The sequence below is a fragment of the Variovorax glacialis genome (genome assembly GCF_051216375.1).
Classification (GTDB): Bacteria; Pseudomonadota; Gammaproteobacteria; order Burkholderiales; family Burkholderiaceae_C; genus Variovorax.
Map to the genome: position 1 here is coordinate 337,846 of NZ_JBPJZT010000005.1, position 55,450 is coordinate 393,295.

Here is a 55,450-nt window from a genome sequence, read left to right on the forward strand (position 1 = left end):
CGGCGTCCAGCCTCATCAAGGTCGACAAGGACTGCAACAAGGTGATCGACTCGCCCTACCCGGTCAATCCGGCCGGCTTCGTGATCCACAGCGCGATCCACGCGGCGCGCGAAGACATCCAGTGCGTGCTTCACACCCACACGCGCGCCGGCATCGCGGTCAGCGCGCAGAAGAACGGCGTGATGCCGATCAGCCAGCAATCCACCTTCGTGCTCGCATCGCTGGCCTATCACGATTACGAAGGCGTGGCCTTCCGCGACGACGAGAAGCCGCGCCTGCAGGCCGACATGGGCAACGCCAACTTCCTCATGCTGCGCAACCACGGCCTGCTCACCGTCGGCAAGACCATCGCGGACGCCTTCCTCAGCATGTACACCTTCGAGAACACCTGCCAGATCCAGATCGCCGCGCAAGCCGGTGGCGGCGAGCTGACCCAGGTTGACCCACGCATCGTCGAAGGCGTGGGTCATGCGATGAAGGTGCAGACAGGCGGCATGGGCGGGGCCTTCGTCTGGCCGTCATTGATCCGCAAACTAGACCGCATCGACCCCACCTACAAAAACTAAGCGCCTCGCCGGACCGCGAAGCGGGCCTCCTTCGCGAAATACCGCGGCACGGCTTCGCCGCGCCGCTGGTGTTGCCCCCGGCAGGGGGTAGGCGAAGCGACACGCAGTGCGCGAAGCCTGGGGGCGAGTCAAATATCCAATGCGGATGCGTCAGGCGAATCCTCGTCGCGCGCTTCCTCTGCCGCCCTGCAGTACTCGCGCAGCTTGAGCAGCGCGCGGTACATCGCATCCCGCTCGTCGGGCGTCAGCGCGCGGATCGCGGCCGCCTGGCGCCGGCGTGCGATGGGAATCGCCTCTGCGTGCAGCGCCTTGCCGGCCGGCGTCACGGCGCACCAGACCTTCTTGCGCGGCGTGTTGCCTTCCGCCTGCAACTCGACCAGTCCTCGGCCTTCCAGCAGCTTCAGCGTGCGGCTGACCAGCGCCTTGTCGGAGGTCGACTGCTTCACAAGTTCGCTGAACGCCAGGCGCTCCGCATGCGCCACGAGCGACAGCACCCGCCATTCCGACACCGACAGGCCGAACTGATCCGCGTACGGCAGCGTGATGGTGCGCCGGAGCGCGTTGCCCACCTGGCTCATCATGGTCGTGATGAAGGCATCGACCGTCAGCGTCGTGCCTGCTTCGTCGAGTTCTGTCCAGGGCGTGGGCGGCTCGGCCACGGGGGAAATGGTGCTTTTGTCTGTCATTGGCCTGCATTGTTTCACGCTGTCGCCGGTAACCGCAGATACCGGATAGATCAATTAATCTCTAAACGTCAATCAGTAGTTACGGCAAGTTGATGCATCAACAATGACGGCACAATGAAGCGTTCGTTAGTGAATCGTTGTTTTACTAATGAATCGCCATTCCATTCCGTTGCCAGCTGCCATGCACGCTTCCCACGACGCGCATGGCCCTTCCAGGAGCCAGTGATGTTCTCGACCCGTCGCCAAGTCCTTCTCGCGGCCACGATGGCGGCATGCGCCATGACCGCCGGTCACGCCATCGCCCAGACCGACTACCCGTCCAAGACGATCAGCGTGATCGTGTCCTATCCGCCCGGCGGCGACACGGATGCCATCGCACGCCTGTTCGCCGACAAGCTCTCGCAGCGGCTGAAGCAGACGGTCATCGTCGACAACAAGCCCGGCGCCGGTGGCGCCCTCGGCAACAACTTCGTGAGCCGCGCACCGGCGGACGGCTACACGCTGCTGTTCACGCCGAACCCCTTCACCACCGCGCCGCTGGTGATGAAGCTGTCGCCCAGCGCCAGCTACGACGTGCTGCATGGCTTCGAGCCGATCATCAACACCGCCACGCAGCCGCTCGTGCTGGTCGCCAATCCCGGTCTCGGCGTGAAGACGCTGCCGGAGCTGATCGCCGCGGCCAAGGCCGGCAAGCCCGTGAGCTACGCCAGCCCCGGCGCCGGCTCGCCGATGCACATCGCCGGCGAATGGCTGAATCACGCGGCCGGGGTGAAGTTCTCGCACGTGCCCTATCGCGGCGTGGGTCCGTCGGTCACCGACGTGGTCGCCGGCCACGTCGACACGGCCTGGGTGACCTTCGGCGCGGTCCGGCAGTACCTGCAGAACGGGCGGCTGATTCCCCTGGCGATCGGCGACGCGCAACGATCGAAACTGGCGCCGAACGTGCCGACCCTGGCCGAGCTGGGCTACAAGGACGTGGTGGTCGGTGCCTGGAACGGCTTCTTCGCGCCCAAGGGAACGCCGGCACCCATCGTCAAGCTGCTGAACGAGAACCTCAACGAGATCCTCCGTTCGCCCGAAGTCGCAGAGAAGCTGGCCGTGTTTGGCGCCCTGCCGGCCGGCGGCGCGCCGGACGTGCTCGGCAAGATCAATTCGACGGACTACGTGGTGATGGGCAAGGTCATCAAGTACCTTGCGATCGCGGCGGAGTAGGGCTCGCCCCCAGGCTGCGCGCACTTCGTGTCGCTTCGCCTACCCCCTGCCGGGGGCAACACCGGCGGACCCGCGGAACCGGATCCGCGGTGTTTCGCGGACGGGCTTCGCTTTGCTTGCCAGGGATCTCCATTCGGGCATTTGACGATGAAACATTCTTTGAATACTGCAGGCTCTGGCGCTTCGACGTTGGGGACCGACATTCCACAGGTCACTGCGCGGGCCAAGGTTCTTGGGCGGGCGATGTATGCGGGTGACATCAAGGTTGCGGGGATGCTGCATGGGAAGGTGCTGCGCAGTCCTTACCCGCATGCGCGGATCGTGTCGATCGATACGTCCGAGGCGCTGGCGCTGCCGGGGGTGAAGGCGGTGCTGACGGGCGCCGATGCGCCGCGGGCGATGTGGGGGGTGCATCACAAGGAACGGCGCATTCTTGCCGAGGGCCTGGTGCGCTTCGCGGGGGAGGAAGTGGCTGCGGTCGCGGCGACTACCGAGGAGATTGCGCGGGATGCGCTGGATCTGATCCGCGTCGAGTACGAGGAGCTGCCGGCGATTCTCACGCCCGAGGAAGCACTCGACGAGGAAGCGCCGGGGGTTCATCCGGGGCGCAACAACGTCTCGCACGAGATTCGATTCGAGCGGGGTGACGTTGCGGCGGGCTTCGCGTCGGCGCACGTCGTGCACGAGGCTACCTACGACGCGCATGCGCAGTATCCGGGGTACCTGGAGCCGATGGGCACGGTGGCGAGCATCGATCCCGATGGACGGCTGGTGGTCTGGACGTCGACGCAGTCGGTCACGCAGGCGCGGCTGCGGCTGGCTGCCGCGCTGGAGCGTCCGATCTCCAGCATCCGCGTGATCCAGGCGACGACCGGCGGCGGGTTCGGCGGCAAGCTGGTGGAGGACGCCAACAACCTCATCGCCGGACTGCTGGCGGTGAAGACGGGCAAGCCGGTGCGGCTGGTGAACAACCGGCTGGAGGATTTCCTGGCGGCCTGCTCCAGCGTGCCGGAACGCATCACGCTCAAGCTGGGCATGGACCGCGACGGGCTGATCGTGGCGAAGGACGTCCGCATCATTGCCGAATGCGGCGCCTACGCCGGGCTCGCCGCCGAAGTGATGCACGTCACCGCCATGCGCAGCGACAACATGCACCTCAACCCCAACGTCCGCTCGCACGCCACGCTGGTCTACACCAACAACCCGCCGCACGGTGCCTTCCGCGGCTTCGGCGGGACGCAGATGCAGTTCGCGCTCAACAGCCACATCCACACGATGGCCGAGATGCTTGGGCTGGACCCGGTGCTCATCCACAAGCGCAACGCCATTCGCGTCGGCGAAGTCTCCATCCACGGATGGCAGATCGGCAGCACGGGGCTGGTGGAGTGCATCGACCAGGCCGCCGACGCCATCGGCTGGGAAGCGAAGCGCGCGTCGCCGAAGTCGCACGGCGTGAAGCGGCGCGGCGTCGGCATGGCCGCGGCCATGCACGTCAGCGGCAACCGCACCATCGGCAACTGGGACGGCTCCACGGTGATCGTCAAGATCAACGAGGACGGCCGCGTGTTCATCATGAGCGGCGAATGCGACATGGGCCAGGGCGCGATGACCATGCTGAGCCAGGTGGTCGCGCACGAGCTGGACCTGCCGCTGGCCCACATGCACGTCCTGCCGCCGGACACCGACACCTCGCCCATCGCGATCGGCTCGCTCGCATCGCGCGTGACCATCGCCGCCGGCAACGCGGCCATCGTCGCGGCACGCATGGCGCGCGACAAGCTCTTCGCGCTCGCATCGAAGCAATGGAGCGTGCCGGTCGAGCAGTTGAAGATCGCAGGCGGCGCGGTGTTCGTGGCCGAAGCACCCGAGCGCCGCGCGACCATCGCCGAGCTCGCGAAGCTCCACATCTGGACGCATGGCGGCGAAGGCATCCAGGTCAGCGGCAGCTGGGATGCCAGGACGGTCATGCACGACGACCAGGTGTACGGCAACATCGCGCCCGCCTACTCCTTCGCCGCGCAGGCGGTCGAAGTCGAGGTCGATACCGAGACCGGCCAGGTGACCGTGCTCGACAGCTACGTGGCCGACGACTGCGGCAAGGCGCTGAACCCGATCGCGATCCACGGTCAGACCAACGGCGCGACGGTGCAGGCCTTCGGCTGGACGCTGTACGAGCAGATGCAGGTCGAAGGCGGCCGCCTGATGAACGGCAACTTCGCCGACTACACGATGGCCACGGCCGACGCGGTGCCCCTGTTGCGCGGCGGCTTCGTCGAATCGAACGACCCCAACGGCCCCTACGGCGCCAAGGGCGCGAGCGAGACGGCGATCCTGCCCGGCGCCCCGGCCATCGCCAACGCGGTGTACGACGCCATCGGCGTGCGCATCACCGCTCTGCCGATTACGCCTGAAAAGATCCTCGCCGCCCTGCGCGAGCGCAAGGAAGAGGAGACGCGCGATGCGTGATTTCGACTACCTGGAGCCGGACTCGATCGACGAGGCCAGCCGCATGCTCGCCGACCTCGGCGACGACTGCCGCGCGATTGCCGGCGGCACCGCGCTGATGCTCGGCATGCGCCAGCGCATGTTGGCGCCGACGCACCTCGTGTCCCTGGCGCGGCTCGCGCCACTGCGCGGCATCGACTTCGATGCGCGCCGCGGACTGCGCATCGGCGCGCTGTCGCGCCATGCCGACGTCGCCAATTCGCCCATCGTGCAGGCCCACTACCCCGTGCTCGCCAGCATGGCCGCCCGCGTGGCAAACCCGCAGGTGCGCAACCAGGGCACGATCGGCGGCAACCTCTGCTATGCCGATCCGTCCACCGACCCGCCCGGCTGCCTGATGGCGCTCGACGCCAAGGTCGTGCTCGGCAGCAGCCGCGGCGAGCGTGTGCTGGGCATCGAGGAATTCCTCGTCGACTACTACGTCACGGCGCTGGAGCCCGACGAGATGGTGGTGGAGATCCGCGTTCCGCCGCTTCAGGCCGACACCTCGGGCGTGTACACGCGCTTCCTCCGCACGGCCGCGGAGCACCGTCCGCTCGCCAGCGTCGCGTTGATCGCGCGGCGCGACGGCGCGCTGTGTCGCGAGGCGCGGATCGCCGTCGGCGCATCGACACCTATCCCGACGCGATTGCGGCGTGCCGAGGCCTTCCTCGAAGGGCGCACCGTCACCGCCGCCATTGCGGCCGAGGTGGCCGACATCGTCGCCGCCGACATCGAACCGGTGTCCGACACGCGCGGCTCCGCGGACTTCCGCCGCGACATGGTGCGCGTCGTCGCGCGCCGCACCGTGGCCGAACTGTTCGGCCTCGCATCACATGAAGGAGCTTCGCAATGAGCCAGCACCGCATCGAATGTTCAGTCAACGGCGAGGCGCAAGCCGTCGACATGCCCGCGCGCCGCTTGCTCTCCGACTTCCTTCGCGACGACCTGCACCTCACGGGGACCAAGCGCGGCTGCGAAACCGGCATCTGCGGCGCCTGCTCGGTGCTGGTCGACGGCGAGGTCGTCAAGTCCTGCCTGATGCTGGCCGTGCAGGTGCAAGGCCGCGAGATCACCACCGTCGAAGGCCTCGGCGACGGCGACGCGCTGCACCCGCTTCAGGAAAGCTTCATGCAGTGCGGCGGACTCCAGTGCGGCTACTGCACGCCGGGCTTCCTCATGACCTCTTGCGCCATGCTCGCGAACAACCCCGACCCGACGGTCGATGAAGTGCGCCACGGGCTCAACGGCAACCTGTGCCGCTGCACCGGCTACACCCAGATCGTCGAATCCATCCTGACCGCCGCGGAGAAGATGCGTGGAAATTGAAAAGACACTGACAGTGGCGGCACCGCCGCAACGCGTGTGGGCGATGCTGCTCGACCCGCAGGTGATGGGCGGCTGCGTGCCCGGCATGCAGTCCATCGAAGTCGTGAGCGATGTCGAGTACGTCGCACTGATGCACGTGAAGATCGCCTTCGTGAGCGCCAGGTTCAAGCTGCGCACCACGATCGTGGAGCAGCGCGCGCCGAGCTACCTGCGCGCCGAAGGCACGGGCGAGGATGCATCGGTCGCCAGTTCGCTGAAGCAGCAGAGCGAGATCTTCCTCGCGCCTACCGCCGAGGGCGGCACCGAGTTGCGCATCAAGGTCAAGGTCGACGTGCTCGGCCGCCTGGGCACCTTCGGGCTGAGCGTGATGAAGACCAAGGCCGATCGCATGTGGGAAGAGTTCGGCACCAACCTCGCCGCGCGCATCGATGGCGGGGCCGAAGCGGCTCCCGCGCCGGCCGCATCCAGGCCGGCGGAGGTCGCAAAACGCCCTGCCCCGCCCGCCGCAGCGCAGGCGACCGAGGCCGCCACTGCGCACGCGCCGGTCCTGTCCGACAGCGGAAGGCCCATCGCGGCGACACGCAAGCCGGTCGCACCCGCGCTCTCCGTGCAGGCACCGGAAACCGGGATCGAACCGGGCTGGTGGACACGCCTGCTCGGCGGCAAGCCCGGCCGGCCGGCGAGCGTGCCGACTTCGGGGCGATCGATCCGCATCGAAGTGCGCCAGCTCGACAAGACCATCAGCATCGATTGGCCCCTGGAAGACGCCGATCAGTGCAAGGACTGGCTGCGGGAACTGATGAAGTGAGGAAGGGGCCTGTCAGGCCGGCGTTGCGCTGATGCCTGACAGTTCTTGCCGACGCTCACGCAGCCACAGCACGAAGCCGCAAGCGAACACCACGAGTTGCGTGCCGATGAGCAACGAGAAGCCCGCGAAGAAGCCCGAAGCGGCACCGCCCGATGCGCCCTGCCCGCCCGACACCGCGCTGATCACGCCGCCCATCAGCGCCGGCATGAACCCGGCGACCAGGCTCCCGGTGCCATTGACGACGCCGAAGGCGCTCGCCACATGCTCGGGGCGCGCGCAGTACTGCACCGTGCTCGGAATCGCCGGGCTCTGCAATCCCCAGAAGAAGTTGGCGGCGATCAACGCATAGGCCGCGAGGTAGCGGTCATGGGCATTGATCGCGAGCAGCACCGACAGCGCCACGCCCGCGCTCGCTGCCATGAAGATGAAAGGCACCCGCTGCCGCTCGATCCTGTCGATGATCACGCCGCCCAGCAGCACGGCCAGGACGGTCGCGTACTGCGGCAGCGAAGCGAGCCAGCCCATTTCCTTGAGCGAGAAGCCGCGCGCCTCCTTCAGGTAGGTCGGCAGCCAGTTGCTGCTGCCCCAGAGATAGGCCAGCGTCGCGGATGTCAGCACCGTGATCAGCACGAGGTAGCGCGTCTGCAGCGCACCCTTGACGATGTCGCCCACGTGCGTCATCGCATCGCCGAAGGACTCCGGCTTGCGCTGACTGGCGTACGACGTCGGCATCTTGACGAAGGCGAGCACCAGCGGGATGCCGAGCGCGATGTTCACGACGCCCAGCACGTAGAACGAGGTCTCCCAATGGAAGCTGGCGAGCATGTAGCCGATGAGCGGATAGCCCAGCGCCAGGCCCAGCCCCGTCCCCATGTTGACGAAGGAGTTGGGCTTGCCGTTCTCGTGGCTCTCGTAGTGCGCCTTGATGTACGAGGAAGCCAGCGAGAACAGCGGCCCTTCGGAGACACCCAGCAACACGCGCGACGCGAGCAGCATCCCGTAGCCGCTGAACCAGGGCGTGATGAAGGTCACCACGCCCCAGAGGCCGAGGCCGATGATCAGGCTGCGCCGCACGCCGAACAGCGCGGCGCAGAACGGCGTCAGCACGAAGGCGGACACGCCGTAGCCCACCATGAACGCGGTGGCGAGGAGCCCCTGGCTCACGCGGTCGCCTTTGGCGATCCCCACATGGTCGAGGAAGGCCGAATCGGTGATCAGGACCGCGATGTTGATCCGGTCGATGTAGGAGATGGCAACGATCACGAACAGCGTGATGACGCCATACCAACGAAATGCTCTGGCTTGCATTGCCACTCTCCATTGAAAAAAACGCTTTGCGTTGGAAGGCGGTGCGGAAACCGACTTCGGTCCCGTCTACGCGGCGTTCGGCGAGGTGGGAACCCCGCCGGGCGATTGCGCCGCTTTCGGGGGAGTTAGATGTCGAGCACGAGCGGCCCGCGCTTGCAGCCCGAGACACAGATCATCATGGTCTTGTTCGACGCACGTTCCAGCTTGGTGAGGATGCCGTCGTGATGGTCGATCTCGCCATCCAGCACCTTGGTTTCGCATGCACCGCACACGCCTTCCTTGCAGCTGTGATCGGGGTTGAGCCCCGCGTCGATCAGACTGTCGAGGATCGATTTGCCTGGGGGAACCTCCACGGTCTTGCGGCTCTTCGCGCACTCCACCATGAAGCTCTGTGTCGCGCTCGGCGCCTCGACGTGGACCGCTGCGAAGCGCTCGATGTGGGCGTGGGGGTAGCCGAGTTGCTCGCAGGTCTTCTCGAAGCCGTCGAGCATCGGCGTGGGGCCGCAGCAGTAGTAGTGGCTGTCGGCGCCCTTGTCGCCGAGCAGTTCCGCGAGGTTCGGCGGGCCGCCCTTCTCTTCGTCGAAGTGCCAGGTGAGCTGCACCGACTTCTCGGCCGCGAGCGCGGTGATGGCCTCGACGAAGGCGGCCTCCTTGCGGGCACGGGCGCAGTAGAGCAGCTCGACCGGCTTGCCGATCGCCACCAGTCGCTGCAGCATGCACCAGATGGGCGTCACGCCGATGCCGCCGGCCACCAGCACCGATCGTTCGGCGCCCTCTTCCAGCTTGAAGTTGTTGCGCGGCACCGAGATCGGCAGCGTCATGCCCACGCGCAACTGCTGGTGCACGTAGCGCGATCCGCCCCGGCTCTTGCGGTCGTTGAGCACGCCGACCACATAGCGCTGGCGATCGGTCGACGGGTTGCACAGCGAATAGCTGCGAACCAGCCCATTGGGCAGGTGCAGGTCGATGTGGGAGCCGGCTTCGAAGGCGGGGAAATCCACTTCCGGCGTGGCCGGTCGGAACTCGACGCTGACGATGCCGTCGGCCTCGTAGCGCATCGTGTGCACCAGTGCGTTCAGCGTGGGGGATGACATGGCGGGAACCTCGGGGAAACGATTCAGTTCATGGGGGCCGTGCGCAGGTCGACGTCGCGCCGCGCGATTGCGGCGAGGGTCATGACGCGTTCGCGCCTTCCAGTTGCTGCGTCGCCAGGCCGCGCAGGTGGCGGCGCAGGCGCACGATGCCCAGGTCGTGCTGGTAGAGCTGCTCGTGCTTGTTGGCGTCGGGCTCCATGTTCTCGATGAGCACGCGGTCCTGTTCGAGCACGTGCCAGTGGCGCGCTTCGAGGCGGTTCTTGTAGAGGAAGCGCCAGGTGTCGCGCTCCCAGCCCGCGGGCAGCCGGCGCACGCGCCAGTGGAAGGCGCACGAGAGCGTCGGCGAGATCGGCGTATAGCTGCCGACGATGCCGAAGTTGCCGCCGGGGCCGCCGGTCTTCGGGTAGGGGATCTCCAGGCGCATCCAGTGCACGCCGGTGTCGGCCCATTCGGTCCAGTCGAAGTTGACGTTGCGCTGGCCTTCCTTCTCGAACACGAAGCCGGTGTCCGTCGCGCGGATGCCGAACTTGGCGGTGGAGTCGCCCTCGGCCATCGAATGCGACTGCTTGTGCAGGAAGGTGCCGTGCATCGGGTCCATCACGTTGTCCAGCACGTAGCGGTAGTCGCCCTTCCATTCCGCATAGCAGAGGAAGCTGGAGTACTGCGCGTCGTCGGTGAGCTGCTCGGGGAGCACCAGCGGCGGCGGCGTCTCGACCGACTCCTTCGAGTTGTAGAGCCAGACGGCGCCGGCCTTCTCTTCCACGTGATAGAAGCGCGTGGCCTGCGAGCCTTCGAGCTTGCAGCCTGGGCTGCCGGGCACGCGGGTGACGACGCCGTCGCAGCGCACTTCGACGCCGTGGTACGGGCAGGACAGGCGGTCGCCCAGGATCACGCCCTGCGACAGCGGCGCACCGCGGTGCGGGCAGCGGTCTTCGAGCGCATGTAGCTTGCCGGCATGGTCGCGCCAGAAGGCGAACTTGCGGCCGAGGCGGCGCAGCGAGACGGGCGATTCCTTGATGAAGCTCGTCGGGCAGATCGGATACCAGAGATCCTTCAGGCCGATTTCGAGCAGCTGGTCGACCGGGTCATCGTGGGTGGTGGTCATGACGGTTCCTCTTGATTGGGAGAAAGGGGGCGATCGAAGACTCAGGCGCCGAGGGCGGCCATTTCTTCGCGGTAGATAGCCTCGGTCCAGGCCTTGCCGCTGGGGCTGGCGAGGCCGCTCTGGTTGAGCTGCTCGACCAGGCCGGGCAGATCGTGGATGCCGGCGGCGAAGGCGCGCTCGATCGCATCGCCGAGCAGGTCTTCGTAGGTGGTGGGGGTGCGCTGGCGCGCCTGGTGGGGATCGAGATAACGGTCGGTCATGGTTCGCTCCATCGAAAAAAGGGGGGTCGTGCGGGATTTCAGTCGTGGCTCTGGTTATTGCGCGGTGGACTCGGCGGCGACGGGCACGGCCCATGCGTCGTAGCCGTAGACCCAGTCGGCGTTGCCGCCTTCGCGCAGCCAGTTGTTGCCGCGCGAGCCGAGCTGCACCTGGCTCGCACGTTCGATGCGGGCCTTCTCGAAGCGCTTCAACGCATCGACGGCATCGGCCATGGCCACACCTTCGAGGTGACGGGCCAGCACGACGGCGTCTTCGATCGCCATGCCGGCGCCCTGCGCCATGAAGGGCAGCATCGGATGCGCCGCATCGCCGAGCAGCGCCATGCGACCCTTCGCCCACGCCGGCATCGGATCGCGTTCATACAGCGCGGTCTTGAGCACGGTGTCGCAGGCGTCGAGCAAGGCGCGCGCCTCGGGGTGGTAGGCGACGTATTGCTCGCGCAATTCGTCGACGCTGCCGGGGGCGGTCCACGATTCGAGATGCCAGGTGTCCTGCGGCGTGGTCGCGAAGATGAAGATGTCCTTGCCGCGATTGAGCGGGAAAGTCACGATCTGGCTTTGCGGATTCGGGCCCCACCACTTGGTGAAGGCACCGAGGTTCGGCACGCTCGCGACGCGCTCGGCCGGCACCACGGCGCGGTACGCGACGATGCCGGTGAAGCGCGGGCTCTCGGCGCCGAACATCGCGGTGCGCACGGCCGAGTGGATGCCGTCTGCGCCGATCAGCACCCCGACGCGCGAGCTGCTGCCGTCCTCGAAGTCCACGCTGACGCCGTCCTCGTCGGCAGCGATGGTTTTGGCGCGCTTGCCCAGTGCCACGCGCTGGGCCGGAAACATGTCCGCCAGCGCGGCCAGCAGGTCGGCGCGGTGGATCGTGAGCTGCGGGGCGCCGTAGCGCGCTTCGGCCGAGTCGGCCATTTCGAGGCGCGAGGTTTCCTCGCCGGTGTCGTAGGTCCGGCTGATGCGATGCGAGGGGCGTGCCGCCGTGACGCGGGCCGCTTCGCCGACACCCAGGCCGTCGAGCGCCCGCACGGCGTTCGGCGTCAGGTTGATGTCGGCACCGACGCGTGCGAACTGCTTCGCCTGCTCGAACACGACCACGTCGTGTCCCGCACGCTGCAACGCGATGCCGGCGACCAGGCCGCCGATGCCGGCGCCGACGATGCCGATGGTGGATTCGCTTGTCTTCACTGAGTGTCTCCTTGGGTCTTCGCGTTATTCGGCAACGATGTTGCGGGCCTTGATGATCCGGGCCCACACGGCGGTTTCGTCACGCATCGCGGTGGCGAACTCGGCCGGCTTCATCGCGGCGCTGGTCATGCCCTGCGCCTGAAGACGATCGCGCACATCGGACTGGGCCAGGATCTCCGCGGCATCCTTGGCGAGTTGTTCGGCGACCGCGGGCGGCGTGCCGGCAGGTGCGAGCAGTCCGTACCACGACGTCACGTTCACGCCCTGGATGCCCTGCTCCGCGAGCGTCGGGATCTCCGGCGCGACCGGGCTGCGCTTGGTTTCGGTCACGCCGAGCGCGACCAGCTTGCCGCTCTTGATGAAGGGCAGCGTGGCCGGCAGGTTGCTGAACATCAGCGGCACCACGCCGCCGAGCACGTCGTTGAGCGCGGGGCCGGTGCCCTTGTAAGGCACGTGCAGCAGGTCGACACCGGCCTGTTGCTTGAACAGTTCGCCTGCCAGGTGCAGGCCGCTGCCGACGCCGGGCGATGCATACGACAAGGTGTTGGGCTTCGCCTTGGCCTGTGCCACCAGGTCCCTGGCCGTCTTGATGCCGGACGCCGGCGACGCGACCAGCACGTTGGGCGCTTTCGCGAGCATGGTGACCGGCACGAAGTCCTTCTCGATGTTGAACGGGAAGTTCGGCATCAGGGTCGGATTGATCGTGAGGTTGCCCGCGGGCACGACCAGCAGCGTGTGGCCATCGCCCTTGGCGCGCTTGACCTTGTCGATGCCGATGTTGCCGGCGGCACCGGCCATGTTCTCGACCACGGCCGCCTGGCCGTAGCGCTTGGCGAGGCCGTCCGAAAGAATGCGCGCCAGCGTGTCCACCGGGCCGCCGGGCGGGAACGGCGAGACGATGGTGAAGCGGTCGCTCGAAAGCTGCTTCTGTGCATCGCTTTGCGCCATCGCCGGCACGCAGCAGATTGCAGCGGCGAGCAAAGCGATGCCCGTTCGGAAAACACCGCGGGACCGGCTTTGCCGGGCCGCAGGTGTTGCCCCCTGCAAGGGGGTTGGCGTAGCGACACGAAGTGCGCGAAGACTGGGGGTCATTTCTTCTCCGTCAGGAACTTGCCTTGCGGGCCTTCGACGTTCTTCTGGCGACGTGTATTCCCGTCGAGGCCGCCGTCGACCGCCCATTCGGCAAACACCGTCGGACCGGGTTCGAACTCGCGCGGCTGCCATTCGGCAGTGAGCTGGTCCTCGTCCGCGTAGTACTCGATCAGGCCACCCGCCGGGTTCTTGAAGTACCAGAAGTACGCCGACGACACCGGATGCCGGCCCGGCCCGAGTTGCGTTTCCCACCCCTTGCGCGAGAAGTGCAGGCCACCGCCGAACACCTCATGGATGTCGCGCACGGTGAAGGCCACATGGTTGAGCCCGCGCTTGCCCGAAGGAATCTGCAGCAGGAACAGGTCGTGATGGCCGCCGCTCGGTGCGCAGCGCATGAAGGCGCCGCGATTGGGATAGCTGTCCGACGACACGAAGCCGAAGCGATCGCGGTAGAAGGCGCTGGTCGTCTGCACGTCGTTCACGAAGAAGACCACGTGCCCCACTTCGATGGGCGTGGCGCGCTCGTAGATCGGTGCGGCCTGGTTGACGCGCGGCTTGGCGTTCCAGGTGTTCATCGCGCCGCAGTCGATCTCGATCGGGTGCTTGCGGCTCACCTGCAGTCGCACCGCCAGGCCGTTCGGATCGATGCAGCCGATGCGGCGCGCGCCTTCGACGTTGCCGTCGACGAAGCCTGGGTCCTTCGCGATGGCATCGGCGTAGCGCGCGAGGTCCGCTTCGGTCTCGACGCCCCACACCACTTCACGCAGCGTGGGGCCCTCCTCCATCGCGGGCGGCAGGCCGGGCTTGTCCAACGCCGCGACGACGACCTTGCAGCCGTTGAGGCATTCGAAGACAAGCTCGTCGGCCGCCTCGGACTTGAGCGCGAGGCCCCAGTCCTGGAAGAAGGTGCGGCAGGTCGCGAGGTCGTCCGCCGCGTAGGTGATCTGGTCAATGCCCAAAACGCTCATGTCGATTCTCCAGCTCGGGTGTTCAGGCGTTCGCCCAAGGCAATGGTTGTTCATTGGTGCCCCAGTACATGCTCTTCTGCTCCATGTACTGGAAGATGCCTTCGCGGCCCTTCTCGCGGCCCAGGCCGCTGTCGCGCCAGCCGCCGAAGGGCGTGGACACGGAGAACTGCTTGTAGGTGTTGACCCAGACCGTTCCGGCCTGCACCGCACGCCCGAGGCGCCATGCGCGCTTGAAGTCGCGACTCCACACGCCCGCGGCGAGTGCGTAGATGCTGTCGTTGGCCTGCGCGATCAGCTCTTCCTCGTTGTCGAAGGGCATCGCCACCAGCACCGGCCCGAAGATCTCCTCCTGGCTGATGCGCGCACTGTTGGTGAGGCCTTCGAGGATGGTCGGCGTGTAGAAGTAGCCCTTGTCCAGGCCATTGCCGTGCGGACGCACACCGCCCGTGCGGATGCGGCCGCCTTCCTGAACGCCGAGTTCCACGTAGCGCTCGATGCCTTCACGATGGCGCGCGGTGATCAGCGGACCCATCTGCGTGCGTTCCGAAGCCGGATCGCCCACGCGCAGCGCGTTGGCGTGCTCGGCCAGACGCGTCAGGAACTCGTCGTAGATCGAGCGCGCGACGAACAGGCGCGAACCGGCGATGCAAGATTCACCCGACGAGCTGAAGATCCCGTAGAGCACGCCATTGATGGCATGGTCGAGGTCCGCGTCTTCGAGCACCATGGTCGGCGACTTGCCGCCGAGTTCGAGCGAGACCGGCATCATCTTGTCGGCCGCGATGTGGGCGATGTGCTTGCCGGTCGTGGTGCCACCGGTGAAGGACACGCGCTTGACCAGCGGATGCTTGGTGATCGCATCGCCGATGACCGAGCCCCTGCCCGGCAGCACGCTGACGATGCCCTTGGGCACGCCGGCTTGTTCGCAGATGCGCGCGAGTTCGAGCGCCATCAGCGGGGTGACCTCGGCGGGCTTGACGACCACCGCGTTGCCGGCCGCCAGCGCGGGCGCCAGCTTCTGCGCCTCGCTCGCGATCGGCGAGTTCCAGGGCGTGATCGCGGCGACCACGCCCATCGGCTCGTGCACGCTCATCGTGACGAAGGGGCCGCGCGAGGGCGTGATGGATTCTTCGAGCGTTTCCAGCGCAGCGGCGAAGAACTGGAAGGTGCCCGCGGCGCTTGCGACCAGGGCGCGCGTCTCGTTGATGGGCTTGCCGTTGTCCAGCCGCTGCTTCTGCGCCAGCGACTCCGACTCCTTGCGGATCAGGTAGGCGACGCGGTGCAGCACGGCGGCACGCTCGTGCGGCAGCTTCTGCGCCCAGCCGCTGGTCAGGAAGGCCTGGTGCGCGCGGGTGATGGCTTCGTCCACGTCGTCCAGGCTCGCGGCCTGCAGGCGCGCGATGGGCTCGCCGGTGGCCGGGTAGAGGCTTTCATAGACGTCGCCGCCGCCCAGGCGCCATTCACCGGCGATGTTGAGGGGGAGCAGTTCGGAGGAGATCATGGGGTTCTCTCTGTTCGGATCATTCAGATCGCCAGTGGCGCGACGCGGTTGCGCAGCGCGCGCACGGCGCTGTAGACAGTGAGCGCGGACGTCTTGGGGTTGGCCGCCAGCGGCTTGTTGCGCATGGTCAGCTCGAAGTTGCCGAAGGCGCCTTCGGCTTCGACCACATGGATGTTCTCTGTGACGGCCGGATCGGCGATGAGCCGCACCAGCGTGCGGTCGAGGCCGAGCCCCGCGAGCGAGACCGTCGCGGCGACGTTGGCGTTCTTCGGATAGAGCGTGGCCGCCTCGCGGGCGCTGCCTTCGAAGATCACGGTTTCGCTCTTGAGTGCGGCGAGGTCGCGGCCCTGCTCTGCCGGCGTGCCCTTCCAGGCATGCGGCGGCTTGCGGCCCGTGTAGCGCACGGCATCGAGCCCGCCGATGCGCGCGGCGGCCAGCGCATCGATGGCGCCGATGGCCCCTGCGATCAGTTGTACCTGCGTGCCCCCGGCAACCGCAGCGGCTTCGAGCTTTTCAGCAAAGCCCTGGGCCGACAGCGCGCCCACGGAGGCGACGATGCAGGGCGTTCCGCGCTGCAGCGCCGACAGGACATGCGCCTCGATCGCCGCATGGCCCGCGGCTTCGACGACGAGGTCGATGCCTTCGGCGGGAACGGACGACAGGACCCGCGCACCCGGTGCGAGCCGCGCGGCCGTGGCCCGCGCCGAAGCCAGCGTCTCGGCCGGCACGACGATGGCGCTGACTTCGAGCTTCGCGTCGGCCTGGAGCAGTTCGAGCACCGAGGTGCCGATGGCGCCGCAGCCGATGAGGGCGATGCGCGTGGTGGACATCCGAGTGACTCCGCTCACTTGGCCGCGCCGAGCGCGGGGATCTGCGTGATCGTGTTGGTCGGCGGCCCGGCGAAGGTGCTCTTGAAGCCGCCGATCGTCAGCATGTCGATCTCCAGCAGGAAGGGGCCGTCGGTGGACAGGGCCTGGTCGAGGCGCGCGGGCAGATCGTCCAGGCTCTGCACGCGGGCGTGCGGCAGCGCGATCGACTTGCACAGCAGGTCGTAGTCGGGCGTGTGCAGTTCGGCGTAGCAGCGGCGGCCGCCGTACTGCACGTCCTGGATGTTCTTGATGACGCCGTAGCTCTTGTCGTTCATCAGGACGATCACCATGGGCGCCTTCTCCTGCACCATGCAGGCCAGCTCGCCCAGGTTCAGGATGAAGCCGCCGTCGCCCGCGAGGCAGAAGGTCTTGCGGCCCGAACCGGTCACGGCCGCGCCGATGGCCGCGCCGATGGCCATGGGCATGCCCTGGCCGATGCCGCCGCCCGTGGCGTGCACGCCGGCGCTGGGTTCGAAGATGCGCAGTTCGCGGTTGCCCCAGGTGCTGTTGGAGACGGTCACGTCGCGCACCCAGTTGAAGTTGCGGCCCGCCACGCCCTGGATCTGGCGCACGAGTTCGGCGTAGGGGCCGAGGCCGTCACGCAGCGTCGACACGGCCTGGTCGTGCGCGGCGCGCAGGTCGACCAGCAACTTCGGATCGGCCTTGTACTTGGCGGCTTCGAGGCGATCGGCCAGGCCATCGAGGGCCAGCGCGGAATCGCCGCAGACGAAGGCATCGGTGGCGTAGCAGCGGCCTTCGGCGGCGCCGTCGGCGTCGATGCGGTACAGCGGGCGCGGGAGCTTCAGCTCGTACTTCAGCGTCTCGTTGCCACGCAGGCGCGAGCCGACCACGAGCATGGCGTCGCAGGTCTGGTAGAAGTTCTCGACGGGCTTCTGGACGTTGTAGGCGCCGAGCGATCCGGCATCGTCCTCGGGCACCGTGCCGCGGCCCTGCGTGGTGGTGACCACGCCGAAGCCGAGCTTCTGCAGGCGCCGGATGGCCGCACCGGCATGGCGTGCACCGCCGCCGACCCACAGCAGCGGGCGCCTGGCCTTGGCCAGGTCCGCGGCCAGCGCATCGAGACCGGCCTTCGACGGCACGGCGCGCTCGACGGGCAGCGGCGACAGGTCGGCCGGCATCGGGACCAGCGCGGACTGGATGTCGATCGGGATCTCGACGCTCACCGGGCCGGTGGGTGCGGTCATCGCCACCTGCACCGCACGCTTGAGCGTGCCGAGCACGTTGTCGACGCTGCGCACGCGGAAGGCGGCCTTCGAGATCGCCTTGAGCATCGTGAGCTGGTCCGGCGCCTCGTGGATGTACGACATGCCTTTGTCGATGTAGGGCGTCTCGATCTGTCCGGTGATGTGCAGCAGCGGCGCGCCGGCGGTCAGTGCCTCGACCATGCTGCCCGCGATGTTGCCCGCGGCCGGGCCGGTGCTGGTCACGCACACGCCCAGGCTGGCGGTGGAACGCGCATAGGCATCGGCCATGTTGCCGGCCCCCGCCTCGCCCCGCGCCGAGATGAAGCGGATCGCGCCGCGCTGGGCGAAGGCGTCCAGGATCGGCATGTTGTGGATCGAGATGACGCCAAACGCAGCCTTGACGCCGCACTGTTCGAGGAAGGCCGCGACAACGGCGCCGACGGTGACTTTGGTTTGCATATCAGTACTCACTAAATTTTGTTAACGGTCGATACGGTGAACACCGCGGACCCGGCTGCGCCGGGCCGCCGGTGTTGCCCCCTTGAGGGGGTGCAGAAGCCACACGAAGTGGGCAAGGCTGGGGGTGGGCTCAAGCACATCGGGAGTGGCCGCCGGAGATGTCGAGGTGGGCACCCGTCGTGTAGGAAGCGAGGGGCGACGCTAGGAAGAGAATCGCGCGAGCCGCCTCGATGGGAAGGCCGAGGCGACCCAGCGGAATGTGCTTGCCTTGCGCAAGCTGTTGGCTCCATGCAGGCCAGTCGAGCGACTTGTCTTCCCGCGCATCGAAGCGGCGGCGCCACTGGCCCGACTCGACCAGGCCGATCAGGATGCCGTTGACGCGCACGCCCTGCGGCGCGAACTCGGTGGCCATCGAGCGCACCAGGTTCAGCAAGCCAGCGCGCGCGGCCGAAGTCGCGACCATGTGCGGCTCGGGCTGGCGAGCGAGCAGCGAATTGGCGCAGACGATGGCGGCATCGCCGAGTACGGTGCGCTGCGCCGTGAGCTGCGGCAGGAATGCGCGCGTGGGGTTGATGACCGAGAAGAACTTCAGGTGCAGCTCTTCGGTCCAGGCCGCATCCTCGGTGTTCGCGAAGGTCGAGACGCGCCCCTGCCCCGCGTTGTTGATCAGCATCGAAGCCGCGCCCAGCGCCGCCTCGCTCTCGGCGGCAAAGCGCTGCACCGAGGCGGCATCGAGCACGTCGCAGGTGCGCGCGAAGATCCTGGCCTGCGGACGGGCGGCGCGCAGGTCGGCCACGGCGCGGTCGAGGCGCTCGGCATTGCGGCCGCACAGCGACACGGCGGCACCGCAGTCCAGCAACTGCTCGACGGTCGCGAGGCCGATGCCGGAGGAGCCACCGGTCACGATGGCCACGCGTCCCGCCAGCGCGTCGGCGGCGAAGAAGGAATGGGAATGGGTCGGCGTCGTCATGATGTCGGTCGCAATGGCTCAGGCGCGCTTGCCGGTCCGCAGCGGGACCACCTTGGGCGAGTAGTTCAGCAGGCCCGAGATGGCCTCGGCGGTGTCGCGCACGCGCTGCACCATCTCGTCCATGCGGTCTTCCTCGATATGGCCCGAGGTGATGGTGGCGCCGAGCGCCGCAACGATGTGACCGGTGTGGTCGCGCACCGGCGCCGCGATGCTGGAGATGTTCGACTCGAAGAAGCCTTCGCCCAGCACATAGCCGCGCGTGCGGTCGGCCTGCACCATGTCGAACAGTTCGTCGACCGTCTTCGGCGTGCTCGGCGAGAAGGTCTCGAGCTTGTCTTCGGGGTAGAGCGCGCGCAGCTGCGGCAAGCTCAGGTCTTCGAGCAGGATGCGCCCGAGGACCGTGGCGTGCGCGGGCAGACGCGTGCCCACGGTGACCGAACTGGCAAAGGGCGTCGGTGGCGCGACCTTCGCGACGTAGACGATCGAGCGGCCATCGCGCACCACCAGGTTGCAGGGCGTGCGCAACTCCTCGCACAGTTGCTGCAGCAGCGGCGTGCCGAGTTGCGTGAGTTCCAGCGAGGCCAGGTACTCGAAGCCGAGACGCAGCACCGCAAGGCCAAGCCGGTAGTCGCGGCCGCCCTCTGCCTTTTCGAGGAAGCCCATGTTCTCCAGCGTCGTCAGCAGGCGGAACACCGTCGAGCGCGGCAGCGCGAAACGGCGTGCGAGTTCGGGCGCGGAGAGCGAACGGTTCTCGCGGCTGAATTCGCAGAGCACGCGCAGCCCGCGTTCGAGTGCGGGGACGTTGTAGCGGTCCGAGCCTTCGTCCAGTTCGTCATTGCCAGTGGTGTTCATAGGTCTTCGATTTGCCTCGTCATGGATGTTCAGGAAGACAGCGCGTCGCGCAGGATCGCGGCGACCGCGGCAGGTTGCTCCACATAGCTCGCGTGGCCTGCGCCTTTGATGCGTTCGAGCTGCACGCCGCACTTCTGCGCGACCTCGGCGCAGCCGGCCGGCGGCGTGATTACGTCGAGCGCTCCGCAGGCCACGCGCACGGGCATCGCAGGCGGCAGGTCGGCCAACAGGTCGCCGCCGCAGAGCAGTTCCACGGCCTGGCGGTAGCCGAATTCGTTCAGGCGCGCCATGTTCCAGCGAACCCACTGGCGAGCCAGTTCGCTCGCGTTGTCGGACACCAGGCGGCCCGAGCGATTCGCGGCCATGCCGGCAACGCCGATCCGGGCGAGCGTGTCGAGGCGTTCGCTGCGAACACGCTGGCGGGCGTCGGCACGCGCCGGTGCGCCGTAGCCGGCTGCCGGGCTGATGAGGATGAGCCGGCGGATGCGCCTTGCCAACGGCGAATCCGCACGCGCGGCCGAAGCGGCAGTGAGCGCACCGAGCGAATGCCCGACCAGCACGCAGGATTCGATCTCCAGCGCATCGAGCAGGCCGCCGAGATGCGCCGCATAGTCCGCCGCGGCCGGAACTTCGGACGCAACAGGCGTGGACTCGCCATAGCCCGGCGCATCCCATGCGATCACACGTGCACGTGGTGCGAGCAGCGACGCCGTATCGAGCCACGATGCCGCGCCCGACCCGATGCCATGCAGGCACACGATCGCCGGGCCCGTGCCGCATTCGCGCACGGACACCACTGCGCCCTCGCCCACCGCCACGCGACGCGCCGGAAAGCGCGCGTCGAGCCGGTCCAGCTCGGAAGGTGGTGGAGACAGTGCGTCGATCACGGCGGTGTCGCTCATCGTTTTGCTCAGCGTTTGATGCTGGCGAGAGGGTGATCGGCCGGGTACGTCGGCGTCACCGGCTTCTTCGCGCCGAGCATCACGCACATCAGCGCGTCTTCGTCGCCGATGTTGATCTCTTCGCGGTACACGCCTGGGGGCACCGAAATCAGGTCGCGGTCGGTCATGATGGTTTCGAAGCGCTCGCCGTCCTTCTCGATGACGACCTTGAGCTTGCCGCGGATCAGGAAGAACACTTCCTCGACATCGGTGTGCAGGTGCGGCGGGCCTTCATGGCCGGCGGGGATCACCATGGTCGAGAAGGTGAAGTTCTCGGCCGGCACGGTGTTGACGTCCGAAGCGACGCCGGTGCCGCCGGTGCCCACGTAGCGCATCTGCGCGCGGCGGAACTTGGGATCGAAATCGGCCTGGAACTTCAGCGCGCCCCAGTCGTACTTGCGGGTCGAATAGCGCGCGATGCGGGTGTTCATCCACGCTTCGAGGCTGGTGCCTTCGGGACGCTCCCAGGTGGGGGCGGCGCCATCGATGTTCTGTTGATCGGACAAATCGCTCATCGGGAAACTCCTTCGTCGAAAAAAATCAATGCATCACAAAGCCGCCATTGACGGCGAGCAACTGGCCGGTCATGAAGCGCGACAGGCCGGACAGGGCGAACAGGACCGCGCCGCAGACGTCGACCGCCTGCTGCTCGCGCGGGATCGCACGTCCTTCGAGGTATTTCTGGTGCCGTGCCATGGGCACGTATTCGGTGGCCTCCACCAACGTGAGGCCGGGCGCCACGGCGTTGACCGTGATGCCCTCGCCGCCCCACTCGCGCGACAGCGAGCGCGTCATCGAGATCACGGCGCCCTTGCTCGACGCATAGGCCAGCAGGTTCGGCGCGCCCCACAGCGCGGTGTCGGACGCCAGGTTGACGATGGCGCCACGGCCGCTTTCCGCCAAGGCCGCCTGGCAGGCGCGGCTCATGAGCCAGGTGCCGCGGACGTTGACGTCCATCACGCGGTCCCACATGTCGATCTCGAGCGCGTGCGCATCGCGGCCGCCGGAGTTGGTGATGGCGGCGTTGTTCACGAGGCCGTCGAGGCCACCGAGGAGCCTGACCGCTTCGGCCGCGCCCTGCGCGATCGAGGCCGGGTCGCACAGATCGACGGTCAGCGCGTGTGCCGTGAAGCCATCCCCGCGAAGCGCCTGTGCCTCGGTCTGCGCGAGATCGGAGAGGATGTCGGCGAGCACCACGCTGGCGCCGGCCTTGGCGATGCACTTCGCGAAGGCGAGGCCCAGGCCGCGCGCGGCGCCGGTCACGAGCACGCGGCGGCCCGCGAGAAGGTTCGTCGGCAACTCGGCCAGCAGCGCCTGCAGGCTGGCCGGATCGGCGGTGGTATTGACTTCGGTCATGGATCAGTCCGCCTGGATGCCCAGTTCCTTGATGATCCGGCCGAAGCGCTCGAAGTCGGACGCGTTGGTCCTGGCGAGCGTCTCGGGTGCGCCGCCCAGGGGCACCGCACCCAGGACCGCCATCCTCGAGGCGACGTCCGGCATCTTGAGGATCTCGTTGAGGTGGCGGTTCAGCGTCTTTACGACGTCGGCGGGCATGCCCTTGGGTCCGAACAGGCCGTGCCAGGCGGTGACCTCGACGTCCTTGACGCCCAGTTCCGCGAAGGTCGGCACGTCGGGCGCGAGCGGCGAGCGCTTGGCGTCGGCCACGGCCAGCACCACCATCTTGGCGGTGGGCAGGTAGGGAGCGACCGGGCCGAGGGTGATGTAGGTCAGGGGCACATGGCCGCCGAGCACGTCGTTCACGGCCGGGGCCACGCCGCGATAGGGCACGTGACGGATGTTCATGCCCGTGGCCTTGTTGACCATCTCGCCGAGGATGTGCATTGGCGAGCCGCTGCCGGGGCTCGCATAGGAGAGCGGCTGGGCCTTGGCGGCAGCCGGCAGGTCCTTGAAGCTCTTGACGCCGGTGGCGGTGCTTGCCACCAGGGCCAGCGGCAGGGTGCCGGTCTGGATGATGGGCGTGAAGCCGTTCAGCACGTCGTAGCCCGATGCGCCGGTGGTCTTCAGGACGAGTTGCGCGATCGAGAAAGTGCTGGGCGCCAGCAGCAGCGTGTAGCCGTCCGCGGGCGCCTTGGCGACGAAAGCGCTGCCGATGATGCCGCTGGCGCCCGGCTTGTTGTCGACGATCACGGTCTGCCCGATGCGCGTCGACAGCTTTTCGGCGAAGAGGCGCGCGAGCGCATCGGTGTCGCCGCCGGCCGGATAGGCGACGACCAGGGTGATCGGCTTGCTCGGATAGCCCTGGGCCCAGACCGGCGCGGCCGAAGCGGCGGCCGCGATCGAAAGGGCAAGGGCCAGGGCCTGGCGACGGGTCTTCTTCATCATGGTCGTTGTGATCCGTGGAATGGTGAAATGGAAAGCCTGCCTGCTTCGCTACGTTTCACTAATAAAACATCGGTTTATCAATGGAACGAATGCAGGAAGAATAATCGCGAAGCCTTGATGAAAGATAGGTACAAACCCTAGCTTTTACGTCCGTTTACTTGGTGACGATGGGGCCATGAACCGACTCGCGCCCGCACTCGCAATCGCCGCAGGCTTCGCCCTGCCCCCGCTGCATGCCGCCACGCTGGAGACGCGGACCTACACGGTCGAGATCACGCCGATGTGCGGCGAGCGCGTCACCGATTGCGAGCAGTTCGCCTATGCCGACACGCACAAGCGCAACGGCAGCCACCTCAACATGGTGGGCAAGCCGGGGGAGCGGCCCTGCCCGCCCGGCAAAGCGCCGTGCAATCCCATGGGCTGGCAGTTCTACGACGGCCTCACCAGCTACTTCGTAGGCCAGGACGGCTGGCTGATCGTCACCAAGGGCAACAAGACGACGCTGCGCGAACAGGGCGCGTGGCGCGAGCGCTAATCCCTCCCGCCTGAGCAGGGCCTGACTCCCGGGGGCGGGACATACCCCGAGCGAGATGACGGCTGTTCGACAGCTTGTCTGCCTACGATGAATGGATCGCGCCGACACCAGCGCGTCCACCCCATCAGGAGACACCCATGAGCACCGCCACCCTGGCGCCCGGCCACGACGCGCCGCCGCGCAGCACTTCCAAGCTCGGCGCCGTGCTGCGCGTGACCAGCGGGAATTTCCTCGAGCAGTTCGACTTCTTCCTGTTCGGCTTCTACGCGACCTACATCTCGAAGGCCTTCTTCCCGGCGAGCAGCGAGTTCGCCTCGCTGATGCTGACCTTCGCCGTCTTCGGCGCGGGCTTCCTGATGCGGCCGCTCGGCGCGATCATCCTGGGCGCCTACATCGACGAGGTGGGCCGGCGCAAGGGCCTGATCGTCACGCTCGGCATCATGGCGAGCGGCACTGTGCTCATCGCCTTCGTGCCCGGCTACGCGACGATCGGCGCCATCGCGCCATTGCTCGTGCTGCTCGGCCGCCTGCTGCAGGGCTTCTCGGCGGGCGCGGAGCTGGGCGGCGTGTCGGTCTACCTGTCGGAGATGGCGACGCCCGGGCACAAGGGCTTCTACACCGCCTGGCAGTCGGCCAGCCAGCAGGTCGCGATCGTGCTGGCCGCAGCGCTCGGCTTCGCGCTCAACGAGATGATGGCGCCGACCGCGCTGGCCGAATGGGGCTGGCGGATTCCCTTCTTCGTCGGCTGCATGATCATCCCGTGCATCTTCGTGCTGCGCCGCTCGCTGCAGGAGACGGAAGCCTTCCAGGCCCGCAAGCACCATCCCACCACGCGCGAGGTGTTCCAGTCGATGGTGCGCAACTGGCGCGTCGTGCTGGCCGGCATGTTGTTGGTCGCGATGACGACGACGACCTTCTACCTGATCACCGTCTACACGCCGACCTTCGGCAAGACCGTGCTGCACCTGAGCGCCAAGGACAGCCTGATCGTCACGCTGCTCGTCGCCGTCACCAACTTCATCTGGCTGCCGATCGGCGGCGCGCTGTCGGACCGCATCGGGCGCAAGCCGCTGCTGCTCGCGGTCACGATCCTGGCGATCTTCACCGCCTACCCGGCGATGCACTGGCTCGCGGCGGAGCCGAGTTTCGGCCGCATGCTCGACGTGCTGCTGTGGTTCTCGTTCCTCTTCGGCATGTACAACGGCGCGATGGTCGTGGCCCTGACCGAGGTGATGCCGGTCGAAGTGCGCGTGGTCGGCTTCTCGCTGGCCTACAGCCTGGCGACCGCGGTGTTCGGCGGCTTCACGCCCGCGATCTCGACCTGGCTGATCGAGTCGACCGGCGACAAGGCGGCGCCGGCCTACTGGCTGAGCTTTGCCGCGGTGTGCGGGTTGGGCGCGACGCTCGCGCTGTATCGCAAGGGACGGCGCGCGGCCGTCGCGTAGCGCGGCAGAATCGGGGGATGAGCACCACCCTCCCCCCGGCCGTGGTTTCGGCCTTCACGCCCACTGGCGCGCTGCGCGCCTCCATCAACCTCGGCAACCCGATCCTCGCGAACAAGGATGCCGCCACCGGCGAGCCGGTCGGCGTCTCGATCGACCTTGCTCGCGAATTCGCACGGCGCCTCGGCGTCGCGTGTGAACTGGTGGTGTTCGAGAAGGCCGCTGCATCCGTCGAGGCGGTGCGCAACGAGCAGGCGGACATCGGGTTCTTCGCGATCGATCCGCTGCGCAGCGAAGGCATGCAATTCACCGCGCCTTATGTGCTGATCGAGGGCAGCTATCTCGTCCCGGCCGGCTCGGCGCTGCAGCGCAACGAGGATGTCGACGGTGACGGGCAGCGCATTGCCGTCGGAGCGGGCAGCGCCTACGACCTCTTCCTCACGCGCGAGATCCGGAAGGCGCAGATCGTGCGCGTGCAGGGCGCAAAGGCCGTGATGGAAAGCTTGCATGCCGGCGAGGTCGAAGTGGCAGCCGGCATCCGTCAGGTGCTCGAAGCAGAGGCCGGGCGCGTCCCGGGCTTGCGTCTGTTGCCGGGTCGTTTCATGGTGATCCAGCAGGCGATGGGCACGCCCTCCTCCCGTGGCGCAGAAGCGGGTGCCGCGCTCGGCGCATTCGTCGAGGAGATGAAGGCCAGCGGCTTCGTGGCCGATTCGCTGGCCCGGCACCGTATCCAGGGCGCCAGCGTGGCACCGGCCGGCCGCGGTCAGGCTTAGCACCTCGCGACCTACAGGCGCACTTCCTTCAGCAACTGCTGCGCCGTCCAGCGAACCTTGCGCTCGGGCCAGGCCTCCAGCAGCTTGACCATCTTCGCGTTGACCGGCGCCTGCACGCCGTTCGCTTCGGCGAGCCGCACGACCTCGCCGCATAGCGCGTCGATCTCGGTGCGACGTCCGAGCGAAAGATCGTCGGCCATGCTCGAACGCGCCTTGGCGTCGATGCGCAGCATGCGCGCGGCGACGAGCCGGAACAGCGGCGTCGGCAGCCGCAGGATGGCCGGCAGGCGACGCGCCGGCACGGCGGCGAGCTGCGCCGGGGAGATGCCGGCCTTGTCGAGCGCGGCCAATGCCTCATCCATGAGCGCGGCGAGGCAGCGGCGATAGCCCCGCTGCAGCAACTCGTCGCGCAAGGGCAGCCCGGACAGCGCATTGACCGGATTGTTCAGGTTCAGCAGCAACTTGCCCCACTGGATCGGCTGAAGATCGGGATGCAGGTCGATCGGAATGCCCGCACGCTCGAACACCGCCACCCAGCGCCGAAGTGCGGGATCGTCCTGCGCGGCCAGCCGGCCGACCGTTCCGCGGTGGAACGCGCCCTTGCCGATCTCGGCGACGTTGTAGGGCACCATCGCCGGCAGGATGTTCAGATTCGGCGCCGCTTGCGAAGCCACGGCTGCATTGGAGATGCCGTTCTGCAACGACAGCACCGGCGTTGCCGGCGGGAGCTCCGTGGCGAGTTCCGCCGCCGCTGCTTCCGTCGCGCCGCTCTTGACGGTCAGCAGCACCAGCGAAGGCCTGATGCCGGCCGGCACCTGTTCCGAAAGCCGCAGCAAACCGGGCGGTACCTGGTGGCGCGCTCCATCGAGATCGGTGAGCGTCAGGCCGTTCAGCGCCAGATCGCCCAGCACGCGAGGTCGCCCGACGAATGCGACGCGAACACCCGCCGCCGCCAGGCTGCCGCCGATATAGCACCCGATGGTGCCCGCCCCCATCACGAGGACGTCGGCGGCGGCGACGTCTTCGCTCATCCGTTCGACTGAAGACGTTCCGCGACCCAGCCCTGCACCGACTTCAGCGCAGCCGGCACGCCCGCTGCATCGGTGCCGCCGGCCATCGCCATGTCGGCCTTGCCGCCGCCCTTGCCGCCGACCTGCTGGGCGACGAAGTTGACGAGATCGCCCGCCTTCACTTTGCCCATGGTGTCGGAGGTGACGCCGGCCGCGATCTGCACCTTGGCGCCGTCGACGGCGGCGAGCACGATGGCTGCGGTCTTGAGCTTGTCCTTGAGCTTGTCCATGGTCTCACGCAGCGTCCTGGCGTCCGCGCCGTCGAGCTTGGCCGCGAGCACCTTGATGCCATTGACGTCGACCGCCTGCGCCAGCAGCTCATCGCCCTTGGACGACGCCAGCTTGCCCTTGAGCGAGCCGACTTCGCGCTCCAGCGCGCGCACCTGGTCGAGCACCTGCGTGAGGCGGGCCTGCAATTCCGAGGCCGGCGTCTTGAGCGTGGCCGCAACGCTGTTGACCGTCGCTTCGAGCGCCTGCAGATAGACCAGTGCGTTGGCGCCGGTCACCGCTTCGATACGGCGAACCCCGGCGGCCACGCCGCCTTCGCTCACGATCTTGAAGAGGCCGATGTCGCCGGTGCGCGAGACGTGCGTGCCGCCGCACAGTTCGCGGCTCGTGCCGATGTCGAGCACGCGCACGGTGTCGCCGTACTTCTCGCCGAAGAGCATCACGGCGCCGGTCTTCTGCGCCGACTCCATGTCCATCACGCGCGCGTTCGTGGCTTCGTTGGCGAGGATCTCGGCGTTGACCCGCCGCTCGATCTCCAGGATCTGCTCGGCCGTGACCGGTGCGTTGTGCGCGAAGTCGAAGCGCGTCTTGTCGGCGTCGACCAGCGAACCCTTCTGCTGGACGTGCTCGCCCAGCACCTCGCGCAGGGCCTTGTGCATCAGGTGGGTGACGCTGTGGTTGCGCATGGTCGCGGCGCGGCGTGCGGTGTCGACGCGGGCCGTGACCGTGTCGCCGACCTTGAGCGTGCCCTGCGTCTGCGTGCCGTGGTGGCCGAACACGTCGGCCTTGATCTTCTGCGTGTCCTCGACGCCGAACTGCACGCCTTCGGCCACGAACACGCCCTGGTCACCGACCTGGCCGCCGCTCTCGGCATAGAAGGGCGTGGTGTCCAGCACGACGATGCCCGGCTGGCCCTCATCGAGTTGCTGCACCGCGGCGCCTTCGAAATACAGTGCGACGACCTTCGCCTTTTCCTCGAGGTGCTCGTAGCCGGTGAAGGCATTGCCTGCGCCCGAGTATTCGACGGCGCGTTCCATCTTGAACTTGCCGGCGGCACGGCCCGCGGCCTTCTGCTTTTCCATCGCGGCCCTGAACCCGGCTTCGTCCACCGCCACGCCGCGCTCGCGGCACACGTCGGCCGAGAGGTCGAGCGGGAAACCGTAGGTGTCGTGCAGCTTGAAGGCGACTTCACCCGGCAGGACCTTGGCGCCGTCGGCGAGCGCGGCGTCGAGGATTTCCATGCCGTTCGCCAGCGTCTCGAAGAAGCGCTCTTCCTCGGCCTTCAACGTGTCGGTGATGCGCTTTTCGTCAGCCCGGAGCTTGGGAAAGGCATCGCCCATCAGCGCCACGAGGTCGGGAACGAGCTTGTGGAAGAAGGGCTTCTTCTGGCCGAGCTTGTAGCCGTGGCGGATGGCGCGGCGCACGATGCGACGCTGCACGTAGCCGCGGCCTTCGTTCGAGGGGATCACGCCGTCGGCCACCAGGAAGGCGGTCGCGCGGATGTGGTCGGCGATCACGCGCAGGCTCTTGTTGCCGAGGTCCTTCTCGCCCGTCTCGCGCGACGCGGCCTTGACGAGCGCGTCGAAGAGATCGATCTCGTAGTTGCTGTGCACGTGCTGCAGGATCGCGGCCAGGCGCTCCAGGCCCATGCCGGTGTCGACGCAGGGCGCGGGCAGCGGCTTGACGCTGCCGTCCGGCTGCATGTCGAACTGCATGAACACGTTGTTCCAGATCTCGATGTAGCGGTCGCCGTCCTCGTCGGGGCTGCCGGGCGGGCCGCCCGGGATCTCGGGGCCGTGGTCGTAGAAGATCTCGCTGCAGGGGCCGCAGGGGCCGGTGTCGGCCATCATCCAGAAGTTGTCGGACATGTAGCGGCCGCCCTTGTTGTCGCCAATGCGCACGACGCGCTCGGGCGGCAGGCCGATTTCCTTGGTCCAGATGTCGTAGGCCTCGTCGTCCTCGATGTAGACGGTGGCCCAGAGCTTCTCGGCCGGCAGCTTGTAGACCTGGGTCAGCAGCTCGAAGGCCCACTTGAGCGACTCGCGCTTGAAGTAGTCGCCGAAGCTCCAGTTGCCCAGCATCTCGAAGAAGGTGTGGTGGCGCGCGGTGTAGCCGACGTTCTCGAGGTCGTTGTGCTTGCCGCCGGCCCGCAGGCAGGCCTGCACGGAAGCGGCGCGCACGTAGGGGCGCTTGTCGGTGCCGAGGAACACGTCCTTGAACTGCACCATGCCGGAGTTGGTGAACATCAGGGTCGGGTCGTTCGCCGGGACCAGCGAACTCGAGGGCACGACGGTGTGGCCCTTGGTCGCGAAGAAATCGAGGAACGACTTGCGGATGTCGGCGACGCTGAAGGTGGGCTGGCTCATCTTGGGTTTTGGCTTGTGGCGAAGGCGGCCGGTTGCGGGCAGCCCCTGCATCGAACCCACCTGACTGCTTGATCTGCTGAACATTTGATTATAGGTTTCAGGAAGAATCCCAGCCCATGAGCAACCGCGTCCTGGCCGATGCCCTGCTGGTGCTGCATGGGCTCTTCATTCTCTTCGTGCTGGTGGGTGGCGCGCTCGTCTGGCGCTGGCCGCGGCTCGCCTGGCTTCACCTGCCGGCGGTCGCCTGGGCGGCGTGGGTGGCATGGGCGGGCTGGATCTGCCCCCTGACGCCACTGGAAAACAGCCTTCGCCGCGCAGCCGGCCAGGCGGGCTACGAGGGCGGATTCATCGAGCACTACCTGCTGGGCCTGATCTATCCCGACGGGCTGACGCGGGGCGTTCAGATCGGGCTGGGCATCGGAGTGGCCCTGCTCAACCTCACGGTGTATGCGCTGCTGATGCACGCTCGGCGTCGGAAACGTAGCTGATGCCGCCGGGGCCGGCGCGGCCGTCGGGCGACCGCATGGCGAGGGAGCGCATCACGGCGGCCGTGCGGGTCTCCACGCCGAGCTTCACGTAGATGTGCTCCAGGTGCTTGTGCACGGTGCGCGGGCTGATCGCCAGCAGTGCGGCGATCTCGGCGTCGGTCTTGCCCCGGGAGAGCCAGTGCATCACCTCCCCTTCGCGCAAGGTCAGGCCGGCAGGCAGCGCCTCGGGCTCCGCGGGCTTCAAGGAGACGGTGCCCGGCAGCGCCGAGGAAACCGCCGACGCACAGGCTTGCCGGTACAGGTACGCCAGGTGCGGCCTGAGCAACTCCAGCCGCTCGCGGTCGCGCTCGCTGAAGTCGAGCCCGCGCCGGTTGAGCACGATGCTGACCAGCGTGCGGCCATCGACGAACAGCGGCACCGCCACCGCATGCTCGAGCCCCACGCGCAGGTAGTACTCGGCGTAGAGCGGCGTGCGATGGAAGTCGCGGGCGCTCAGCGCATCCGAGATGCGGTGCGTCTCGCGGCCACCCTCGATGCCATGGTGGCGCACCAGCGGATGCTCGAAGAAATGGCGATCGAAGCACGCGATGTCTTCGGCACCGAGCCGCAGGTTCGGCAGTCCCACCACCTGGCGATGGCCGGTGACCAGATCGCAGACCGAGAGCGTGGCGAGTTCGGACGCGACGAATTCATTGAGCGCCGCCACCGAGGCGCGCGCGAAGCATTCGAGATCGCCCGATTCCGCCTCGAGCCGCGCGAGCAGGCGCAGGGCGCCGGCATAGTCGTTGCGGGTCAGATGGTTCATTGCGCATCCCCTTCGCCATGCATACGCATTGCTGCGTATGGAGACCGCGGCCTTCGCGCGCGACCATGCGCGCCGGGGAAGCCGGTCTCGTCGCAGTATAGGCAGCGCCCCCTTGAGCCGCCAGCGTGCGGCAAGGAGAAACCATGGCCATCAACGAAGCGAAGCTGAACGATTTCATGAGCAATTTCGTCCGCGACCTGGGCGCCGTCATGCACGCGGCCACCGTCGTGGTGGGCGACCAGCTCGGGCTCTACAAGGCGCTCGCGGAAGGCCCGGCGACCGCCGAGTCCCTGGCGCGGCGCACCGAAACCGATGCGCGCTACCTGCGCGAATGGCTGTCGGCCCAGGCGGCCAGCGGCTACGTGCAGTACGAGCCCGACGGGGAGCGCTTCTCGCTTTCCGAGGAACAGGCGTTCGCGCTGGCGCAGGAGGGCAGCCCCGCCTTCATTCCGGGCGCCTTCCAGGTGGCCACCGCCCAGTTCCGGGCGATCCCGAAGATGATGCAGGCGATGCGCACCGGACTGGGCGTCGGCTGGCACGAACATGATCCGGTGCTTTTCCAGGGCACGGAGCGCTTCTTCCGGCCCGGCTACGCGGCCAATCTGGTGAGCCAATGGCTGCCGGCCCTCGACGGCGTCGACGCGGTGCTCCGGCGCGGGGCACGGGTCGCCGATGTCGGGTGCGGCCACGGCGCATCGACCCTGCTGATGGCGCAGGCCTATCCCGACAGCAGCTTTACCGGATTCGATTTCCATGCCCCGTCGATCGATCGGGCCCGGTCGGCCGCGAAGGAGGCCGGCATCGGTGAAGACCGCCTGCGCTTCGAGGTGGCCAGCGCCAAGGACTTCCCCGGCACCGCCTACGACCTGGTCGCGGTGTTCGACTGCCTGCACGACATGGGCGACCCGGTCGGCGCCGCCGCCCATGTGCGGCAGAGCCTCAAGCCCGATGGCGCCTGGATGATCGTCGAGCCCTTCGCCAACGATCGCCTCGAAGACAACCTCAATCCCGTGGGCCGGGTCTTCTATTCGGTGTCGAACTTCATCTGCACGCCGGCGTCGCGCGCGCAGGAGGTGGGCCTGTGCCTCGGCGCGCAGGCTGGCGAGGCGCGCGTGCGCGATGTGGTGACGCGCGGCGGATTCAGCCGCTTCCGGCGCGCGACGCAGACGCCGTTCAACCTGATCTTCGAAGCGCGCCCCTGAACGGGCGGCGGACTAGGCGCCTTGCGTCACCTGCAGGATCTCGACGGCCTGCCTGAACTGGAGCGACTGCATCGCGCGGTCGAGCGCCGCGAAGCTCTCGCCGCCGAGCGAAGCTCGCAAGGACGGCGCAAGTTCATCGAACAGTGGCAGCGCCGACATGCTCTGTTTGCGCAGCAGTTCGATCAGCGAGGCCAATGCATCCGGGTCGACGGGTGCCGCATCGTCCACGACGGGTTGCGCATCGGCAGCATCGAAATAAGGTTGCGCGGCGGCCTGAAGGCTGCGTAGCGCAGCGCCGAGCGCACGCATCGCGCGTCCGGCGCGGTCGGCGTCGCCGCCCTTCAACGCGGCCTCGCCCTCCGCTGCCTGCTCACGCACGCCGTCGATGCCGATCACGCCCGCGCTTCCTTGCAGTTTGTGCAGTCGCGCAGCGAGGGCCGGGGAAGACTCGCCGGCATGCAGCGGGTCTCCTTCCCGCGCCAGATCACCGAACTCCGCGAGCAGGCTGCGCAGGACGCTCAACAGCAGGTCGGCGTCGCCCATCAGCCGCTTCGATGCGCCTTGCGCGTCGATGCCCTGGATCATCGGCCAGCCCGCCGGTAGCGGCACCGTGGCGGGAGCGTCCTCATGCCCGGTGGGCACCAGCCGCCCTCTCGCACGCTCCACGCAGCGGCGCACGGTGCGGACCAGCGCCTCGGCATCGAAGGGCTTGCTGACGAAGTCGTTCATACCGGCTTCCAGCGCACGCTCGCGCTCGGCCACCAGCGCGCTGGCCGTCAGCGCAACCACCGGCAGGACCGTGAGGCCGAGCTCGCCGCGAATCAGCCGCGTCGCCTCGTTGCCGTCGAGCATGGGCATGTGGACGTCCATCAGCACCAGGTCGAAGGCTCCGCGGCCGTTGCGCAGCGTTTCCACGGCCTCGCGGCCGTTCGAGGCGACCGTGACCTGCGCGCCCTCGCGTTCGAGGATGTGCCGGCAGACCTCCAGGTTGACCGCGCTGTCGTCCACCACCAGCACGCGCATCTGCGCGAGCCGCCGATCGATCGAAACTTCGCGCGAAGGCGCCGAGGGCCGCTGCCCTTCTTCCACCGGCTGCGCGGCACCCTCGCCCGCAATGTCCAGCGGCAGGATGACCCAGAACTCGCTGCCGCTGCCCGGCGTGCTGCTGACGCCGAATTCGCCGCCCATCAGCTCGGTGAGCTGCTTCACGATGGACAGGCCCAGACCCGTGCCGCCGAAGCGGCGGGTGGTCGACGAGTCCGCCTGCGTGAAGGGCGTGAACAGGCGATCGAGCACGTCGGCCGCGATGCCGATGCCCGTGTCGATCACGGCGAAGCGCAGCCGCACCCGATCCTCCAGCCGCTCCTTCACCTGCACGTTCAGGCGGACCGATCCCTCGGGCGTGAACTTGACGGCATTGCTCAGCAGGTTGACGAGGATCTGCCGGATGCGGGTGACATCGCCAATCAGGCGAGCCGGCAGGTCCGCATCGGCGTCGAGCGTCAAGCCGATGCCTTTCGCGCCGGCATTGACGCTCATCATGGCGAGGACGCTGTCGAGCAACTCGCGCAGGCCGAATTCCGATTCGTCGAGCGCCATCTCGCCGGCCTCGATCTTGGAGATGTCGAGGATGTCGTTGATGACGTCCAGCAGTGCGTTGCTCGCGTCATCGATCTTCCGCAGGAACTCGCGCTGCCGGTCGTCCAGCGAGGTCTGCCGCAGCAGGTAGGCCAGGCCGATGACCGCGTTGAGCGGCGAGCGGATCTCGTGGCTCATGTTGGCGAGGAACTCGCTCTTGGCCTTGCTCGCCGATTCGGCCTGCGCGCTGCGCTCATTGAGCGCGAGGTTCAGGCTCTCCAGTTGCTCCTGCGCACGGCGCATGTCGGTGACATCCACCGCCACCGAGATGAAGCCCTGCACCACGCCGTTGTCGTCGAAGTCGGGGATGTAGTGCAGCCAGTAGTGGACGGTCGACCCGTCGGCCAGCGTGCGCGTGCGCATCACGCGCTGGTCGCTGCCGGCCAGCGCGGCGCGGATGAAGGGTTCGTTCTGGCGAAAGAGCTCCGCCCCGAGCAACTCGCCCTGGGTGATCCCGATCATCTCCTCGGGCGACCGCCCCAGCCAGCGGCGGTAGGCACTGTTCGCGAAGGTGCAGCGCAGGTCGGTGGTCCAGTAGGCGCAGATGCCGGGGATGTTGTCGGTCACGATGCGCATGAAGCGTTCGTTCTTGCGCATCCGCTCCTCGGCCGCCTTGCGCTCGGACAGGTCCGTCGCGATCGCGATGAAGCCGACCACGCCGCCGGCGGCATCGCGCAGGGGGCTCACGTTCAGGTGCACGGGGACGCGGCTGCCGTCCTTGCGCACATAGGTCCATTCACGGGGCCGGGCCCGGCCGGTGCCCGGTGCGGGCGCGAAGACTTCGCACACGTCCAGCGGACGTCCCAGCTCGGTCGTGAGCGCCATTGCGCGGCTGTGGACTTCGAACGCGTCGTGGAAGCTGTTCATCTCCATCCGGTCGACGACGTCGGCGGCCGAGTAGCCCAGCAGTTCCTCCGCCGCGGGATTGAACAGCGTCACCACGCCATTGACGTCGGTCGCGATGATCGCGCTGGCAGCCCCGTCGAGGATGGCCCGCTCGCGCGTCGACAGCACGGCGAGCTCGGCGGTGCGCTCGACCACCTGCTGCTCGAGCTTCGCGTTCAGTTCGAGGATGTGCGCCTTGGTCGCCCTTTCGTGCGTGATGTCACGCACGGTCTCCGCGACGCCGAGCACGCGGCCGTCCGCCGAACGGATCGGCGCCGCCGCCACCGAGACCGCCACGGGCGTGCCGTCGCGATGACGACGGAAGGTCTCGAAAGCGGCGACCGACTTTCCGTCGGCGATGTGGCGCAGCAGCGTCTCTTCCTCCTGCACATAGTCCGGCGGCAGGAGCAGGTCCTGCAGCGGCTGGCCGAGCGCCTCCCCGGCGCTGTAGCCGAAGATCTTGGCCGCGGCATCGTTCCAGTCGGTGATCCTGCCGTCGAGCCGACAGCCGATGATGGCGTCGTTGGAGCTGGTCACGATCGCCGCCAGCCGGGACCGCTGTTCGCCCGCCTGCTGCTTGCGGCGCTGCGTGGTCTGCTCGATGTACGACAGCAGCGCCAGCAGCAGGGCCAGCGTCGAGCCGATCACCACCACGGACCAGGGGCTGCGCAGGTTCAACTGGTTGAGGAACAGCGGCTGCGCGCTGATCGTCACCTGCCAGGTGCGCCCGTAGAGCTGTAGTGGCAGCACGCTCGTGATCGCATCGGCCTGGACCGACGCATGCCCCGGCGACCTGAAGAAGGGTTCGGGCCTGTCGCGGCGGGTCACGTCGGCCAGCGCCAGCGCGAACTCGCCGTCCTGGAAGTCGAAGCCCTTGAGCACCTCGTCCATGAGCAGCGGCGCATAGATCCAGCCGATCGTCTCGTCGGGCGTGCCGCGCACCGCAGCCGAGGGGCGTTGCCGCTGCTGCAGGCGGCCGAGCTGGGATTCGGCCTTATAGACGGGCAACAGCAGCAGCACGGAACGCTGGGTCGGCGGCGCCCGCGCAGCCTGCACCAGCGCGATCGGCGCCGTCATCGCCGCCTCGCCGGTCTGCATCGCGCGCTCGGCGGCGGCGCGGCGGTTGGGCTCGGAGGCGATGTCGAGGCCGATCGCGGGGCTGGTGGAATCCGAGGGCTCGAAGTACTGGATGACGAAGCGATCGCCCTCGTTCACACCCAGCTGGCGAATCCTGAAATCGGGCTTCCCGTCGAGGCGCGCCGCGGCGACGAAGGCGGCTTCCTGCGCAGCCGGCACGCGCCGCACGAAGCCGAAGCCCCGCGCTCCGGGAAATTCGCGCTCGAGGTCGCGCGCCGCGCTGAACTGGGCGAAGCGCAGCCGCGTGATGCCGCCTTCCCCACCGGCAGCGATGACAGCGCCGCGTGCACCGCGCAGTCCGAATTCGTAGGCGTGCATGCGCGAGGTGAGCTGGTCGACCGCACGTCGGGCGAGCGTGTCGAAGCGCGCCTGCGCAAGCTCGTCGTTGTAGCGCGCCTGCCACCAGCCGGCGCCTGCGGCCATGCAGAGGCCGACGACCAGCCAGATCAGAGAGCGTGCGTGCTGGCGAAGCCCCACGGGATGATCAATCAGCCTCGGTGCCGGGCTCCGGCGGGGCCGTGGGCACCGTCAGGCCAGCCTGGGCCCGCCCTGCACGCGCGGCCTGCGCGAGCGCGGCGTCGGCAGCGACTTCGAGGGCCGCCCTCGGATCGGCGCCCGCCAGGGCTTCACGGGCCGTGGCATCCAGGCAGGCAACGCCAGCACTGCAGGTCACGTGGCGGGACACGGCGGACCCTTGATGGCCGATGTCCAGCGCCTCGACGGCGCGCAACGCGCGGTTGGCGATGTGCAGGGCGTCGTCCGCCGACGTGTCCGCGAGGATGAGCGCAAAGCGGTCGCGATCGAGCCGGGCGACGAAATCGCCGGGGCGGCGGGCGCTGCGCAGCAGGGCTTCGGCCACCGAGATCAGACAGGCATCCGCGGCCTTGCGGTCGTAGAGCGCCTCGAAAGACGGGAAGAAGTCGACCTCGAGCGTCACAAGCGACAGCGCCTGGCCTGCCTCGGCGGCCCGGAGGATTTCGCGCGCCAGGGTTTCCGCATGGGCGTCGGCGTTGGCAAGGCCTGTCGGCCCGTCGATCCGGGACAGCCGGCGCAGGTCGTCCGAAAGGCGCTTCAGCTTGAGCTGGGTATTGACCCGCGCCGTCACCTGCGATGCGTTGAAGGGCTTGCGGATGAAGTCAACCGCGCCGAGTTGGAGCACCGCCACTTCGAGTTCGGATTCCTGATGGCTGCTCACGAAGATGACGGGAACATCCGCCAGCGACGCATCGGCCTTGAGGGCCTCGCATACCTGGAGGCCGCTCATGTCGCCCATCTGCGCGTCGAGCAGGATCAGGTCGGGCGGCGATTCGCGGCTGAGCTGCAACGCGTCGGCCCCGCTGGTCGCGAATCGGACCGTGGAGTAATCCGAAAGTATCCGACTCAGGACCTGAATGATGGCGGGATCGTCGTCGACGAGAAGCAGGCTCGCTTCGACAGGAAATTTCTTCATCGGAGGATTCTGCCGCAATCGATTCCCCGTGCTAGTCGTGCGACGCATGCCGGGCCAGGATCTCGAAGTGCGCGGGCGCCGAAAGGTGCGAGCAGACCAGCGCGAACGCGTCGACGGACCAGACGATGGGCGAGGACTCGGTGGGGGGCACCGCGCCCAGACATTTCCGCGCGATCGTCACATGCGGCAGCCACCGGCCGCGCTCGGGCACCAGTCCCGCATGGAGGAGCGCCAGCTTCAGCCGCTCGTGCAACGCGCGCAGCCCTTCGTCCTCGTCGGCCCGCAGGACCGCGACGGGATTGCGCCAGACCTCGGGCGTGCCCAGCACCAGCGTCAGCGCCGGCATCGGCACTTCGGCGAGCGCGTCCATCAAGGCGGCCTGCTGCACCGCCGCAACTTCGCCAAGAAAGTGCAGCGTCATGTGCATGCGCGCCAGGGACGCCATCCGGGCGCCTGGCGGCCACCCCCAGGTCCTGCGATGCGCATCGATGGCGGACTGCACCGCTGGGTCGGCGAACAGCCCGATGAAGAGACGTCGGGTGGACGCAGGGACGGCGTTCATCTGCAAAGAAAGGGTTACGTTTCCAGGTGCGGCGAAGGTTCGCAAGGCGCTCCGGCAAGGGTATGTCCCAAGCGGGCGGTCGCGCATCGAATTCGTATGATGATCGCGCAACCTGCCCACCGGACGATGTGCGGGTGTGCGCAGCATTGTTTCGCCCGTTGGCCGGTGCAACCGGGCCCTACATCCAACAAGGAGACAGCAATGATTTTTCGCGCTCGCGTCGTCGCCGCTGCTGCGGCACTGGTTGCCACCTCCGCCATTGCCGCCGGCCCCTCGGTGGTCAATGGCCCGGGCGAGAACCCGGCCTGCTTCAAGCCCTGGGACACCAGCACCAAGTACTTCCAGTGGCCCGCCAAGAAGGGCCCGTACCGCATCGCGCTGGCCAATGGCTTCGTCGGCAACACCTGGCGCATCCAGATGATCAAGATGGCCAAGGCCTACGCGGCCACGCCGGACATGAAATCGGAGATCAAGGAATTCAAGATCGTCTCCACCGGCACCGACGTCGCGGCGCAGATCGCGGCGATCGACAACTTCATCAACTCCGGCTACGACGCGATCGTCACCATAGCGGTCAACCCGACGGCCTTCGCGCCGGTGATCAAGCGTGCCAACGCCGCCGGCGTGGTGGTCGTGCCCTTCGACAACGTGCTCGACAGCGACCAGGTGATGATGGTCAATGAAGACCAGCTCGCCATGGGCCAGCAGTCGGGCGAATGGGTCGTGAAGAACATCCCGAGCAAGAGCGGCAAGCTGCTCGAGGTGCGCGGCGTGCCGGGCAATTCGGTGGACCGCGACCGCCACCTGGGCTTCCGCAAGGTGGTCGAGGCGCCGGGCAACAAGTTCGAGGTGGTCGAGGTCGTCGGCAACTGGGACGACGGCACCGCCCAGAAGGCCGTGGCGGACGCGGTCGCGGTGCACAAGAACTTCGACGGCATGTTCGTGCAGGGCGGCTCGACTGGCGCGGTGCGCGCACTGATCGACGCCAAGCACAAGATGATCCCGGTGGCGGGCGAAGCCGAGAACGGCTTCCGCAAGCTGTGCGTGGAGCATGCCAAGGAGGGGCTGGTCTGCGCCTCGCTCGGGCAGTCGCCGGGCCTGGTGGCGATCTCGATGAAGGCCGCGGTGGCCGCGCTGCAGGGCAAGGTGATGCCGCAGATGATCTCGGTGCCGATCCCGATGGCATCGCATCCGAACTTCAAGGCCGGCGAGAACTACTTCCCCGACCTGACGGACAACTTCTTCACCACCAACGACTTCCCGCCCTGCGGCGTGAACCTCAAGGCCACCGACATCATGTCGAAGGACGAGAAGAACAACTGACGGCTCGGCCTTGCAACCGATCCTCCAGCTGGTCGACGTCTCCAAGCGCTATGGCGGGGTGCGCGCGCTCGAGCACGCGAGCTTCGCCTGCGCACCCGGCCGCATCCACGCGCTGCTTGGCGAGAACGGCGCGGGCAAGTCGACGCTGATCAAGATCCTGGCCGGCGTGGTGCAGCCCGACGAGGGACGCATCGTGCTGGAGGGAGTGGAGCGCCGCTTCGCGCACCCGCAGGAGGCGGTGTCGGCCGGCATCGCCTGCATCTTCCAGGAGTTGTCGCTGATGCCGGACCTGAGCGTTGCCGACAACATCTGCATCACCAACCCGCCCCTGCGCCATGGCCTGATCGACCGCAAGGCCCAGCGCCGCATCGCGGAGGCCGCGCTGGCCCGCGCCGGCGCGGAGGACATCCACCCGCTGGCGCCGGTGGAGAGCCTGACGCTGTCGCGCCGGCAGATGGTCGAGATCTCCAAAGCCCTGGCGCGGGATCCGAAGATCCTCATCCTCGACGAAGCGACCTCGGCGCTGACCGCCGCCGATGTGCGGCGCGTGTTCGCGCTCCTCAAGCGGCTGCGCAACGAGGGGCTGGCGATCGTCTACATCTCGCACCGCATGAACGAGATCACGGAGCTGGCCGACGAGTGCTCGGTGTTTCGCAACGGCAGCCATGTCGCGACCTTCGACGCGGGCACCCGCAGCAATGCGGAGACCATCGAGATGATGATCGGCCGCGACATCGCGCATGCCTTTCCGCCAAAGCCGGCCCCGATCGCTGCATCGGACGCCGGCACGCCAGCCTTGGAGACGCGCGGCCTGTCGTGGAATTCGCGCCTGCACGACATCGACATCGCCGTACGTCCCGGCGAGATCGTCGGCCTCGGCGGACTCGACGGCCAAGGCCAGCGCGAGCTCTTCCTGGCCCTGTTCGGCGTGCTGCGCGGTGTGACGGGTGAGGTGCTGCTGGGGGGCAAGCCCGCGCAGGTGCGCGATCCGAAGCACGCCAAGAGCGCCCACACCGGCATTGCGCTCGTGCCGGAAGATCGCAAGACCGACGGCCTGATGCTGCCCATGTCGGTGAACGACAACCTCAGCCTGGCGGCCCTCGACCGACTCAGCCGCGCCGGCGTGCTGGTCGCCGTCGAGGAAGCCGAGGCCGTCGCGGGCATCGTCCGGCGCCTGTCGATCAAGGTCGGCGGGATGGGCGATCCGGTCGGCACGCTGTCGGGCGGCAACCAGCAGAAGGTGGTGATCGGCAAGTGGCTGGTCAATGCGCCGCGCATCCTCCTGCTGAGCGATCCCACACGCGGGATCGACGTGGGCACCAAGCAGGAGATCTACGCGCTGGTGCGCACTCTCGCCGACGAGGGCGCGGCCGTGATGCTCTATTCGACCGACTATGCGGAGCTGATCGGCTGCTGCGATCGCGTCGCCGTGTTCTACGACGGGCGCATCGTTCGCTGGCTGGCCGGGGCCGAACTGACCGAGCATGCGCTGGTGTCGAGCGCGCTCAACCTCGATACGGCGGCGGCATGACGCGGTCCGACTGGTACTACCGCCTGCGCGAGCACCGCGCGACCTTTGCCACCGTGATCATGTTCGTCGCGATCTTCGCGCTGTACATCCTCAAGCATCCGGTGGGATGGAATGCGGCCGTGCTGACCACGGCAGCGAACAAGGGCGTGTTGCTCGCCATCGTCGCCATGGCGCAGACGCTGCCGGTGCTGACCTCTGGCATCGATCTCTCGGTCGGCATGGTGTTCGTGCTGGCCAACTGCCTGGCCTCGCACCTGGTCGTCGGCTCGCCGATGCAGGCCGCGCTCGGTGTAGTAGCCGTGCTTGCGACCGGCGCGCTGTGCGGCTTCATCAACGGCGTGATCATCGTCTACGGCCGGCTGCAACCAATCATCACGACGCTGGCGACCGGCATCATCTACTTCGGACTCGCACTCGGGCTGCGCCCTGTGCCGGGCGGCGACGTGCACGCGGGCCTGGCCGACGCATTGACGGGCGCCCTCCCCGGCGGCATCCCGACGATGCTCATCGTGCTGATCGCGGTCGTGCTGCTGGTGTGGGTGCCGTACCGTCGTTCGGCACTCGGCCGTGCGGCGCTGGCGATCGGTTCTTCGGAGACGGCGAGCTACATGTCGGGCGTGGCGATCGGGCGCACGAAGATCGTCACCTACACGCTGGCCGGCGTGCTCGCGGCCATCAGCGGACTGCTGCTGACCTTCGTCACCTATTCCGGCGAAGCGTCGTCGGCCATCGGCGGCGTCTACACGCTGAACTCGATTGCGGCGGTGGTGATCGGCGGCACCGTGCTTTCAGGCGGCGCGGGCAGCGCCATCGGCTCGATCTTCGGCGCCTTCGTGCTGCGGACGATCGGCGACCTGTTGTTCGTCTTCGACCTCGAACCGCTCTGGCAGCCGCTGTTCCAGGGAATCATCCTGCTGACCGCCGTGAGCTTCGGATCCCTGAGGCTGCTCAAGGTGAACAACCGGCTCGATCTCTTCAGGTGACGCCGCACATGACAACGCTCGCATTGCGTCTGAAAAGGTCCGGTCACTTGCCGGTGCTCGCGGGCGCGTTGTGCACGGTCGCGCTGCTGCTGATCGGGAGCCTCTATTCGAAGAACTTCCTGTCGCCGGACTACCTGCTGCTGCAATTGCAGATCGCGTCATTTCTCGGGGTCATCGCCACAGGGGCGATGCTGGTCATCCTGCTGGGCGGCATCGACCTGTCGGTGCCCTGGCTCGTCACGGTGGGCGGCATGATGTCGGCCGCGGCGGCGGGCTGGTGGGGCGGCGCGGGCGCCGCGCTGGCGATTCCGTTCGGCATCCTGTGCGGCGCGGCGCTGGGTCTGCTCAACGGCATCGGCGTCGCCTACCTTCGCGTGCCTTCGATGATCTTCACGCTCGGCATCAACGCGGTGGCGCAAGGGCTCATCGTGCTGCAGACCGGCGGTTTCGCGCCGCAGGACCGTGCCACGGCGGCGATGCACCTCATCGCCACAGGCCGCTCGTTCCTCGGCATTCCCAACGCGCTGCTGGTGTGGATCGTGGTGGGCGGCGGCACGATGTTCATGCTGCACCGCACGACATTGGGCCGCGCGATCTACGCCGTCGGCAACCGGGAGCGCGCGGCCTACCTGTCGGGCATCGACACGCGCCGCGTCACGCTGCTGTGCTTCGTGATCGCGGGCGCCTGCTCGGCGGCGGCGGGCGTCCTGCTGACCGGCTATTCGACCAAGGCCTACCAGGCGATGGGCGATGCCTACCAGTTGCCGGCGATCGCGGCGGTGGTGCTCGGCGGCACGAACATCCTCGGCGGCCAGGGTTCGTACCTCGGCACCGTCGTCGGCGTGATCCTCATCACCTTGCTTCAATCCATCCTGTCGGTCATGCAGATCCCCGAGATGGGTCGGCAAGTCACCTACGGCGTGGTCATCATCGCGATGCTGCTGGTGTACGGCCGTGGCCGGCGGCATTCGCAATGAATCGACAATATCGACCCTCAATGGAGCGACCATGGTCATCGAACTCACACCCAGCTTCGAATCGCTGGATCCACGCTTTCGTCGGCTGGTATTTGCCAACGTGCATGTCGAGAAGCTCTACACCGGCTGCCGATGGGCCGAAGGGCCGGCGTGGTTCGCGGCCGGCCGGTACCTGGTCTGGTCGGACATCCCGAACGACCGGATGCTGCGCTGGGACGAGACCGACGCCTCGGTCTCCGTGTTCCGGCAGCCGGCGCTGAACACCAACGGGCACACCGTCGACCTGCAGGGCCGTCTGGTCTCGTGCGAGCACCGCGGGCGTTGCGTGTCGCGCATCGAGCACGACGGCACCCGCACCGTGCTCGCATCGCACTTCGATGGCAAGCGCCTCAATTCGCCGAACGACTTGGTCGTCAAGTCGGACGGGAGCATCTGGTTCTCCGATCCGAGCTATGGGATCGACAGCGACTACGAAGGGGATGCGGCACCGAGCGAAGTCGGCCAGTGCTGTGTCTACCGCATCGATGCGGATTCGGGTGCCGTCAGCCGGGTCGCCGATGGATTCGTGCAGCCCAACGGGCTCGCGTTCTCACCCGACGAAAGCTTGCTGTATGTCGCGGACACCGGCGCCACGCATGTGCACGATGGGCCACGCCACATCCGGCGTTTCCGGGTCGGGGCCGATGGCCGAAGCCTGTCGGGTGGCGAAGTCTTCGCGGAGTGTGATTGCGGATTGTTCGATGGCTTTCGCCTCGACACCAGGGGCAACGTCTGGACCAGTGCGGGCGACGGGGTGCATTGCTACGCGCCGGATGGCAAGCTGATCGGCAAGATCCGCGTGCCCGAGGTGGTGGCCAACGTGTGCTTCGGCGGGCCGAAGCGCAATCGGCTGTTCATCTGTGCGACGACTTCGTTGTATTCGGTGTTCCTGAATGCGCGCGGCGCGGCGCGTCCTTCAGGTCCCGGGTAGTTGCTCGGGGATCGCCGACCGCCACTCTCTCACGCACTCCGGGTGCCAAGCCCCGCGTCCGCCGCCTTGCGCGCACCGCGCTTGCTGCCGCGCATGAGCCGCAGCAGGGGCCGTTCGATGGCCAGGTGGAACGCCACCGAGGCGAGCACGCAGGCAAAGCCGATCACGACGAAAGCCACCCCGCTGCCCACCTGCCCGCGCAGGCCTACCGCGACGACGAGCTTGCACAGCACCGCGATGAGCGGAAAGTGGATCAGGTACAGCGCATAGGAGGCGTCGCCCAGCAGCGCCATCGTGCGGCTGGCGAAACGCGCCGGTTGCGCCCGCTCCGCCTGCGTCAACGCCACGATGGCGATCGCACCGAAAAGTCCGTAGGCGAGGTTGAACCACGGGTTGTGCGGATCGTCGCGCCAGACCGCCCATGCGCCGATGGCAAAGAACGCCGCGGTCGCCAGCGCGGCGACACGGCCAGGCCATGCAAACCGCCAGGTGCCGCGTGTCAACAACGCGGCGCAGACGCCCATGCCGAACAGCAACATCAACTCGTTCGCAAAGAAAGACACCGGAAACCGCGGTGTCCCGCCCAGCGCCGACCAGGCAACGCAGCCCGCCAACGAGATGACCGCCGCCGCACAAAGCGCAGGATGGACGATCGCAAGTGCGATGGCAGCATAGAAGACCATCTCGTACTGCAGGGACCAGGCGACCACGATCACGGGCGCGCCGGTGCCGCCCACGACAGCCGGGTCCTGCGGTACCAGCAGCAGCGACTTGACCAGCACCGCCAGATCGGTCGGCATGGCCTCGCGCAGGGAGGGCACGAGCAGCGCCGCGCCGTAAACCGCGGCAAAGATCAGGAGATAGGGCGGGTAGATCCGCGCCAGGCGCTTTTGCACATAGGGCCACAGTTGCGCCGGCCGCCCGACATCGCGGCCGTGGATCAGCACGATGATGAACCCGCTCAGCACGAAGAAGAAAGCGACCCCGGCCGAACCGCCGAATACGAACAGGCGCTGCAGCGGTTCGGCCGCCTCGCCGAAGTACTTGTCCTTCGCCAGGTTGGCGCCCAGGTGGAAGAACAGGACCAGCAGAGCCGCCACCGCGCGGCAGGCCTGGATCGACTGGTACAGGGTCACGGACGCGCCCAAGTCGGCAAGCCGCTGTGCGGGATCAGGGCTTTTCGCTGGCAAGTTCATGCGACTCCAGGATGTTGAAGACCACTTGCGCGCAACGCGCGCATCTCGAAGGCAAGGTTTCGCGCCTCATCGCGTTGCACGAATCATGCCCCGCGAAAGGAGAGACAGTAGAATGCGCCTCGGTCTGCGGGTGTAGTTCAATGGCAGAACGGCAGCTTCCCAAGCTTCATACGAGGGTTCGATTCCCTTCACCCGCTCCACCTCTCCCCCCTCACTGCACGACCTGTGCGGTCCGCCGCGCGCCAGGCTTCGACCTGGCCGGCATCAGCGGCACCGGCGGCTTTCCTGCCTTCCCGTCGCCACTCCCATCGCGCCACATCTCGCCGACCATCTCGTGGAAGCGACGCGTTCCGAGGTTCATGAACCGGTAGTTCACGTCGGTCATCGTGTCGATGGCATCGCGGATCTCCTGCGGCGTCGGCCCCGGGTCGGACCGGAACAGCATCGCCCGCGCCATGTCCCAGGAGTCCTGGATCTCCACCATCGTTTCCTGGTCCCTCCCGGGCTCGAAGATCGCCGTGACCGCGCCCCGGTCGAAGTTCTGCGCGCCGCGCGACAGCGCGTCGTTCTCGATGATCTCGACGGCCGAGCGCAGGTGCGCGAGTTTCTCGTCGTCGCTCTTGCGTGCGGCCGTCATCTTCCGGTAGCTCTCGATCACCTCGTAGCGGAAGCGCAGCCCCAGGCGCAACATCGTGGCGAGCAGGCCGAAGTCGTTGGAGACTTCCGACAGCGGCGCCACGACCGTCTCCACGAAGTGCACGTGGAAGCGCCGCTTGCCGTTGTCGAAGATCTCCACCTTCGACAACTGCGGCTGATAGGAGCCGTCCTGCGTGTGGTAGACCGCCTGCACCGGACGAAACCACTCGTTGTTGCTCGCCAGGTAGATGCATTTCTGCAGCTGCTTGACCCAGCGCCGGTCCGCCGTCTTCTGCGCGGCCCGCACGATGTCCTTCCATTTGAGGCCGCTGCCCTTGATGAAGCCGAAGAGCTGCAGCGATGTTTCGTCCGATTCGATGACGGCATCGTCGGGGATGGTCTCGGTCGCGAGCTGGCCCGGCGCGGGCAGCACGACGTTGATGTAGCGCTCGAACTGCTGGACCTCGCTCGGCAGGAAGCGCTTCTCCATGTCGCGGATCTGGACCAGGCGCTCGGACATGTCCCTCGGCGTCGGGGCACGGCCCAGCCTGAGCTGGTCCTTGACCATCTGGTAGAGCCGCTCGAGTCCGCGGTCGGTGCCGAGTTCGACGCCCTGGTGCAGCACCAGGGGGACCGGCAGCTGGTCCAGCGTCATGCCGGAATGGCAGACCGGGATGATCGGCATGTTCTTCATCCATGCCGCACCGACCTCGAACTGCACCCAGGGTCGTTGCACGGACGCCTTGCTGCACAGGACGATCACCGCCGAAGCCTCTCTCATGGCCTTTTCGACGGCTTCGAGCCAGTTCGAACCGAGGTTGATGCTGCCCACGTCCGACGACGTGAAGAACTTGACCATGTCGAGGAAGTCCTCTTCCATGATGTGCTTGAGCAGCGAAGCGACGTCGCCCTCTTCGGAAATGTGGCTGACGAACAGCCTCGTCGGTTTGATGGCCATGGCCGACCTCGCTCTGCAAAATCCCGACACCAGGAACCCGGATCACGCACGGCCCAATGTGTATCGGCGCCGATACGAAGGTATAGCACCGCCGCTTCGATTTGGCGTCCCCAACACTGCCTATGCCCGACGCCCAGCCTGCGACGCCCGCGGCGCACCTCGTGCTACATCGATAGTGAGAGGCGAGCCCCTTGCGGGCTCGGGTGTCAGGGCGCCGACGCGAGCACGGCCGTCGGCTTGCCGGACGCCGGCTTGGGCGCCGGGGGCACCTCGGTCTGGCTCACGTAGTCGGCCAGCAATTCGAGCGCAACCGCATCGGGCTGGCTTTCGAGCCGCATCACCATCTGCTCGCCGACGCAGAGTCCCTCATAGCGGATATAGACACGCGCGAAGTAGGTCAGCGCCCCGGCGGCGTCCCGAAGGCAGTCGGCAAAAGAGGTCAGCCCCAGATCGACATAGCAGGCCTTGGGCGGCGGCTCGCCAGCGGAGCGGGGAGCGCGCACGGTGTAGGTATAGGAGCGCTCGCCGAGCTTGCGGATTTCCAGGACGGGTTGCATCGGGTACTCCTCGTTTCTTGAAAGCGCGAACGGACTTGGCACCGTCTTCGTTTTTGACCAGCTAGTTTACGTTTGTCGCATGTGTGAACGAGGGGGACTATGACTTCCGTCTGATGCATTCACAACAGTCAGTGCGGGGTCAGCTTCCGGGAACCGTCACCTTGCTCCAGCCCGGATCGGGGTTGAACCGTGTCAGCGCCCGCGCGCTGGCATCGCTGCCGGGCCCGAGATCCTTCTCGTACACGGTCCCGTCGTGGCTGACCATGAAGCTCATGACGCCCGTGTCGCCGTAGCGGATCGGCCATGCGATCAGCGCGAACCCGCTGCGCATGCGATTGCCGATCACGTAGTCGTACGCGCCGCCGGGTGCATCCTTGCCCTGCGCCTTGAGGATCTTGAAGTGATAGCCGTGGTAGCCCTCGCCGGGCCTCTGCCCGCCGTACAGCGGCCCCAGCGGGCTCTCGTCCTGGCCGGCGGCATCAGGCCAGTAGAGCCCGTCGTGCTTGCCGGGCGAACTCACGAACTTCTGCGCGTACTCGAGCACGCCGTTGCCGTCGCGATCCTTCTGCGCGTATTCCTTCTGTGCGTCGAAATACGCGAGCGACGCCTGGATCGCGGCGAGCTCGTTGCGCCCGATGCGGCGGGTGCGCATGACGTCGGCGCCCGCACGCGGGTCGAATCGCCAGCCGGCGGCGCTCTTGATGATCGGGATCGGCAGCGTCCAGTCGCCATTGCCCGCGGCGAGCACGGCCTTGGAGGGGCTTTCCTGGACAACCTTGTGCTGCTTGGCCCACGCACCGAGGAAGCTGTAGATGTCCTCCTCGTCGAGGCTGCCTTCGGGCACGAAATGCCGCCAGTCAGGGCCGAGCACCGTGCGCAATTCCGCCACGTCGCTGTGCGCGATCGCGTCGACGAAGGCCTGCGCCGCCGCATCCGGTGTCGGATAAGCCTTCTGCGCGAATGAAGGCGCCGAGGCGAGCGACAGCGCCACCGTGACGCTGGCCGCCAGAATCTTGAAGGGTGAACTGTGGAAGGACATCGCCCGGCCTTTGTGGTGATTGGATTGGGTCATGCGGCCTCCTGTCAGCGACGGCCGCCGCCGCCTCGCCCGCCACCACCATGGCCACCGCCCATGCGGGCGCCGCCCCCACCGCCACCCATGCGGGCACCACCGCCTCCGCCGCTCATATGGGCGCCATTGCCGCCACCGGCGTTCATGCGAGCGCCCCCGGCCCCGCCCGTCGGCATGTGCGCAGTGCCCCCGCCTGCGCCTCCGCCACGGTGCTGCGCCATCGACTGGCGGCTTGCGTCGCCGCGATTGGCTTGCTGTCGGGCCTGGCCACCCGCATCGCCCGCGCCTCGCAGGGCGTTGTCACTGCCGCGCGAATTCACCCGCGACAGCCCCTGGTCGGCGCCGCCGCGGCCCCCTGGCCCGCCCCCTCCGCCGGCACCGGGGCGATCCCGTTCGCCCGCGCCGCCCGCTCCGAGCCTGCCCCCGGCATCGCCGCCGCCGGCGCCCGGCCGGTCACGACCTGCCCCTGCCGCCGCGTTCTGCGCACGTTCGCGCGTCGCCGGATCGTTGCGAAGCTGGTTGCGGCCCTGGCCCGGGTCCATGCCGCGCTGCTGCAACTGGGATTGCGCCTGTTGGCGCTGGGTGTCACGAGCGGCCGTGTCGCGTCCGCGGAAATCGTTGCGTTGGCCGGCACCGGCGACATCCTTGCCGAACTGCTGACGGCTCGCTGAATCCCGGTAGGGCACGCCGCGCCGGTTGGCCGCGTTGTGCTGGAAGTTCGTCTGGCTGGCGTTGAGTTGCCGGTTGACGTTGACGCTGTTGTAGCGGTTCACGTTCACGTTGACGTTGCCGCCGCCCCAATTGCAATTGCCCCAGAGCGCCGCAGTGGCCGCCACGCCGACGCCGAAGGCGATGCCGGTTGCGAGCGCGGCGCCCGGGTAGTAGTACGGCGCAGGCGGGTAGTAGTACGGCGGGTACGCCGGATAGGGCCATGCGCCGTACACCACGGTCGGGTTGTACGCGGGCACATAGACCACCTGCGGATTCGTCGGCTCGATCTTGATCACCGTCTGCTGCGTCTGCGGCTCCTGCTCGACGATCACCTTCTGTTGTTCGGAACTCTTGAGGCTGCCCGTCTTCTGCGCCTGACCCCGCAGCCGCTGCGCCGAGTCGAGCACATCCTTGGAGGAGGCGAGGAATGCGTCGCCGAGGTTCTGCACCCAGTCCGGCTGGTCACCCATCATCTGGAGCACTTGCGGAAACGCGACGAGCGACTGCACGCTCGGGTCCCAAGGCTGGTCGGCGACGGCTTTCAATGCGGCATCGCCTTTCTGGTTGGGGTTGGCCTTGGACCACTTGGCCGCATCCGCGACGTCCGCGGGGTACGTCGCCGCCATCAGTACCTGCGAGAGCAGCGAATCCGGGTACAGCGCGATGGGCGCCATCATCTGGTCGAGTTGTTCCCGCGAAAAAGTCGGCGCCTGCTGCGCGGTCGCCAACGCCGAAACGAGCGCGGCGAAGAGCATCAGGGCTCGCGCGAATCCGATAGCCAGGGCACGCATACCGCCTCCTTGTCGGGGCCGATGCAGCCCCCCGCACGCAGCATAGGTGGCCCTTCGAAGCGCGGCTATTGCACCTAAGGGCAGCGGTCGGCGGGCCCGGCAGGAGGAATCACCCGGCAAACTCCCCGAGCAGGTCCTGGGCGTCCTCGTCGAAGCCCGCCACCGGCTGTGCCTTCGCCAGCGCCATCCACACCGGGAACGGCAGCCGCGGCAAGGCGCGATGCACCGCCGATCGGGCCACGGCGAGCCGGTCTCCCTGCGCGATCAGCACACCGCATTCCGACGGGATCTCGTCAGGCTCGCCGATCGGCCGTCCCCTCGCATCGCAACCCAGCACATACCAGCATTCGCCGCCCAGATCGAGATAGGCGGCGCGCTTGTCGGGATTGCGCAGATCGCTCAACAGGTCGGCCCGGTTGACCTTGACCTCATGGACGATCGGCTGCGCATAGGCCTCGACGCTGGTGTTGCGAATGGAAAACACATCCGGCCGCGCGATGCACCAGCGGGGCTTGTCGCCCTCCGCGACGGCCGGAAGCCGGGCGCGCAGGCTCAGTCCGCGCCACGCCACGCGGCCGGCGCGCGTCATCTCGCGGGCGACCTGCGCGACGAGGGCCTCGTGCCGCGACATCACGGCGCGATTGACGACCAGGCTGCTCGCGATGTGCGCAATGCCGGCGTCGGACACGCGCACCGTCTCGTGGCCATGTGCGGATCGCACGCGCTCCAGCAGGCCCGCGGCCAGCAGGTCGACCTCGATGGCGTCGCAGCAGGGCCAGCCGGCCGATCGATAGACCTCACGCAACCGTCTGGCGTGCACGCGCCCGAGTGCCGCCGCGCCCGGGGGCGGATCGGCCACTGGTGGCGGCGCGCCGGGCTCGACGAGTGGCGGGTCGGAGGGCGGTGGGTCCACCGCGGGCGCGGGCGGCGGCGCGACCGGAGGCGGTGGCGTCGGCAGGTCGGGCGCCGGCGGCGGCGGGCCGATCGGCGCATCCGTGCCGGTGCGTTGCGAAGCAAGTGCAGTCATCGTGCAAGGTTAGCGAAAAGATGGTGGTCACGAAGCCCCGCGTGGGTATCCGTGCGCATTCACTAAACTGCGCCGCATTCGAATCCAGCAGCACCATGACCTCTTCTTCCGTACCGATTCAAGCCGATTTCCTCATCGTCGGGGGCGGCATTGCCGGCGCTTCCGTCGCGTACTGGCTGGCGCCGCACGGCCGCGTGGTCATGCTGGAGCGTGAGGCGCAACCCGGCTACCACTCCACCGGCCGCTCGGCGGCGCTCTTCATGGAAAGCTACGGCACGCCGCAGGTGCGCGCCCTCACGATGGCGAGCCGGGCGTTCCTGCAGCAGCAGCCGGAAGGCTTCGCCGACCACCCGTTGCTGACGCCGCGCGGCGCGATGATGGTCGCCGGCCCCGGGCAATCGGCCCAACTCGAAGACCATTGGCAGGTGCTGCACGCCATGGCACCGAACGCACGGCGCCTGAGCAGCGAAGAAGCGTGCGCGATGGTGCCGGTGCTGCGGCCGGAGCAGCTGATCGGCGCCGTCTACGAGCCGGACGCCGCGGACATGGACGTGCATGCCATCCATCAAGGCTATCTGCGCGGCATGAGGAAGGCGGGCGGCAAGCTGGTCTGCGATGCCGAGGTGACGGCCATGGCGCGCGTTCAGGACCGCTGGCACGTGCATGCGGGTGGCGCGGTCTACGAGGCACCGGTGGTGCTCAACGCCGCCGGCGCATGGGTCGATGCCATCGCGCGACTGGCCGGCGTGCGACCGATCGGCATCGAGCCGTGTCGCCGCTCGGCCTTCATCTTCGCGCCGCCCGAGAACATGGACATCGGCGGCTGGCCCCTGGTGCACGGCGCCGAGGAAGACTGGTACATCAAGCCCGACGCCGGCATGCTGCTGGGCTCGCCGGCCAATGCCGACCCGGTCGAACCGCAGGACGTGCAACCCGAGGAGATGGACATCGCCCTCGCGATCCATCGCATCGAGGAAGCGACCACACTCTCGATCCGCAGGCCGACACGCACCTGGGCCGGGCTGCGTTCGTTCGTGGCCGACGGCGATCTGGTGGGCGGCTTCGACGACGAGGCGCCGGGCTTCTTCTGGATCGCCGCGCAAGGCGGCTACGGCATCCAGACTTCGGCGGCGATGGGCGAGACCTGCGCGGCACTGGCGCGCGGTCTGCCCGTGCCTGCGCACCCCGCTTCCTTCGGCATCACGGCCCCGATGCTGGGCCCTGCGCGCCTCCGGCAGCCAGGCTAGAAGAACCCGAAGCCGGCCGCCACCATCAACGTGACGCCGGCCGAAACGCTCGCCCAATGCGCCATGTTGGCGAAGAGATCCCAGTCGCTGTAGCGGTCTTCCGCGCTTCGCACGAAGAACTCGGCAATGGGGTCGACGGTCCCGCTCTCGCTGTCGATGTTCGGTCCTTGAATGTCCAGAATCATGTTGCCACCTCGTGCATCGATGCTAGGGCGATGGCGAAATCCGTTCGATGAAAACGACAGACGCGATTGATGCGACCGAAACATCAATCAAAAGCAGTCAGGTAACCGACGGCCGCTGCCTTTCCGAAGCAGAATCAACAGGCATCAGGATGAACCCCAGCTGGAGGGACAAGATGGAACTGGAAGATCTGAACGCGCGGGTCCGGGCACTGGAGCTGCGCGCCGTCGCGCAGACGGCGGCGATCGCAGTGCTGCTTCAGGAGCAGCCCAACGCATCGGCCAAGCTGCACTTGGTCGCCGAGCACCTGGTCGACGCGCCCCCGATCCCGATGTCTGATGAGGACCTGGTCAAGGTCGCAGCCTACATCCAGGCGATGCTCGGAGGCCCGTGGATCGACTGAGCATGGGGAGCGTGCTTCACTTTCCCTTCGCCTGCTTCGCACTCAGCCGGTCGTATCCGCTCAACTCGAGGAAGCCGTCCCCCTCGACCTTGCCCGTGACCTTCACCGCACCTTCCCAATAGACGTTCCCGGTCGTCCCGCCCGAATCGAATTCGCTGTCGGGGACGAAGGGCTTGATGTCCACCTCGCCCGATGGCAGCCTGACCTTCCACTCGAGCGGGTACGCGATGCCCGTCCTCGGACTCGTCCACGTGCTGCCGGGCATCAGCGACACGTCGCCAGGCTGCAGCGGCACCGCGCCCTTGGCGTTCGAGATCGTGCCCGCGGTCATGACGTTCCGGCGATCCATGTCGAAGAGTTCGTAAAGCATCACATCGGACCCATCCGCCAGGTGCAGCGCAAACCAGTTCCATCCCAGGGTCAGGACATCGAACTCGCCCCACTGGTGATCGAACCAGACCTCGCCCGTCACCTGCATTGGTTTGCCGCCGACTGCGACGGTGCCCTTTGCCGGAAGGCGCGGACGCGAGTAGTAGTAGCTGATCCCGCTCTTGCCGAAGTCGAGCACGCCCGGCGTCTCGGAGCCCGGCGCGCGGTGCGCGACGACGGGGCCCGCATCGCCAAGGTCGAAGGCGATGGAGGCGCCGTCGAAGTTGGCACGCAGGACCTGGGACGCGGGCGACGCGGTGACCTGCCACTTCTCCTGCCGGAAGTCGAAGCCGTTGGCGACGCTCGACGCGGGAACGCCAGCCGTGCGGGTCTGGTTCACGAAGCGCTTGCCGGTCTGGAGATCGGTCAACGCCGAGTGCATGACGGTGTGCTTGATGAGTCCGTTGGCGACGAAGACGACCATGTGGAATGCGTAGCGCTCGCCCGTCTTCGCACCGAGGATGCCGCTGTAGTACCACCATTCCATCGCGGATCCGTGCGGCGCGTCGTCGGCCGGCAGGTTGAGCGGCGGAAGCGCAGCGGTCCGTTCCACCGGCTTCTGGCTTGCGCTGGGCGCCACGGCCACTGCCCGCACCGGCTCGGGCGGCGCCAGATAGAGCAGGGCCGCCATGACGAGCACCCCCATCACGACCAGTGCCGCGAAGAACGTCTTCAGGCCCTTCCTCCGTCTTCGCCCCCCATAGGATCGCGAACGGCCGGAGGAAGAACGCCTCGGGTTCTTGCGTGCGGGGTCATCGGCATCCATGGGGTACGTCCTTGAGGCTGGCGGAAGATTCATGCGACCGCGCAATGATGCCCGGAAGCGCTTGGGGGGCGATGCTACCTGCCGATCATGAAGGCTTTGATCGCGCTCAGATGGCACGCCATGCATCGAGGCAGTGCGCCGCCAGTGCGGTGACCCAGAAGGGCTCGTCCGGGTCGAAGGCCAGTCCGAACAGCGGGCTGACAAGAAAGCCCGCCTTCTCGAAGGCTGATGGATCGTTCGCGCGGAGGAAGGACGCCAGGGCAGCGAACGGCACCGACACATTGCCGATGTTCACGACCCGGGCCTGCAACGTGATCTCTTCCAGCCTTCCGCAGTCCTGGAAGCGGTAGACGATCCATTGGTAGTCCATTTCGTTGAGGCCGACGCCGTTGCGGCAGGTTCTCGCGGGCACGCCGCGCAGCTTCACGACCTCCTCCCGGGAAGCCGAGAACGGCGTTTCGTCGACGCGAACGAAGGGGTCGAGATGCATGACGTCGGCCAGTATGCACAGCCTGCCCATCCGGGCAGTAGCGCCCGGCCCTTGTGCCTTCACACAATGAAGCCATCTAAGGAGCTCCCATGGCCGACACGATGTCCTCATCCCTCGAACAACTCTCCACGGCGATGGCCGAAGCGGTGGCCGCCGCGGCCGGCGGCGTGGTGGCGGTGCACACCGGGCGCTCGCGCGCCAGCGGCTTCGTCTGGCGCGACGGCCTCGTCGTCACCTGCGACGAAGCGCTGCCCGACGACGCTGAAGTGACGGTCTGCCTGCCCGGGGGGGCGAGCGCGAGCGCAAAGCTCGTCGGGCGGGATGCCGGCACCGACATCGCGCTGCTGCGCGTCGAAGGCGCATCGCCCTCCCCGATCGTCTTCGATGCGGCACCGGTGCGCACAGGCGCCATCGCGCTTGCGGTGGGCTCGCTCGCCGGCACGCCCGTGGCAGCGGCCGGCGTCGTGTCGCTCTCGGGCCCTGCGTGGCGCAGCCTGCGCGGCGGCGAGATCGACGCACGCATCGAACTCGGCCTGACCCTCCGGCGCCTCGCCGAAGGCGGCCTGGCGCTGGACGCGCAAGGACGCGCCATCGGCATGAGCGTGTTCGGGCCGCGCCGGCGCGTGCTGGTCATTCCCGGCACGACGATCGATCGCGTCGCCACCCAGCTGGCCGCGCACGGCCGGGTGCCGCGCGGCTATCTGGGCGTAGGTCTTCAGCCGGTGAAGATCGAGCCCGAGGGCATCGGCGCGATGGTCATGGCCGTCGACCGCGACGGGCCCGCGGCGCGCGCAGGGCTCCACCAGGGCGACGTGATCCTGGCCTGGAACGGCGAGCCGCTTCGCAGCGTGCAGGCACTCCTGCGGGCCCTGGGGCCGGCCAGCGTCGGCACGGTCGTCACGCTGTCATTGCGGCGCGCCGGCCAATCCGTCGAGGCGAAGCTCACCATTGGCGAGAGGCCGGCCGATTGAACAGGACCGGCGTCACGGAACCGATCGTGATCGCGATCGACCTCGCCGATGCGGAACTGTCGGAGCGCCTGGTCGCGTCGCTGGCGGACGTGCCCGGGGTGCGTGTCGCGCAGACGGGCGAGCCGGCCGACGTCACCGTGGTGGCCGTGGACGCGGCGCCCGTCACCCCTGTTGCCGACACGGCACTGACCCCGCGCGAGCTCGAAGTGCTGGCACTGATGGCCGAAGGCGCCTCCAACAAGGCGATCGCGCGGCGGCTGGGCATCTCGATGCACACGGCCAAGTTTCATGTCGGCTCGCTGCTCGACAAGCTCGACGCCACCGGCCGCACCGATGCCGTCGCGCAGGCCGTGCGGCAAGGCGTCATCCACCTTTGAGACAACCATG

The 55,450-nt window shown here is 67.7% G+C and carries 53 protein-coding genes and 1 tRNA gene (2 of these 54 running past the window's edge); 22 read left to right on the forward strand and 32 right to left on the reverse strand.

All coding sequences use genetic code 11. The features are described from left to right. A protein-coding gene (locus tag ACSFBL_RS16230) for a class II aldolase/adducin family protein (protein ID WP_435516804.1) crosses the window boundary here: on the forward strand, positions 1–566 show its 3' portion. 202 nt of this gene lie to the left of the window's left edge; only the last 566 of its 768 coding nucleotides appear in the window; its start codon lies off the left edge, out of view; it ends in the stop codon at positions 564–566. Between the two features lie 128 nt (positions 567–694). Here the strand turns inward: ACSFBL_RS16230 and ACSFBL_RS16235 are convergent, their stop codons facing one another. After that, positions 695–1,252: a MarR family winged helix-turn-helix transcriptional regulator gene (locus tag ACSFBL_RS16235; protein ID WP_435516805.1), complete on the reverse strand. Its 558-nt coding sequence runs from the start codon at positions 1,250–1,252 to the stop codon at positions 695–697. A 225-nt stretch (positions 1,253–1,477) separates the two neighbouring features. Between ACSFBL_RS16235 and ACSFBL_RS16240 the strand changes: the two genes are divergently transcribed. The 5 genes from ACSFBL_RS16240 to ACSFBL_RS16260 all read left to right on the forward strand — a co-directional run bounded on the left by ACSFBL_RS16240 (position 1,478) and on the right by ACSFBL_RS16260 (position 7,085). Then, the gene (locus tag ACSFBL_RS16240; RefSeq protein WP_435516806.1) at positions 1,478–2,464 is read left to right on the forward strand and encodes a Bug family tripartite tricarboxylate transporter substrate binding protein; all 987 of its coding nucleotides are present in this window, start codon (positions 1,478–1,480) and stop codon (positions 2,462–2,464) included. A gap of 147 nt (positions 2,465–2,611) precedes the next feature. Next, entirely contained in the window at positions 2,612–4,930 is a 2,319-nt protein-coding gene (locus ACSFBL_RS16245) for a xanthine dehydrogenase family protein molybdopterin-binding subunit (RefSeq protein ID WP_435516807.1), read from the forward strand. After that, on the forward strand, positions 4,923–5,804 hold the full coding sequence (locus ACSFBL_RS16250; protein WP_435516808.1) for an FAD binding domain-containing protein: 882 nt from the start codon (positions 4,923–4,925) through the stop codon (positions 5,802–5,804). The genes ACSFBL_RS16245 and ACSFBL_RS16250 overlap by 8 nt, the downstream gene beginning before the upstream one ends. After that, positions 5,801–6,277 carry a (2Fe-2S)-binding protein gene (locus tag ACSFBL_RS16255; protein WP_435516809.1) on the forward strand — a complete coding sequence of 159 codons (477 nt, stop codon included), beginning with the start codon at positions 5,801–5,803 and terminating at the stop codon, positions 6,275–6,277. Before ACSFBL_RS16250 ends, ACSFBL_RS16255 begins: the two co-directional genes overlap by 4 nt. Beyond that, complete coding sequence (locus tag ACSFBL_RS16260) at positions 6,267–7,085, forward strand: SRPBCC family protein (protein WP_435516810.1); 819 nt, start codon at positions 6,267–6,269, stop codon at positions 7,083–7,085. The genes ACSFBL_RS16255 and ACSFBL_RS16260 overlap by 11 nt, the downstream gene beginning before the upstream one ends. Positions 7,086–7,097: 12 nt before the next feature. Here the strand turns inward: ACSFBL_RS16260 and ACSFBL_RS16265 are convergent, their stop codons facing one another. The 16 genes from ACSFBL_RS16265 to ACSFBL_RS16340 all read right to left on the reverse strand — a co-directional run bounded on the left by ACSFBL_RS16265 (position 7,098) and on the right by ACSFBL_RS16340 (position 23,258). Beyond that, the gene (locus ACSFBL_RS16265) at positions 7,098–8,393 is read right to left on the reverse strand and encodes an MFS transporter (RefSeq protein ID WP_435516811.1); all 1,296 of its coding nucleotides are present in this window, start codon (positions 8,391–8,393) and stop codon (positions 7,098–7,100) included. Between the two features lie 125 nt (positions 8,394–8,518). Further along, positions 8,519–9,487, reverse strand: a complete 969-nt coding sequence (locus ACSFBL_RS16270; RefSeq protein WP_435516812.1) for a PDR/VanB family oxidoreductase — start codon at positions 9,485–9,487, stop codon at positions 8,519–8,521. A 79-nt stretch (positions 9,488–9,566) separates the two neighbouring features. Continuing rightward, positions 9,567–10,592, reverse strand: a complete 1,026-nt coding sequence (locus ACSFBL_RS16275; protein WP_435516813.1) for a Rieske 2Fe-2S domain-containing protein — start codon at positions 10,590–10,592, stop codon at positions 9,567–9,569. A 41-nt stretch (positions 10,593–10,633) separates the two neighbouring features. Next, the gene (locus ACSFBL_RS16280) at positions 10,634–10,852 is read right to left on the reverse strand and encodes a recombinase-like helix-turn-helix domain-containing protein (RefSeq protein WP_435516814.1); all 219 of its coding nucleotides are present in this window, start codon (positions 10,850–10,852) and stop codon (positions 10,634–10,636) included. A 54-nt stretch (positions 10,853–10,906) separates the two neighbouring features. Continuing rightward, on the reverse strand, positions 10,907–12,061 hold the full coding sequence (locus ACSFBL_RS16285; protein ID WP_435516815.1) for an FAD-dependent monooxygenase: 1,155 nt from the start codon (positions 12,059–12,061) through the stop codon (positions 10,907–10,909). 24 nt (positions 12,062–12,085) lie between these two features. Further along, positions 12,086–13,009: a Bug family tripartite tricarboxylate transporter substrate binding protein gene (locus ACSFBL_RS16290; RefSeq protein ID WP_435516956.1), complete on the reverse strand. Its 924-nt coding sequence runs from the start codon at positions 13,007–13,009 to the stop codon at positions 12,086–12,088. Between the two features lie 140 nt (positions 13,010–13,149). Continuing rightward, complete coding sequence (locus ACSFBL_RS16295) at positions 13,150–14,121, reverse strand: VOC family protein (RefSeq protein ID WP_435516816.1); 972 nt, start codon at positions 14,119–14,121, stop codon at positions 13,150–13,152. Positions 14,122–14,143: 22 nt separating this feature from the next. Next, complete coding sequence (locus tag ACSFBL_RS16300) at positions 14,144–15,622, reverse strand: aldehyde dehydrogenase (RefSeq protein WP_435516817.1); 1,479 nt, start codon at positions 15,620–15,622, stop codon at positions 14,144–14,146. Positions 15,623–15,645: 23 nt separating this feature from the next. Next, positions 15,646–16,452, reverse strand: coding sequence for an aspartate dehydrogenase (locus ACSFBL_RS16305; protein WP_435516818.1), 807 nt, complete (start codon positions 16,450–16,452; stop codon positions 15,646–15,648). A 14-nt stretch (positions 16,453–16,466) separates the two neighbouring features. Beyond that, on the reverse strand, positions 16,467–18,155 hold the full coding sequence (locus ACSFBL_RS16310; RefSeq protein ID WP_435516819.1) for a thiamine pyrophosphate-binding protein: 1,689 nt from the start codon (positions 18,153–18,155) through the stop codon (positions 16,467–16,469). A gap of 130 nt (positions 18,156–18,285) precedes the next feature. Further along, positions 18,286–19,125, reverse strand: coding sequence for an SDR family oxidoreductase (locus tag ACSFBL_RS16315; protein WP_435516820.1), 840 nt, complete (start codon positions 19,123–19,125; stop codon positions 18,286–18,288). 18 nt (positions 19,126–19,143) lie between these two features. Then, complete coding sequence (locus tag ACSFBL_RS16320) at positions 19,144–19,977, reverse strand: IclR family transcriptional regulator (protein WP_435516821.1); 834 nt, start codon at positions 19,975–19,977, stop codon at positions 19,144–19,146. A gap of 29 nt (positions 19,978–20,006) precedes the next feature. Continuing rightward, positions 20,007–20,879 carry an alpha/beta fold hydrolase gene (locus ACSFBL_RS16325; RefSeq protein WP_435516822.1) on the reverse strand — a complete coding sequence of 291 codons (873 nt, stop codon included), beginning with the start codon at positions 20,877–20,879 and terminating at the stop codon, positions 20,007–20,009. Positions 20,880–20,887: 8 nt separating this feature from the next. Further along, positions 20,888–21,433, reverse strand: coding sequence for a cupin domain-containing protein (locus ACSFBL_RS16330; protein WP_435516823.1), 546 nt, complete (start codon positions 21,431–21,433; stop codon positions 20,888–20,890). 25 nt (positions 21,434–21,458) lie between these two features. After that, a complete protein-coding gene (locus tag ACSFBL_RS16335; RefSeq protein WP_435516824.1) occupies positions 21,459–22,274 on the reverse strand; it encodes an SDR family oxidoreductase in 816 nt (271 codons plus the stop codon). Between the two features lie 3 nt (positions 22,275–22,277). After that, positions 22,278–23,258, reverse strand: a complete 981-nt coding sequence (locus tag ACSFBL_RS16340; protein ID WP_435516957.1) for a Bug family tripartite tricarboxylate transporter substrate binding protein — start codon at positions 23,256–23,258, stop codon at positions 22,278–22,280. A 178-nt stretch (positions 23,259–23,436) separates the two neighbouring features. Here ACSFBL_RS16340 and ACSFBL_RS16345 point away from each other — a divergent pair, with 178 nt between their 5' ends. The 3 genes from ACSFBL_RS16345 to ACSFBL_RS16355 all read left to right on the forward strand — a co-directional run bounded on the left by ACSFBL_RS16345 (position 23,437) and on the right by ACSFBL_RS16355 (position 26,011). Then, a complete protein-coding gene (locus ACSFBL_RS16345) occupies positions 23,437–23,796 on the forward strand; it encodes a hypothetical protein (RefSeq protein WP_435516825.1) in 360 nt (119 codons plus the stop codon). Between the two features lie 137 nt (positions 23,797–23,933). Further along, positions 23,934–25,241 carry an MFS transporter gene (tcuC, locus tag ACSFBL_RS16350; RefSeq protein WP_435516826.1) on the forward strand — a complete coding sequence of 436 codons (1,308 nt, stop codon included), beginning with the start codon at positions 23,934–23,936 and terminating at the stop codon, positions 25,239–25,241. Positions 25,242–25,258: 17 nt separating this feature from the next. Continuing rightward, positions 25,259–26,011 (forward strand): transporter substrate-binding domain-containing protein, encoded by a 753-nt coding sequence (locus ACSFBL_RS16355; RefSeq protein ID WP_435516827.1) that lies wholly within the window; start codon positions 25,259–25,261, stop codon positions 26,009–26,011. Positions 26,012–26,022: 11 nt separating this feature from the next. Here ACSFBL_RS16355 and ACSFBL_RS16360 read toward each other — a convergent pair whose 3' ends face one another. Next, on the reverse strand, positions 26,023–27,042 hold the full coding sequence (locus ACSFBL_RS16360; RefSeq protein WP_435516828.1) for a 2-dehydropantoate 2-reductase: 1,020 nt from the start codon (positions 27,040–27,042) through the stop codon (positions 26,023–26,025). Beyond that, complete coding sequence (alaS, locus tag ACSFBL_RS16365; RefSeq protein ID WP_435516829.1) at positions 27,039–29,675, reverse strand: alanine--tRNA ligase; 2,637 nt, start codon at positions 29,673–29,675, stop codon at positions 27,039–27,041. Before alaS ends, ACSFBL_RS16360 begins: the two co-directional genes overlap by 4 nt. Positions 29,676–29,791: 116 nt before the next feature. Between alaS and ACSFBL_RS16370 the strand changes: the two genes are divergently transcribed. Then, a complete protein-coding gene (locus ACSFBL_RS16370) occupies positions 29,792–30,163 on the forward strand; it encodes a DUF2784 domain-containing protein (protein ID WP_435516830.1) in 372 nt (123 codons plus the stop codon). On the opposite strand, the gene ACSFBL_RS16375 is transcribed toward ACSFBL_RS16370, so the two are convergent. Further along, positions 30,114–30,968, reverse strand: coding sequence for a helix-turn-helix transcriptional regulator (locus ACSFBL_RS16375; protein WP_435516831.1), 855 nt, complete (start codon positions 30,966–30,968; stop codon positions 30,114–30,116). The genes ACSFBL_RS16370 and ACSFBL_RS16375 overlap by 50 nt on opposite strands. 143 nt (positions 30,969–31,111) lie before the next feature. Here ACSFBL_RS16375 and ACSFBL_RS16380 point away from each other — a divergent pair, with 143 nt between their 5' ends. Further along, entirely contained in the window at positions 31,112–32,170 is a 1,059-nt protein-coding gene (locus tag ACSFBL_RS16380; RefSeq protein WP_435516832.1) for a class I SAM-dependent methyltransferase, read from the forward strand. 12 nt (positions 32,171–32,182) lie between these two features. On the opposite strand, the gene ACSFBL_RS16385 is transcribed toward ACSFBL_RS16380, so the two are convergent. Genes ACSFBL_RS16385 through thpR form a run of 3 tightly spaced genes read right to left on the reverse strand, consistent with a single transcriptional unit; the run spans position 32,183 to position 37,842 of the window. Beyond that, a complete protein-coding gene (locus ACSFBL_RS16385) occupies positions 32,183–36,307 on the reverse strand; it encodes a PAS domain S-box protein (protein ID WP_435516833.1) in 4,125 nt (1,374 codons plus the stop codon). Between the two features lie 7 nt (positions 36,308–36,314). Beyond that, positions 36,315–37,280 (reverse strand): response regulator, encoded by a 966-nt coding sequence (locus ACSFBL_RS16390; RefSeq protein ID WP_435516834.1) that lies wholly within the window; start codon positions 37,278–37,280, stop codon positions 36,315–36,317. A gap of 31 nt (positions 37,281–37,311) precedes the next feature. Next, positions 37,312–37,842 carry an RNA 2',3'-cyclic phosphodiesterase gene (gene thpR / locus ACSFBL_RS16395; protein WP_435516835.1) on the reverse strand — a complete coding sequence of 177 codons (531 nt, stop codon included), beginning with the start codon at positions 37,840–37,842 and terminating at the stop codon, positions 37,312–37,314. A gap of 201 nt (positions 37,843–38,043) precedes the next feature. Between thpR and ACSFBL_RS16400 the strand changes: the two genes are divergently transcribed. From ACSFBL_RS16400 to ACSFBL_RS16420, 5 genes are read left to right on the forward strand one after another with little or no spacing between them, the layout of a single operon-like run. After that, positions 38,044–39,165 (forward strand): sugar ABC transporter substrate-binding protein, encoded by a 1,122-nt coding sequence (locus tag ACSFBL_RS16400; RefSeq protein WP_435516836.1) that lies wholly within the window; start codon positions 38,044–38,046, stop codon positions 39,163–39,165. 10 nt (positions 39,166–39,175) lie between these two features. Continuing rightward, positions 39,176–40,696 carry a sugar ABC transporter ATP-binding protein gene (locus ACSFBL_RS16405; protein WP_435516837.1) on the forward strand — a complete coding sequence of 507 codons (1,521 nt, stop codon included), beginning with the start codon at positions 39,176–39,178 and terminating at the stop codon, positions 40,694–40,696. Then, positions 40,693–41,679: an ABC transporter permease gene (locus ACSFBL_RS16410; RefSeq protein ID WP_435516838.1), complete on the forward strand. Its 987-nt coding sequence runs from the start codon at positions 40,693–40,695 to the stop codon at positions 41,677–41,679. The genes ACSFBL_RS16405 and ACSFBL_RS16410 overlap by 4 nt, the downstream gene beginning before the upstream one ends. 8 nt (positions 41,680–41,687) lie before the next feature. Next, positions 41,688–42,656, forward strand: a complete 969-nt coding sequence (locus tag ACSFBL_RS16415; protein ID WP_435516839.1) for an ABC transporter permease — start codon at positions 41,688–41,690, stop codon at positions 42,654–42,656. A 31-nt stretch (positions 42,657–42,687) separates the two neighbouring features. Next, positions 42,688–43,626, forward strand: coding sequence for an SMP-30/gluconolactonase/LRE family protein (locus ACSFBL_RS16420; protein ID WP_435516840.1), 939 nt, complete (start codon positions 42,688–42,690; stop codon positions 43,624–43,626). A 29-nt stretch (positions 43,627–43,655) separates the two neighbouring features. Here ACSFBL_RS16420 and ACSFBL_RS16425 read toward each other — a convergent pair whose 3' ends face one another. Further along, entirely contained in the window at positions 43,656–44,822 is a 1,167-nt protein-coding gene (locus tag ACSFBL_RS16425) for an acyltransferase family protein (RefSeq protein WP_435516841.1), read from the reverse strand. Positions 44,823–44,948: 126 nt separating this feature from the next. Here ACSFBL_RS16425 and ACSFBL_RS16430 point away from each other — a divergent pair. After that, positions 44,949–45,022 (forward strand) — tRNA-Gly (locus ACSFBL_RS16430). An 11-nt stretch (positions 45,023–45,033) separates the two neighbouring features. On the opposite strand, the gene ACSFBL_RS16435 is transcribed toward ACSFBL_RS16430, so the two are convergent. The 5 genes from ACSFBL_RS16435 to ACSFBL_RS16455 all read right to left on the reverse strand — a co-directional run bounded on the left by ACSFBL_RS16435 (position 45,034) and on the right by ACSFBL_RS16455 (position 50,574). Then, positions 45,034–46,416, reverse strand: a complete 1,383-nt coding sequence (locus ACSFBL_RS16435; RefSeq protein ID WP_435516842.1) for a toll/interleukin-1 receptor domain-containing protein — start codon at positions 46,414–46,416, stop codon at positions 45,034–45,036. 206 nt (positions 46,417–46,622) lie between these two features. After that, positions 46,623–46,973, reverse strand: coding sequence for a hypothetical protein (locus tag ACSFBL_RS16440; protein WP_435516843.1), 351 nt, complete (start codon positions 46,971–46,973; stop codon positions 46,623–46,625). A 139-nt stretch (positions 46,974–47,112) separates the two neighbouring features. After that, on the reverse strand, positions 47,113–48,045 hold the full coding sequence (locus ACSFBL_RS16445; RefSeq protein ID WP_435516844.1) for a DUF2950 domain-containing protein: 933 nt from the start codon (positions 48,043–48,045) through the stop codon (positions 47,113–47,115). A gap of 11 nt (positions 48,046–48,056) precedes the next feature. Continuing rightward, positions 48,057–49,547 carry a DUF3300 domain-containing protein gene (locus ACSFBL_RS16450; protein ID WP_435516845.1) on the reverse strand — a complete coding sequence of 497 codons (1,491 nt, stop codon included), beginning with the start codon at positions 49,545–49,547 and terminating at the stop codon, positions 48,057–48,059. Between the two features lie 109 nt (positions 49,548–49,656). Beyond that, on the reverse strand, positions 49,657–50,574 hold the full coding sequence (locus ACSFBL_RS16455; protein ID WP_435516846.1) for a hypothetical protein: 918 nt from the start codon (positions 50,572–50,574) through the stop codon (positions 49,657–49,659). A gap of 95 nt (positions 50,575–50,669) precedes the next feature. Here ACSFBL_RS16455 and ACSFBL_RS16460 point away from each other — a divergent pair, with 95 nt between their 5' ends. Then, positions 50,670–51,821: an NAD(P)/FAD-dependent oxidoreductase gene (locus tag ACSFBL_RS16460; RefSeq protein ID WP_435516847.1), complete on the forward strand. Its 1,152-nt coding sequence runs from the start codon at positions 50,670–50,672 to the stop codon at positions 51,819–51,821. Here ACSFBL_RS16460 and ACSFBL_RS16465 read toward each other — a convergent pair. After that, a complete protein-coding gene (locus ACSFBL_RS16465; RefSeq protein WP_435516848.1) occupies positions 51,818–52,006 on the reverse strand; it encodes a hypothetical protein in 189 nt (62 codons plus the stop codon). The two genes, ACSFBL_RS16460 and ACSFBL_RS16465, sit on opposite strands and share 4 nt — an antisense overlap. A 47-nt stretch (positions 52,007–52,053) precedes the next feature. On the opposite strand from ACSFBL_RS16465, the gene ACSFBL_RS16470 reads away from it, so the two are divergent. Next, complete coding sequence (locus tag ACSFBL_RS16470; RefSeq protein ID WP_435516849.1) at positions 52,054–52,407, forward strand: hypothetical protein; 354 nt, start codon at positions 52,054–52,056, stop codon at positions 52,405–52,407. A 16-nt stretch (positions 52,408–52,423) separates the two neighbouring features. Here ACSFBL_RS16470 and ACSFBL_RS16475 read toward each other — a convergent pair whose 3' ends face one another. Both ACSFBL_RS16475 and ACSFBL_RS16480 read right to left on the reverse strand, forming a co-directional pair. Continuing rightward, positions 52,424–53,602, reverse strand: a complete 1,179-nt coding sequence (locus ACSFBL_RS16475) for a lipocalin family protein (protein WP_435516850.1) — start codon at positions 53,600–53,602, stop codon at positions 52,424–52,426. 106 nt (positions 53,603–53,708) lie between these two features. Further along, positions 53,709–54,092 (reverse strand): hypothetical protein, encoded by a 384-nt coding sequence (locus ACSFBL_RS16480; RefSeq protein ID WP_435516851.1) that lies wholly within the window; start codon positions 54,090–54,092, stop codon positions 53,709–53,711. Positions 54,093–54,181: 89 nt separating this feature from the next. On the opposite strand from ACSFBL_RS16480, the gene ACSFBL_RS16485 reads away from it, so the two are divergent. The 3 genes in view from ACSFBL_RS16485 to ACSFBL_RS16495 are tightly spaced (at most 26 nt apart) and all read left to right on the forward strand, a layout consistent with a single transcriptional unit that may run on beyond the window. After that, complete coding sequence (locus ACSFBL_RS16485) at positions 54,182–55,063, forward strand: S1C family serine protease (protein ID WP_435516852.1); 882 nt, start codon at positions 54,182–54,184, stop codon at positions 55,061–55,063. A gap of 26 nt (positions 55,064–55,089) precedes the next feature. Then, entirely contained in the window at positions 55,090–55,440 is a 351-nt protein-coding gene (locus ACSFBL_RS16490; RefSeq protein WP_435516853.1) for a response regulator transcription factor, read from the forward strand. A 7-nt stretch (positions 55,441–55,447) separates the two neighbouring features. Continuing rightward, on the forward strand, positions 55,448–55,450 hold the 5' end (the start) of the coding sequence (locus ACSFBL_RS16495; RefSeq protein ID WP_435516854.1) for a S1C family serine protease. Its footprint extends 1,002 nt past the window's final position; only the first 3 of its 1,005 coding nucleotides appear in the window; the start codon lies at positions 55,448–55,450; its stop codon lies off the right edge, out of view.

Excerpts from the sequence above, each read along its gene's own strand:
- ACSFBL_RS16295 (WP_435516816.1), bottom strand. The coding sequence starts at position 14,121 with ATGAGCGTTTTGGGCATTGACCAGATCACCTACGCGGCGGACGACCTC.
- ACSFBL_RS16345 (WP_435516825.1), top strand. The coding sequence starts at position 23,437 with ATGAACCGACTCGCGCCCGCACTCGCAATCGCCGCAGGCTTCGCCCTG.
- ACSFBL_RS16425 (WP_435516841.1), bottom strand. The coding sequence starts at position 44,822 with ATGAACTTGCCAGCGAAAAGCCCTGATCCCGCACAGCGGCTTGCCGAC.
- ACSFBL_RS16460 (WP_435516847.1), top strand. The coding sequence starts at position 50,670 with ATGACCTCTTCTTCCGTACCGATTCAAGCCGATTTCCTCATCGTCGGG.
- ACSFBL_RS16315 (WP_435516820.1), bottom strand. The coding sequence starts at position 19,125 with ATGACGACGCCGACCCATTCCCATTCCTTCTTCGCCGCCGACGCGCTG.
- ACSFBL_RS16320 (WP_435516821.1), bottom strand. The coding sequence starts at position 19,977 with ATGAACACCACTGGCAATGACGAACTGGACGAAGGCTCGGACCGCTAC.
- ACSFBL_RS16370 (WP_435516830.1), top strand. The coding sequence starts at position 29,792 with ATGAGCAACCGCGTCCTGGCCGATGCCCTGCTGGTGCTGCATGGGCTC.
- ACSFBL_RS16290 (WP_435516956.1), bottom strand. The coding sequence starts at position 13,009 with ATGGCGCAAAGCGATGCACAGAAGCAGCTTTCGAGCGACCGCTTCACC.
- ACSFBL_RS16440 (WP_435516843.1), bottom strand. The coding sequence starts at position 46,973 with ATGCAACCCGTCCTGGAAATCCGCAAGCTCGGCGAGCGCTCCTATACC.
- ACSFBL_RS16325 (WP_435516822.1), bottom strand. The coding sequence starts at position 20,879 with ATGAGCGACACCGCCGTGATCGACGCACTGTCTCCACCACCTTCCGAG.
- ACSFBL_RS16250 (WP_435516808.1), top strand. The coding sequence starts at position 4,923 with ATGCGTGATTTCGACTACCTGGAGCCGGACTCGATCGACGAGGCCAGC.
- ACSFBL_RS16390 (WP_435516834.1), bottom strand. The coding sequence starts at position 37,280 with ATGAAGAAATTTCCTGTCGAAGCGAGCCTGCTTCTCGTCGACGACGAT.
- ACSFBL_RS16455 (WP_435516846.1), bottom strand. The coding sequence starts at position 50,574 with ATGACTGCACTTGCTTCGCAACGCACCGGCACGGATGCGCCGATCGGC.
- ACSFBL_RS16415 (WP_435516839.1), top strand. The coding sequence starts at position 41,688 with ATGACAACGCTCGCATTGCGTCTGAAAAGGTCCGGTCACTTGCCGGTG.
- ACSFBL_RS16335 (WP_435516824.1), bottom strand. The coding sequence starts at position 22,274 with ATGACCGAAGTCAATACCACCGCCGATCCGGCCAGCCTGCAGGCGCTG.
- ACSFBL_RS16410 (WP_435516838.1), top strand. The coding sequence starts at position 40,693 with ATGACGCGGTCCGACTGGTACTACCGCCTGCGCGAGCACCGCGCGACC.
- ACSFBL_RS16360 (WP_435516828.1), bottom strand. The coding sequence starts at position 27,042 with ATGAGCGAAGACGTCGCCGCCGCCGACGTCCTCGTGATGGGGGCGGGC.
- ACSFBL_RS16480 (WP_435516851.1), bottom strand. The coding sequence starts at position 54,092 with ATGCATCTCGACCCCTTCGTTCGCGTCGACGAAACGCCGTTCTCGGCT.
- ACSFBL_RS16240 (WP_435516806.1), top strand. The coding sequence starts at position 1,478 with ATGTTCTCGACCCGTCGCCAAGTCCTTCTCGCGGCCACGATGGCGGCA.
- ACSFBL_RS16280 (WP_435516814.1), bottom strand. The coding sequence starts at position 10,852 with ATGACCGACCGTTATCTCGATCCCCACCAGGCGCGCCAGCGCACCCCC.
- ACSFBL_RS16355 (WP_435516827.1), top strand. The coding sequence starts at position 25,259 with ATGAGCACCACCCTCCCCCCGGCCGTGGTTTCGGCCTTCACGCCCACT.
- ACSFBL_RS16435 (WP_435516842.1), bottom strand. The coding sequence starts at position 46,416 with ATGGCCATCAAACCGACGAGGCTGTTCGTCAGCCACATTTCCGAAGAG.
- alaS (WP_435516829.1), bottom strand. The coding sequence starts at position 29,675 with ATGAGCCAGCCCACCTTCAGCGTCGCCGACATCCGCAAGTCGTTCCTC.
- tcuC (WP_435516826.1), top strand. The coding sequence starts at position 23,934 with ATGAGCACCGCCACCCTGGCGCCCGGCCACGACGCGCCGCCGCGCAGC.
- ACSFBL_RS16245 (WP_435516807.1), top strand. The coding sequence starts at position 2,612 with ATGAAACATTCTTTGAATACTGCAGGCTCTGGCGCTTCGACGTTGGGG.
- ACSFBL_RS16300 (WP_435516817.1), bottom strand. The coding sequence starts at position 15,622 with ATGATCTCCTCCGAACTGCTCCCCCTCAACATCGCCGGTGAATGGCGC.
- ACSFBL_RS16400 (WP_435516836.1), top strand. The coding sequence starts at position 38,044 with ATGATTTTTCGCGCTCGCGTCGTCGCCGCTGCTGCGGCACTGGTTGCC.
- ACSFBL_RS16340 (WP_435516957.1), bottom strand. The coding sequence starts at position 23,258 with ATGAAGAAGACCCGTCGCCAGGCCCTGGCCCTTGCCCTTTCGATCGCG.
- ACSFBL_RS16270 (WP_435516812.1), bottom strand. The coding sequence starts at position 9,487 with ATGTCATCCCCCACGCTGAACGCACTGGTGCACACGATGCGCTACGAG.
- ACSFBL_RS16330 (WP_435516823.1), bottom strand. The coding sequence starts at position 21,433 with ATGAGCGATTTGTCCGATCAACAGAACATCGATGGCGCCGCCCCCACC.
- ACSFBL_RS16445 (WP_435516844.1), bottom strand. The coding sequence starts at position 48,045 with ATGACCCAATCCAATCACCACAAAGGCCGGGCGATGTCCTTCCACAGT.
- thpR (WP_435516835.1), bottom strand. The coding sequence starts at position 37,842 with ATGAACGCCGTCCCTGCGTCCACCCGACGTCTCTTCATCGGGCTGTTC.
- ACSFBL_RS16380 (WP_435516832.1), top strand. The coding sequence starts at position 31,112 with ATGGCCATCAACGAAGCGAAGCTGAACGATTTCATGAGCAATTTCGTC.
- ACSFBL_RS16305 (WP_435516818.1), bottom strand. The coding sequence starts at position 16,452 with ATGTCCACCACGCGCATCGCCCTCATCGGCTGCGGCGCCATCGGCACC.
- ACSFBL_RS16485 (WP_435516852.1), top strand. The coding sequence starts at position 54,182 with ATGGCCGACACGATGTCCTCATCCCTCGAACAACTCTCCACGGCGATG.
- ACSFBL_RS16475 (WP_435516850.1), bottom strand. The coding sequence starts at position 53,602 with ATGGATGCCGATGACCCCGCACGCAAGAACCCGAGGCGTTCTTCCTCC.
- ACSFBL_RS16470 (WP_435516849.1), top strand. The coding sequence starts at position 52,054 with ATGAAAACGACAGACGCGATTGATGCGACCGAAACATCAATCAAAAGC.
- ACSFBL_RS16310 (WP_435516819.1), bottom strand. The coding sequence starts at position 18,155 with ATGCAAACCAAAGTCACCGTCGGCGCCGTTGTCGCGGCCTTCCTCGAA.
- ACSFBL_RS16275 (WP_435516813.1), bottom strand. The coding sequence starts at position 10,592 with ATGACCACCACCCACGATGACCCGGTCGACCAGCTGCTCGAAATCGGC.
- ACSFBL_RS16465 (WP_435516848.1), bottom strand. The coding sequence starts at position 52,006 with ATGATTCTGGACATTCAAGGACCGAACATCGACAGCGAGAGCGGGACC.
- ACSFBL_RS16375 (WP_435516831.1), bottom strand. The coding sequence starts at position 30,968 with ATGAACCATCTGACCCGCAACGACTATGCCGGCGCCCTGCGCCTGCTC.
- ACSFBL_RS16235 (WP_435516805.1), bottom strand. The coding sequence starts at position 1,252 with ATGACAGACAAAAGCACCATTTCCCCCGTGGCCGAGCCGCCCACGCCC.
- ACSFBL_RS16255 (WP_435516809.1), top strand. The coding sequence starts at position 5,801 with ATGAGCCAGCACCGCATCGAATGTTCAGTCAACGGCGAGGCGCAAGCC.
- ACSFBL_RS16450 (WP_435516845.1), bottom strand. The coding sequence starts at position 49,547 with ATGCGTGCCCTGGCTATCGGATTCGCGCGAGCCCTGATGCTCTTCGCC.
- ACSFBL_RS16265 (WP_435516811.1), bottom strand. The coding sequence starts at position 8,393 with ATGCAAGCCAGAGCATTTCGTTGGTATGGCGTCATCACGCTGTTCGTG.
- ACSFBL_RS16420 (WP_435516840.1), top strand. The coding sequence starts at position 42,688 with ATGGTCATCGAACTCACACCCAGCTTCGAATCGCTGGATCCACGCTTT.